This is a genomic window from Pseudomonas sp. GW822-FHT02E03 (assembly GCF_058802325.1).
In genome coordinates, this window is sequence record NZ_JBXAOA010000009.1 from 1 (window position 1) to 56,614 (window position 56,614).

Sequence of the window (56,614 nt, forward strand, 5' to 3'; positions counted from 1 at the left end):
GGGCATCTAGCCCGGTCATTTGATATCCATGCCGTCCTTTTATAGACCAGGATCGGGAGATGTGTAGATACCGATGCCGCGATAGCGGCAGGACGGTCAACACAAAACCCGACTGACCAACTGCAGCTTGCGGCTCCCGACACAGGTATACTGCCGCCTTTCGCGGCTCGCCTACCGGGCCCGACTCTTTAAGCATCACCCGGAGCTTTCATGACTTCCCCGACACAACCGCCGGTTGCCGACGCTTTGAGCGACGACCAGGCAGACCTGCCAGACAGCGTCGACTCCAGCGCAGACAGCGAAACCAAAGCGGCGATTCCAGCGTTCAAGTTTCCGTTCAAGCCAGGTGAATTGGCTGCGGCGAAGAATGCCAGCCAGCCTTGGTACAAGAATGGCGCGAAGAATGGCCATACCAAGACTCCCGGCGCAGCACCTCCCGGAACGCGTCGTTCGATGGGTAAACGCTGATAGTCAGGTATTTTGTTGGCGGGTAACTATTCCTCCCGCCAATGAGACAGTTCCCACAAGGACGCGCGATTACTCCTCTAGGAAAGACGGTTGTCATTCATCAAGAATTCACGCCCTGTGAATTTTTTGATGAAGGTCGCCAGATGTCTCTGCTGAAAACCCTGTCCCTGCTCTCTCTGGTGGCCCTGACCACCGGCTGCGTGTCCTCTGCGGTCGATCCGCAGATCCGCTTCGGGGTCGAAGCCCTGGTTCCACCGTTCGAGAGCCGTAACGACAAAGGTGAGCTAGTCGGATTGAACATCGAGTTGGGCAACGCACTGTGTGCTGAGCTCCAATCCCGCTGTGTCTGGATCGATCAGGATTACGCGACTAACCTCCATGCCCTTGAAGCCGGCCGCTTCGACGTGATCATGCCGATGACGGCTACACAGGCGCGGCGCGAGCGGGTCGATTTCACCGACAATCTTTATCCCCTGAGCAGCCGTCTGGTAGCGCGCAAAGGCGCGACGTTGCAACCGGATGTGCAATCGCTCAAAGGCAAGCGTATCGGCGTCCTGGCGGGCACCAGTCGTGAAGCGTTCGCCAAGGCGCGTTGGGCGGACGCGGGCGTAACGGTGCGCAGTTTTCAATTCAACGATCAGTTGATTGCCAGTCTTCTGGCGGGCGAGATCGATGCCACCCTGCAAGACTCCATCGAAATCACTCAAGCGTTGCTAAGCCAACCTCAAGGACAGGCGTTCGACTTCGCCGGTCCTGCCCTCAACGATCCGATGCTGGGCAATGGTGTGGCGATGGCCGTGCGCAAAAGCGACACCCGTTTGCGCGATAACCTGAATGCGGCCCTTGAACGTCTCAAGCAAAATGGCCAGTACCAAGCGATTACCGAGCGCTACTTGCCGCCAGCAGTACCCGATTCACCACGTTACTTTCCGAATGAAGAAGGCTTGCCATTTTCCGATGCGGTACAGGCCGGTGAGACCCTTTATCTTTCCGGGATGCTCGGTCTGGATGCCGATGGCCAACTGGTCAAGGGCGGGATTGGCCCGCAAATGACCCAGGCCATGGAGAACCTGCGCACCGAACTGCAACGTCGAGGCTCCTCCCTCGCTCATGTGGCCAAATGCACGGTCATACTTGCCGATATCAAAGACTTCGATGCCATGAATGCGGTTTACCGCCGGACTTTCCCAGCCGATCGCCTACCTGCCCGGACAACGTTCGCGGCTAAAAAACTGTTGGCGAATGCTCGGGTGGAAATCGAATGCCTTGCGGTTGCTGCTCGCTGACTCACTACCAGACAAGCCACTGTGCAACTAAAGTTGTGCAGTGGTAGGGTGTTTCAGGCTGCCCGCAACGAAATAAACGCATAGCTAACCGGTGTATCGGTTGCCACCTGTGCACCCGCCGCCTGCACTTGCCCGGCAATATCCTCACCCGACACGTGAAACAGCCAGTCACTGCTCGACTTCATCTGCGATTGCGTTGAAACCTGATCGATGACCGTGGCAAACGCGTTCATATCCGGCAAATAAGCGGTAAATCCATCGCCCTTCAACGCTGTCGTCCGAATCCCCAATAACGCGCAAATCGCCTCCTTGGTCTGAATCTCATCGCGATCGGCCTGACGGGAGCGCTGGATCAATCCCGTCAGTTCCTGATCCACCAGTTCACCCCCGATGATCAAATCCGGCCCTGTTACCCAGGACTCGGGCGGGCATTCCTTGATAGATGGGTTGAGCGGGATGTGCGGGTTGATTTCCATCGGGTAGATGCGGCACACCAGCGGTCGGCGTTCGTAGATGCGGCAGAGGTTGTCTTCGTCAAGATTCCGGCAGGGGCCGACGTTGTACGCGGCAAAGGTGATCGCCACGTGGGCCTCGCAGGCGCCGCTTCGAACCGCCACCGAACGGCGTTCGGCGTGTTCGCGTTGCTGCGCGGGCAGGCCCAGGCCATTGGCGAGGAAGGCCTCCACCAGCACAATCACCTGACCGCCATCGGCCGCCCACATCCGGGCTTCGGCCAGTGTCAGGGGCACGTGGTGGTCGTTGCAGCATTTGCCACAACCTACGCAGGAAAACGTTGTATTCATTGAACGGCCAGTCACCTGTGAGGGCATGAAATGGCGACAAAAAGCCACCGCAAGGGCCTGTGCCGAAGCAAGTTATGCGCCAGTCACTGCGCTTTTGCTGTTGAGCGGATGGAGTCCCACTCGGTTACGTAGGCGGTTTTGCTTTTCTTGTTGTAGAGGCACAGCTCGGTGCCTTGCTGGCCTTTCATGTGTTTTTGCGGGTACTGGCCTTGGAGCAGGAGCGCGGTATAACCGACCCGGTCATCGAACTGCGCGGCGTTGCCGACGGGTTTGGCGTTCTTCAGGCCGCTGGCCTTGGTGCAACTGGCGAGCACGGCTTTATCGTAGGCGGCCCAGGCGTCGGGGCTGGAGGCGTGGGCTTGGGTGGCGAGGGCGGTGAGGCAGAGGAAGGTCAGGGTGGTGGCTTTCATGGTTTGGGCATCCTTGGCGTGTAGTAGCCGAGGTCGGAGTATGCCTGATGGATCGATGTTGGTTGTGCCGGCCTCTTCGCGAGCAAGCCCGCTCCCACAGTTGATTTGTGTCGTACACCGAATCTGTGAACGACAACGAACCACTGTGGGAGCGGGCTTGCTCGCGAAAGCGGTGTGTCAGACAGGCACGGGCTCCCGGCGGACCACATACATCCCGGCACTTTCATACAAACGCTGGGCCCGAAGGTTGTTTTCCAGCACCTTCAGATCCACAAAGCCTTCGCGGCGTTGCTGAAACACGTTGAAAGCATTTAGCAGCAGCGCACGGCCAAGTCCGAGGCCTTGAGCGCGCGGATGCACCACCAGGCTCTTGATGTAGGCACTGGTCCAGCACTGGGCAACGCCGACGATTCCTTCGGAGTCGAACGCGATGAAGCACAGGGACGGATCGTATTCGGGATCGGTTTCGAAACGCTGTTGCCAGACTTCCAGCGCCGGTACGCGACCGCCACCTTCTCGATAGCCCAGTTCCATCAAGTGATGGACGGCTTTGGCGAGTTCAGGACGGTACTCGGTCAACTCAATGCCATTTGGCCAAGTGCAAGGCGGCACACCCTCAGCCAGGTTGCGCCGCATCAGCAAACAAAAGTCCTCGGCCACAACTCAGTGACCTTGTTCAGTGACGGCCCTGGCCGCCGCGATCAGGCATTTGGTCAGTTCCGGTGAGGAGAATTTGGTCAGCACCGCGTTGGCCCCGGCCAGTCGAGCCTTCTCGCTGTTCATCGCGCTGTCCAGCGAGGTGTGCAGCAACACATAGAGGTGCGAGAAGTCGGGGGTTTCGCGCAGTGTACGGGTGAGGGCATAACCGTCCATTTCCGACATTTCGATGTCCGAGACGATCAGGTTAATTTGCTGGGCGGTGCCTTGCAGGTCCAGCAGGCAGTCGATGGCTTCCTTGGCGCTGCGAGCGGTGTGGCATTGCAGGCCGAGGTTGCGCAGGGTGTGTACCGATTGTTGCAGGGCGACCTGGCTGTCATCGACCACCAGAATCCGCGCATTGCCGAGGACTTCGGCGTCTTCCATGCTCAACTCGGTGGGGGCCGTTTCGATCTGCGCCGGAGCGATGCCGTGGATGACCTTTTCGATGTCCAGCACTTGCACCAGCGTGCCGTCGACTGAGGTCACGCCGGTGATGTACGAGCGCACGCCGCCGGAGCCGAAGGGCGGTGGACGGATGTCGGTAGTCAGGCAATGGACGATTTTGCTCACCGCCTGAACGTGCAGGCCCTGCTTGGAGCGGCTGACGTCGGTGACGATCAGGCAGCCACCGTTCGGGTCTTCCAGCGGTCGCTCGCCGATGGCGCGGCTCAGGTCGATCACCGACAGCGATGCGCCACGCAGGGTGGCGATACCTTTGACGTGGGGGTGCGACTCCGGCAGCTTGGTCAGCGGCGGGCAGGGGATGATTTCGCTGACTTTCAGCAGGTTGATCGCCATCAGCTTGCCGCTGCGCAAGGTAAACAGCAGAAGCGAAAGTGAATCTGCGCGGGCTTTGTTGGAAGACATAAAAACCTTCTGTGGAAAAAGGTGATGGGCGATTGTGAAGATCGCCAACAGCTATCGATGCCGGGTTATCGACTTGTCGGGGGCAGGCTTTAGTACCAATGAATGTTGGGTAGATCAAAAGATCGCAGCCTCGCTTCGCTCGACAGCTCCTGCAAGGGATTGGTGTGCCGCCGAAGGCTGCGATATTGGCTTATTTCATACCCAACCGCTTGGCCATCCGTCCAAGGTTCGCCCGATCCAGACCCAGCTCCCGCGCCGCGCTGGCCCAGTTATTCTGGTGCCGTTGCAGGCAAGCGCTGATCAGTTGGCGCTGATAATGCTCGGTGGCCTCACGCAAATCCCCTGCAATTAATGCAACCGCCGGTGCCGCAACCAGCGGTTCTGGCGCGGGTTCAACGCTGCCATTGGGCAAGTCCAGATCCGCGGCGCTCAAGCTGAGAATCTTTGGCCGTTGCTTGCAGTTGCCCAGCGCCTTCAACGCACTGCGGCCAATCAAGTGCTCCAGCTCTCGCACGTTCCCTGGCCAGTCATACGCCAACAATGCCGCTTGCGCATCGCTGGTCAGGCGCAGGCTGTTGAGGCCCATGCGTGAGCGGTTTTGTTCCAGGAAGTAGCCGCTGAGCAGCAGCACATCCCGACCGCGATCGCGCAGTGCGGGCACCAGCAGCGGGTAAACGCTCAGGCGATGATAGAAGTCGGCACGGTAGCGACCGCTGCGCACTTCTTCAGCCAGGTCACGGTTGGTCGCGGCGATCAATCGCACGTCGACCTGATGTTCCTGGTCCGACCCCAGCCGCTGCAATTGCCCGCTCTGCAGCACTCGCAGCAATTTGGCCTGCACCGTCAGCGACAGTTCGCCGACTTCATCGAGGAACAACGTACCGCCATTGGCCAGCTCGAACTTGCCGCGCCGATCATTCGTCGCGCCGGTGAAAGCCCCGCGCACATGGCCGAACAATTCACTCTCCACCAGCGTGTCTGGCAGGGCGGCGCAATTGAGGCTGATGATGGGTTTATCGGCCCGTGGGGACGCCGCGTGGATGGCTTGGGCCACCAGCTCTTTGCCAACTCCGGTTTCGCCGGTGATCAGCACCGTCAGGTCGCTGCCGCCCACCAGGCTGATCTCTTCCACCAGGCGTTTGTAAGTCTTGCTCTGGCCGATCATTTCGCGGTTCTGCTGGCCACTGGCCTGACGGTAAACCTCGGCGCGCTGATGTTCATCTTCGGCGCGATTGGCCAGCCGTTCGATGCGCTCGGCGGCGTTGACCGTGGCGGCGGCGAGGCTGGCGAAGGCTTGCAGGGCGTCCAGTTCGATCGGCTCGAAACGTTCAGGGTCGAGCGCGTCGAGGGTCAGCAAACCCCACGGGCGCTCGTCGATAAACAGCGGGCAGCCCATGCAGTCGTGGACTTCCAGATGATCGTGAAGACCATCGACCAGGCCGTCATAAGGATCGGGCAAATCGCTGTCGGCGGCGAAGCGAGTCGGGCCGGGGCTGCTGAGCAACGCTTCGAAGCGCGGGTGTTCGCTGACCTTGAAACGTCGGCCGAGGGTGTCGGTGCTCAACCCGTCCACGGCCAGCGGCACCAGCCATTCGCCATCGAGTCGCAGCAGGGCCGCGGCGTCGCACGGGAGCAGGGCGCGCATGGCTTCGAGCAGGCGCCGGTAGCGCTCGCCTTCGGGCAGTTCGCGGGACAGGTCGGAGACCAGGGGCAGCAGGGTCGTGAGCAGTAATTTTGCAGTCATAATGACTCCGTGTAGTCGGTATGACTATAAAGCGTCGCGTGTCGATATGACTACTGTGTTTTTAACTTGCTGATTTATAAGGTTTTAATTGTTGGCATGGAAACTGATACGTAAAGGTTATTCATATAAAGCCCAGGGGTTGCTCTTATGCTTAGCGTTCAAGACCGTGCCATCGTCAAGTCCACCGTGCCGTTGCTGGAAAGCGGCGGCGAAGCGTTGATCACTCACTTCTACCGCATGATGCTCTCCGAATATCCGGAAGTCCGTCCGCTGTTCAACCAGGCCCACCAGGCCAGCGGCGATCAGCCTCGCGCCCTGGCCAACGGTGTATTGATGTATGCGCGGCACATCGACCAGCTCGATCAATTGGGCGACTTGGTGGCCAAGATCATCAACAAGCACGTGGCCCTGCAAATCCTCCCGGAACATTACCCGATCGTGGGTAGCTGCCTGTTGCGAGCGATTTCCGAAGTGCTGGGCGAAGAGATTGCCACGCCGGAAGTGATGAGCGCGTGGGGCGCGGCCTACGGTCAATTGGCCGAGATCCTGATTGGCGCCGAAGCCAGCATCTACGACCAGAAAGCCCAGGCGCCGGGCGGCTGGCGTGGTGCGCGGGAGTTCATCGTGGTGGCCAAGGTCGAGGAGAGCGCGGAAATCATCTCGTTCTACTTCGAACCGGCGGACAAGGGGCCGATTCTCGCGGCAGAGCCAGGCCAGTACATCGGTATGAAACTGATCCTCGACGGCGAAGAAATTCGACGTAACTATTCGCTGTCGGCGCTGGCCAACAAGGGCCAGTACCGCATCAGCGTCAAGCGCGAAACCGGCGGCCGCGCTTCCAACCATTTGCACGATCAACTGCACGTCGGGGCGAGCATCCTGCTGTTCCCGCCAGCGGGCGATTTCACCCTGACCGCCAGCGACAAACCGCTGGTGCTGATCAGTGGCGGTGTCGGCATCACCCCGACACTGGCGATGCTCGAAGCGGCGCTGGCGACCGAGCGGCCGGTGCACTTTATCCACTGTGCGCGCAACGGTAGCGTGCATGCTTTCCGTGACTGGATCGATGGCCTGGCCGAGCGTCATCCGCAGCTCAAGCGTTTTTATTGCTATGCCGAAGACGATGGCATCAGCCCGGCGGCGGACAAGGTTGGCCTGTTGAGCCAGGAACAACTTGGCGAGTGGTTGCCGGAACAGCGTGATGTGGATGCGTACTTCCTGGGGCCTAAAGGCTTCATGGCGGCGATCAAGCGTCACCTCAAGGCTTTGGGTGTACCGGAGAAGCAGAGCCGTTACGAGTTCTTCGGGCCGGCTGCCGCGCTGGAATAACGCTCTGGGCGGTTCCTGAGGGCCGGGTCAGTGTTTCGCTTGTTCGCGAAGCACCGACCCGGCCTTTTTTACATTTGGCGAGCACCCGACCAGAGGCCGGGTATGACGCTGCCTACCTGATTGACGGAAAATACATAAAAGTCCAGTATGGAATTCTAAGTACAAAAAAAGGTTTCCCCCGTTTCAGCTTTTTCTTCTGTCTTGCCAAACCAACAACAACCCGCGAGAGAACGAATATGAAGAAATTCCCCCTCATCACCGGTCTGGCCCTGAGCCTGTTGGCGTGCAGTAGCTTGTTTGCCGCCGAGAAAGACCTGCGTATCGGTATCGAAGCGGCTTATCCGCCGTTTGCGTCCAAAACCGACAAAGGCGAGATTGTCGGCTTCGACTACGACATCGGCAATGCCCTGTGCGCGCAGATGAAGGTTAAGTGTGTGTGGGTCGAAGGCGAGTTCGACGGTCTGATTCCTTCCCTGAAGGTGAAGAAAATCGACATGGCGCTGTCGTCCATGACCATTAACGAAGACCGTAAGAAGTCGGTGGACTTCACCCACAAATACTACTTCACCTCATCGCGTCTGGTGATGAAGGACGGCGCGGTAGTGGATGATCAGTACGCCAGCCTCAAGGGCAAGAACATCGGCGTGCAGCGCGCAACCACCACTGACCGTTACGCCACCGAAGTTTTCGAACCCAAGGGCATCAACGTCAAGCGCTACGGCAACAACGAAGAAATCTACATGGACCTGGCAGCCGGTCGCCTTGATGCGATTTTTGCCGACACTATTCCGTTGAGTGACTTCCTGGCGATGCCGCGTGGCAAAGGCTACGCGTTTGTCGGGCCGGAATTGAAAGACCCGAAATACGTGGGTGAGGGCGCCGGGATTGCGGTGCGCAAGGGCAACACGCAGTTGGTGGCGGATCTGAACAAGGCGATCGACGAGATTCGCGCCAATGGCGAGTATCAGAAGATTTCGCAGAAGTATTTCAAGTCGGATATTTACGGCGATTGATTAATCGCTTTCGCGGGCAAGCCCGCTCCCACAGTTGATCGAGTTCTTCCTGAAGAAATGCGATTGAATGTGGGAGCGGGCTTGCTCGCGAAGGGACCCTGTCAGACAGCCAAAATCCCAGGGCCTAACCCTTCAATTCCTTCAAATGCTTGTACACCGTCGCCCGCCCCATGTTCAGCACATTGGCCACATAGTTGGAGGCGCTTTTGCCTTTGAAGGCGCCTTCGGCGTGCAGCGCCAGCACCAGTTCGCGTTTGTGGTCGCGGGTCAGCACGTTCAGGCTCAACTGACGCTCGCGCAACCAGGTGTGCAGAAAGGTGTTGATCCGTTCCTGCCAGTCATCACGAAACAGTGAGTCCGGTTGCGGGATCAGCTTGGTCGGTGACAGGAACAAATCCAGCGCCGCTTTCGCGTTCTCGAACAGCGAGATATTCAGGTTGATGCACAGCACTGCCAGCGGACGACCCTCGCTGTCGCGCAGCACGCTGCTGAGGCTGCGAATCTTCTGGCCGTCCCAGTTGAGCTTTTCGTACGGCCCGATGTTTCGTTCGCTGACGTCTTCGCTGAGCATGTCTTCCAGCGACGAGTCGTCGCCGATTTCCCGTTTGGACAGGTTGTTGGCGATGTAATCGACCTTTTGCGTACGCAGGTCGTGCAGCACCACCTCGGCATGAGGGAAGAACAACGTGGCGATGGCATCGGCAATCGCGCGGAAGTTGTCCATGGACGTAGCGTCCAGTGCCGAGTCTTTTTCAGGTGCGTTCATACAGTGGAACTCCAGGCAGCGTCAGTGCCCCGTTAAAAAGGGGCACTGGAAGTTTGCCGCAAACGTGTGGACACGTCACCTGACGGGCAGGATCAGCTCAGGCGGGCGGGGGAGAGCATCTCGGCGTCCAGGCCGAAACGGCTGAGCTGCTCGGGCAAGGCTTCACCGCGTACCAATGCCGCGCTGGCCTGGCCCATGGCTGGCGACGTCTGGATGCCGTAGCCGCCTTGCGCCGCGACCCAGAACAGCCCCGGCACCTGCTGATCGAAGCCGGACAGCAAATCCCCGTCGCGCACGAAACTGCGCAGGCCGGCCCAGGTGCGGGTCGGGCGGCGAATGCTCAGGGTCGTGGCTTCTTCTATCTGGTAGATGCCCATGGCGATGTCCAGTTCTTCGGGCTGCACGTCGTGCGGTTCCACCGGGTCGGCGTTGGCCGGTGAGCCGAGGAACATGCCAGCGTCGGGCTTCATATAGAAGGATTCATCGAGGCTGACCAGCATTGGCCAGTCGTGGATATCCAGGCCCTCGGGGCCGGCAAAGATAAAGGCTGCCCGGCGCTTGGGTTGCACGCCCAGAGGTTGGGCGCCGGCCAGCTCGCCAATCTTGTCGGCCCAGGCACCGGCGGCGTTGATGATGATCGGGGCGCTGAAGGTCTGAGTCGCGGTTTGAACCTGCCACTGTCCTTCGGCATCACGGCTCAGGCTCAACACTTCGCTGTCGGTATGAACTTCACCCTTATTGCGCCGGATACCGCGCAGATAGCCCTGATGCAGGGCGTCGGTATCGATGTCGCTGGCGGTCGGGTCGTAGATTGCGCCATGGACTTTTTCCCGCCGCAGGATCGGCAGACGCGCACAGGCTTCGTCGGCGCTGAGCCATTGCATTTGCGGCACCGTGGCTTTGGCGCTCAGGTATTGATTGCTCAGCTCGGCCGGATCGCCGGTGAAGTCGACGGTCATCTCGCCGCGCGGGGTCAGCAATGGGTGTTCGCAGAAACCGGGCGGTGGAGCGTCGAAGAAGTCGCGGCTGGCCTGAGTCAATGCCCGAACCTGCGGTGTACCGTAGGCGGCGGTGAACAGCGCTGCGGAGCGTCCGGTGGAGTGATAGGCCGGATGGGATTCGCGTTCGAGCACAATCACCCGCCCGTGTTGCGACAGCCAGAAACCGGTGGAAGCGCCGGCAATCCCGCCGCCGATGATGATGAAATCTGCCTGGCTCATGAACGTCTCCTGTGGGGCGCAAATGCCGAAATGGTGGAATTCCCCTGTAGGAGCGAGGCTTGCCCGCGAAGACGGCGTATCAGTAAACATAGATTGAGACTGACACACCCTCTTCGCGGGCAAGCCTCGCTCCTACAGGTTTGTGGTGTTAGTGCTGTAGGCGATAGAGGGCATTGGCCAGTGCGATGTCTTCCAGGCCCAGGCCGATGGAGCGGAAGAACACCGGGCGGTCGTAGTCGGGGCGCTGCACTTTTTCGCTGAGCAAGTCGGGCAGGTCGCCGACAATCGAACGCTTGTCCCAGCCATGCTGCTCAGCGGCGATCAGCATCTCGCCGGCCGAGCCCGGAGTGGTCTGACGATAGTCACAGAACACCTGCATGTCATTGAGGCTTTGTGGAGGCACCTCATGGGCGCGTGGGGCGTTGGTGCTGATGGAGGTGATCAGCGCCGGTTTGCTCAAAATTGACGGGTCGATCACCGGGCCGGCGGATGAGGTGCAAAGCATGATCACGTCCGCGTCCTGAATCGCGGCTTCGCAACTGTCAGCGAGGGTCAGTCGTGGGTCGAGGCTTTTGAGCTGTGCCAACGCTTCGGGATTCTTGCCGTTCAGGCTTGGGGAATAAAGGCTGATGCTTTGCCAGTCCCGCAGGCCCTTGACGTAATGCAGGTGCGCCTGGGCCACGTTACCGCTGCCGATAATCGCTAGGCGCCGGGCGTTCAATGGAGCAAGGGCATCGACCGCCACCGCCGTCGTCGCGGCGGTGCGTGCGGTGGTCAATTCACCGGCATCGCAGAGCAGCAGCGGCTGACCGGTCTGCATCGACATCAGCAGCGTCCAGGCGGTCACCAACGGGCCCTGCTCGCGCACGATGTAGGGAGACGTCTTGACACCATAGACCCCGTCTTCGGCCAGCACACCCAGGTAGTTGATGAAGTCCCCGGCACCCTGCGGGAATTCCACCAGCTGTTGCGCCGGCTGCACGGCTTGCCCGGCGGCCAGGTCGCGGAACAGCTTGCGCAGGATCTGCGGCACGTCAACGTGTGCCAGCAGTTCGCGGGCTTGAGGTTGGGTGATCACGTAAGGCGTGCTGGGCATGGTCGGCTCCGGGCGCTGAAAGTAAACTAATTTGTCCATTATGGACTTTTAGTTGTCTCTAGCAAGTCCTGTTGAAAAAAGCCGGACGAAAAAAAAGCGCAGTCCGTTGCCGGCTGCGCCTCTTTCTGAAAGGCCCGAGTTACGGGCGCTTGCGCTCAACCGCCCGCAGCAGATGCGTTGGTGGCGTTTCACAACTGATCTTGCGACCCAGCAACGCCTCGATGGACGGTAGCTGGTAGGAGTCGTCTTCACCGGCAAAACTGATGGACACGCCATCCGCGCCGGCACGGCCGGTGCGACCGATGCGGTGCACGTAGTCGTCCGGGACTTCCGGCAGGGTGAAGTTGATCACGTGGCTGATGCCGTCGATGTGAATGCCGCGACCGGCCACATCGGTGGCCACCAGCACGCGGATCTTGCCTTCGCGGAAACCTTCCAGGGTCTTGATGCGCTTGTGCTGCGGCACATCGCCAGACAGCTGCGCCGCGTTGACGCCATCACGTACCAGGCGCTCTTCGATGCGCCGCACTTCGTCCTTGCGGTTGGCGAAGACCATGACCCGTTCCCAGCCGTTATCGTTGACCAGGTTGTAGAGCAGTTTGTATTTGTCGGCACCAGCCACCGCGTAGATGTGTTGCTCGACGTTTTCGCTGGCCACGTTCTGCGCTTCGATCTCGACGATCGACGGGTCGGTGGTCCATTGCTTGGCGAGGTTCATCACGTCTTCGGTGAAGGTCGCGGAGAACAGCAGCGTCTGGCGCTCGTTCTTCGGCGGAGTCTGGCGAATGATCTGACGCACTTGCGGGATGAAACCCATGTCGAGCATCCGGTCGGCTTCGTCCAGCACCATCACTTCGACCATGTCCAGATGCACGTCGCCGCGCTGGTTGAAGTCGAGCAAACGGCCCGGAGTGGCCACCAGGATGTCGCAGTGACGGGCTTCGAGGTGCTTGAGTTGCTTGTCGAAGTCCATGCCGCCGACAAATGTCATGACGTTGAGGCCGGTGTACTTGGTCAGGTCGGCTGCGTCCTTGGCGATCTGCACCACCAGTTCCCGGGTCGGGGCGATGATCAGTGCTCGCGGTTCACCCATGTAGCGCTCTTTGGGCGGCGGGGTTTGCAGCAGCTGAGTGATGATCGAAATCAGGAAGGCGGCAGTTTTGCCGGTGCCGGTCTGGGCGCGACCGATGGCGTCTTTGCCCGCGAGGGTGAAGCCAAGCACCTGTGCCTGGATCGGCGTGCAATAGGGGAAGCCCAGGTCCTGAATGGCGTGCATCAGTTCGGGGGCGAGTTTGAAATCGTGGAAGCGGGTTTTGCCTTCCTGGGGTTCGACGACGAAGTCTTCGAGTTTCCAGGGAATAACCGGCGCCTTTGGCTTGGGTTCGCGACGCGGTTTTGCTGGTTTCGGGGCTTCGCTGCGCGGCTGCTCAGAGGCGATGGGCTCGGCTGCGGGGGCGGTCGGTGTGATCACCGGCTCGTGCTTCGGTGCCGCTACGGTTGCGGTCCGGCCAGGCTGATTACCGTCGGTGCGGTGGCTGGGAGTATGAGAAGGAGCGCTGGAGACTGGCGCGAGCTGCTCAGTCTCGCTTTTACCGAACATTTTCTTGAGTGCTTTGAGCACGGTCATCTCATCAATTGGTTAAGGAATATACGCCGGCCAGTGTAATGCAAGAATCAGGCGCGGCGTAGTGGGATGGATCAATGGGTAGCTTTTAGCGCAAACGCTCGGCGAGCCAGACGCCAATGTCGCGGATTTCTTCGGGTAACACTTCGTGGCCCATTGGGTATTCCTGCCATGTCACGGTGACACCATGTTGCTTTAAATACTCGTAGGCGGTCCGGCCCATGGAGTTTTGCACAACGTCATCGTACTGGCCGTGCAAAGACAGCACCGGAATGCGTTGCTGGCTGGCGGAAAGCTGCAGTTCATCGCTGAAGGTCGGGGCATAAGTCGAGAGGGCAAGTACGCCGCCCAACGGTCCCTGCCATTTCACAAAGGCCGTGTGCAATACCACGGCGCCCCCTTGGGAAAAACCGGCGAGAAAGATGCGCGAGGCGTCTATTCCGCTGGCCTTCTGCTCTTCGATCAAATCAACGACCCGTTGCGCGGATGCCTCCAGCTGCTCGCGGCTGATCGCCCGCGCCGGGCTCATTGCCAATATGTCGTACCAGCTTGGCATCTCATAGCCGCCATTAATGGTGACGGCGCGAGTCGGGGCCTGGGGTAAAACGAAACGGGTGCTGAGCAGGTTTTCCTGTAACGCTTCGGCTACCGGCAAAAAGTCGTAGCGGTCGGCACCCAGCCCGTGCAGCCAGATGACGCAGGCGTCTGCGGGCTTGACGGGTTGAAGAATCAGGGGCTCGGTCATGTCTGCTCCATTGTTGTGCGTGCGCTCTCATTAAGTGCGAGGTGCGAGTGCGCAATAGGTTGATCAGTTAAGAAGATGTCGCAAGGTTGAAAGTTTTGCTATTGACCTTGCGCTGAATCGCTTTAGCGAGCGGTCTGGTACGGGCTTTGCTATGGGGAAGCCTGTGCAACCATTCTCATACCTGGCGGTAACACTATCAGTGTATGGCTGGTCATGGGATAGCAAAGAATCCGGTGATGGATGTTCGCCAGTGGCCGCTACGGGCTTCGCGAACGTGAAAGGGCTACAGCCCGTTCGGCCGATTGGTGAGAAGTGAGTTATCCATGATGTGGATTTTCTCCTACTAGACTCATAGCGACGGTCCTTACGTCGGTTGACCCTAAAAAAAGCCAACAAGGGTCAGCAACGCCTCAAAAGGGTGCGACAGGGCTCAAGCTCCGACACAACAAGAGCAAAACTGGAGGTTTGAATGAAGATGTTGAAATCCACCCTGGCCATCGTGACTGCAGCCGCAGTACTCGGTGTCAGTGGGTTCGCTCAGGCGGGTGCAACCCTGGATGCAGTGCAGAAGAAAGGTTTCGTACAGTGCGGCGTAAGTGATGGTCTGCCGGGCTTCTCGGTTCCGGACTCTACCGGCAAGATCGTTGGTATCGATGCTGACTTCTGCCGCGCTGTGGCCGCTGCCGTATTCGGCGACGCGACCAAGGTCAAATTCAGCCAGTTGAATGCCAAGGAGCGTTTCACTGCTCTGCAATCCGGCGAAATCGACGTGCTGTCGCGCAACTCCACCATGACCAGCTCTCGTGACGCGGGCATGGGCCTGAAGTTTCCAGGCTTCATCACCTACTACGACGGCATCGGCTTCCTGGCTAACAACAAGTTGGGCGTGAAAAGTGCCAAGGAACTGGACGGTGCAACCATCTGCATCCAGGCCGGTACCACCACTGAGCTGAACGTCTCCGACTACTTCCGCGCCAATGGCCTGAAATACACCCCGATCACTTTCGACACCTCCGATGAAAGCGCCAAGTCGCTGGAATCCGGTCGTTGCGACGTGCTGACCTCCGACAAGTCCCAGCTGTTCGCCCAGCGCAGCAAGCTGGCTTCGCCGAAGGACTACGTGGTTCTGCCGGAAACCATTTCCAAGGAGCCCCTGGGCCCGGTCGTGCGTAATGGCGACGACGAGTGGCTGGCCATCGTGCGTTGGACTGGCTACGCCCTGCTCAATGCTGAAGAAGCAGGCGTGACTTCGAAGAACGTCGAAGCCGAAGCCAAGTCCACCAAGAACCCTGACGTCGCTCGTATGCTGGGCGCTGACGGTGAATACGGTAAAGACCTGAAACTGCCGAAAGACTGGGTCGTGAAGATCGTCAAGCAAGTCGGCAACTATGGCGAGATGTTCGAGCGCAACCTCGGCAAGGATACTCCGCTGCAAATCGACCGCGGCCTGAACGCGCTGTGGAACGCTGGCGGCATTCAATACGCACCACCAGTGCGCTGATGGTTCTATCACCCGGTGGGCCAACCACCGGGTGATGTTCTGTTCCATTATTTCCGGGGCACTTCATGCAAAATTCAATCGGCGCACCTAAGCAGAGGCTCAGCCTCAGCGATCCACGAGTGCGTGCGTGGCTGTTTCAGATCATCACGGTTGTCGCCGTGGTCGGGATGGGTTGGTACCTGTTCGACAACACGCAAACCAACCTTCAGCACCGGGGCATTACCTCGGGTTTCGACTTTCTTGAGCGCAGTGCCGGTTTCGGCATCGCTCAGCACCTGATCGACTACACCGAATCGGACAGCTATGCCCGTGTGTTCGTCATCGGTTTGCTCAACACCCTGCTGGTCACCTTTATCGGTGTGATCCTGGCGACGATCCTCGGTTTCATCGTCGGTGTGGCACGGCTGTCGAAGAACTGGATCATTGCCAAGCTGGCGACGGTGTATGTAGAGGTTTTCCGTAACATTCCGCCGTTGCTGCAAATCCTGTTCTGGTACTTCGCCGTGTTCCTGACCATGCCGGGGCCACGCAACAGCCATAACTTCGGCGACACCTTCTTCGTCAGCAGCCGCGGCCTGAACATGCCCGCAGCGTTGGCGGCAGACGGTTTCTGGCCATTTGTGGCGAGCATCGTCGTGGCCATCGTCGCGATCGTGCTGATGAGCCGCTGGGCGACCAAACGTTTCGAAGCGACCGGCGTACCGTTCCATAAATTCTGGGCAGGCCTGGCGCTGTTCCTGGTGATCCCTGCGCTGTGTGCCTTGATCTTCGGCGCGCCATTGCACTGGGAAATGCCGGAGCTCAAGGGCTTCAACTTCGTCGGTGGCTGGGTGCTGATCCCGGAACTGCTGGCGTTGACCCTGGCCTTGACGGTGTACACCGCGGCGTTCATCGCCGAAATCGTGCGTTCGGGTATCAAGTCGGTCAGCCACGGCCAGACCGAAGCGGCCCACTCGTTGGGATTGCGCAACGGTCCGACCCTGCGCAAGGTGATCATCCCGCAAGCCCTGCGCGTGATCATTCCGCCGCTGACCAGCCAATACCTGAACCTGGCGAAAAACTCCTCGCTGGCAGCCGGTATCGGTTATCCGGAGATGGTGTCGTTGTTTGCCGGTACGGTGCTGAACCAGACCGGGCAGGCGATCGAAGTCATTGCCATCACCATGAGCGTGTACCTGGCGATCAGTATCAGCATTTCCCTGCTGATGAACTGGTACAACAAGCGCATTGCGCTGATCGAGCGGTAAGGAAAAGCGCATGACGACTCATACTTTCAAACCCGACATGCCACCACCGAGCAGCAGCATCGGTGTCGTGGCGTGGATGCGGGCGCACATGTTCTCCAGCTGGATCAACACCCTGCTGACGCTGTTCGCGTTCTATCTGATTTACCTGATAGTTCCGCCTGTCGTGAGCTGGGCGATTCTCGATGCCAACTGGGTCGGCACCACTCGCGCCGATTGCACCAAGGAGGGCGCCTGCTGGGTGTTCATCCAGCAGCGCTTCGGCCAGTTCATGTACGGTTACTACCCGACAGACCTGCGCTGGCGCGTAGACCTGACCGTGTGGCTGGCGGTGATTGGCGTGGCGCCGTTGTTCATCGCGCGCGTTCCACACAAGGCAATCTACGGCCTGAGCTTTCTGGTGCTCTATCCGATCATTTCCTACGTCTTGTTGCACGGTGGATGGTTCGGTCTGACCGAAGTGGCGACCAGCCAATGGGGCGGCTTGATGCTGACTCTGGTGATCGCCACCGTCGGTATCGTCGGCGCACTGCCGCTGGGTATCGTTCTGGCCCTGGGCCGGCGTTCGAACATGCCGGCGATTCGCGTGGTCTGCGTGACCTTCATCGAATTCTGGCGCGGCGTGCCGTTGATCACGGTGCTGTTCATGTCTTCGGTGATGTTGCCGTTGTTCCTGCCTGAAGGCATGAACTTCGACAAACTGCTGCGCGCGCTCATTGGTGTGATCCTGTTCCAGTCGGCCTATATCGCTGAAGTGGTGCGTGGCGGTCTGCAAGCGATCCCCAAAGGTCAGTACGAAGCGGCTGCAGCGATGGGCCTCGGATACTGGCGCAGCATGGGCCTGGTGATTCTGCCGCAAGCCCTGAAGCTGGTGATCCCTGGCATCGTCAATACCTTCATTGCGCTGTTCAAGGATACGAGCCTGGTGATCATCATCGGTCTGTTCGATCTGCTCAACAGCGTCAAGCAAGCCGCCGCCGACCCGAAATGGCTGGGCATGGCCACTGAAGGCTATGTGTTCGCGGCCCTGGTGTTCTGGATTTTCTGTTTTGGTATGTCCCGCTACTCCATGCATTTGGAACGTAAGCTGGACACTGGCCACAAGCGTTAGGAGCGTAGTTTATGAGTGAAGCGATCAAACAGCCTGTGAGCCCTGAAGGCATTATTCAGATGCAGGGCGTGAACAAGTGGTACGGCCAGTTCCACGTGTTGAAAGACATCAACCTGAACGTCAAGCAGGGCGAGCGCATCGTCTTGTGCGGCCCGTCGGGTTCCGGCAAATCCACCACCATCCGTTGCCTCAATCGTCTGGAAGAACACCAGCAGGGCCGCATCGTGGTCGATGGCGTGGAGTTGACCAACGACCTCAAGCAGATCGAAGCGATCCGCCGTGAAGTCGGCATGGTGTTCCAGCACTTCAACCTGTTCCCGCACTTGACCATCCTGCAGAACTGCACCCTGGCGCCGATGTGGGTACGCAAGATGCCCAAGCGCAAGGCCGAGGAAATCGCCATGCATTACCTGGAGCGCGTACGCATTCCAGAGCAGGCGCATAAATACCCGGGGCAACTGTCTGGTGGTCAGCAACAGCGTGTGGCGATTGCCCGTGCCCTGTGCATGAAACCGAAAATCATGCTGTTCGACGAACCGACTTCAGCACTCGACCCAGAGATGGTGAAAGAGGTTCTGGACACCATGATCGGCTTGGCCGAAGACGGCATGACCATGCTCTGCGTGACCCACGAAATGGGCTTCGCCCGTACCGTGGCCAACCGCGTGATCTTCATGGACAAGGGTGAAATCGTCGAACAGGCCGCGCCGAACGACTTCTTCGACAACCCGCAGAACGAGCGCACGAAGCTGTTCCTGAGCCAGATCCTGCATTGATTGGCGCTTGGCAGTGAAATAAACCCGGACAGTGTTCCGGGTTTATTTTTGTTCTGCGTATGGGGTCAGGAGGTGAGCTCTGCCTCCCGTTCCGGATGGCGAGCGGCCAATAGTTGTTTGAGGGCGGCACCTTCGTTCAAGACCTGAATTTCAGCCAGCAAATAGGGATGACGATCCAATAGCTGCATTAGTGTGAGTAACGGTTTTGGCGCAGGTAGCTCGCCTCGTTCATACCGCGAAAAAGCATTGTTCCCACCGCCGGACAGCAACTGCACTGCGTTTTTTTGCGTAAGGTGGAGTTTACGGCGGATGCGCTTTATCTCGGAGCCGATCAGTTGCAAGCAGTCCTTGAGCAATTGATCGCCTGCTTCCGAATAACGGTCAGCGCTGTCGGTGTCATGATCGAATTCGATTTCCCCACAAACTCTGCATTCCCAGCCCGCAAGATTGTTAACAAATCGAGACATTTGTTTGTAATTGACGGAGAGGGTGCGTCCTTCAAAGTGCCCCATTCCATCGTGAGTACCGCAGTTGACGCATTGCTGCGTTCTCATACGTTTTTCTCCTTGAAGGAGACTACCGGATGTCCACCACCGGGGCGGTAAGACACTTTGATGTAAATCTCCATTCCATGAAATGTTGTGTGATAAACGTCTTGCCAGACCCGGTGGTCGACATAGGTGGTCATGGATTTGAAGAGCATTCGGCGTTCCAGTGCGCAGGTCGCCTGGATCATTTGGCAGAGGTTTAAGCCCATGTCATTGCCCGATTCCAGAGCCCGCCGGGTGAATGCCTTTCTGCCCAGTCTGACAATCTCCGCCTTGACCACTGCCAAGTCGTAGTGGGGGGTATTCTTTTCCATAAGAAGCCGCTTGCCCTGTCCCTAAAATTACCCTTAAAGGGTAATTTTGACTAATCGAAAATCCCGCTCTTTCTCCTGCCCTTTGAACGTAGGCGGTTGCCGTCCTACGCGTAGCTGACTAACATGTCAGAAAATTCATCCTATGATTGGATGAAAGGGCGAATTCAATGTCAGAAATTTCTCCACTCATAAAGCGGTCCTTGGTCGATCAGGCCCTGGATCAGTTGCGCTTGCGCATCACCGAAGGTGTATGGACGGTCGGCCAGCGTTTACCTACCGAACCCGAGCTGTCCGCCGAGTTGGGCATCAGCCGCAACACGGTGCGTGAAGCCATGCGCGTGTTGGCGTTTTCCGGGTTGATCGAAATCCGTCAGGGCGACGGCAGCTATCTGCGGGCGGTGATTGATCCGCTGGACACCATGAAGGCGCTGTCCCGTTGCACTCAGGAACAGGCTCGGGAAACCCGGCACATTCTGGAAGTCGAAGCCATTGGCTTGGCGGCGTTACGCCGCACCGATGAAGACCTCGTGGCATTGCGCGAAGCGCTAGGCGTCAGCGGCAGTCATTACCACGGAGATCTCGACACCTATATCGCCTGCGATCTGGTGTTCCATCGCCGTCTGGTGGATGCGGCGCACAACCCGACACTCAGCGAGCTGTATCGCTATTTCTCCAGCATCGTCGGCGCGCACTTGCGCCAGACCTTGAACATCTCACCTCGACGCCAAGCGGTGTTCGACCTTCATGTAGAACTGCTCGAGGCCGTCGAGCAACGCGACCCGGAACGGGCAAAAGCCCTGTCGAGGCAGTTGATCAATGAACCTTGAAACCGAGAACCCCATGTCCACCCAGCAGGCCAGCAACAGCAGCATCATTGAGCGCAAGCGTACGGCGGAGCTCGAAGAGCTGTTGATCGACGCCGAGGCCGATGACGAACAGGTTCAGCAAACTCACCCGGTCCTTCAGCGGCCATGGCTGCTGTTGCTCGGCCTGATTCTGGTGGCGCTGAACCTGCGTCCGGCGTTGTCGAGCATGGCGCCGATGCTCAGCGAGATCTCGAAGACGCTGGGGCTCTCGGCTGCCCAGGCCGGGTTGCTGACGACCTTGCCGGTACTTTGCCTCGGTCTGTTCGCACCCTTGGCGCCCGTGCTGGCGCGACGTTTTGGTGCCGAACGGGTGGTGTTGGGGATTCTTCTGATGCTGGCTGGCGGGATCATGTTGCGCAGCTCGTTCGGCGAGGTCGGCCTGTTCGCCGGTAGCGTGATGGCCGGCGCCAGTATCGGGGTGATCGGCGTGCTGCTGCCTGGCATTGTTAAACGCGATTTCCCGAAACAGGCCGGCACCATGACCGGCGTCTACACCATGGCCCTGTGCCTGGGCGCGGCCATGGCGGCTGGGGCGACGGTGCCGTTGAGCGAACATTTCGACAAAAGCTGGGCCTTGGGTCTCGGTTTCTGGGTGGTTCCAGCGTTGGTCGCGGCGATTTTCTGGCTGCCGCAAGTCGGTCAGAAACACGGCGCGCACCATGTTGCCTATCGGGTCCGAGGGCTGTTGCGTGATCCGCTGGCCTGGCAAGTGACCTTGTACATGGGCCTGCAATCGTCTTTGGCCTACATCGTGTTTGGCTGGCTGCCGTCGATTCTGATCGGCCGCGGCCTGACGCCAACCCAAGCCGGTCTGGTGCTGTCGGGTTCGGTGATTGTCCAGTTGATCAGCTCGCTGGCGGCACCCTGGCTGGCGACCCGTGGCAAGGATCAGCGATTGGCGATCGTGATCGTCATGGCAATGACCCTCGGCGGTCTGTTCGGTTGCCTTTATGCACCGATCGATGGCTTGTGGGGCTGGGCGATCCTGCTGGGGTTGGGGCAGGGCGCCACGTTCAGCCTGGCGTTGACCCTGATCGTGCTGCGTTCGCGGGATGCCCATGTCGCGGCCAACCTGTCGAGCATGGCCCAGGGCTTCGGATACACCCTGGCGTCCATGGGGCCGTTCGCGGTTGGCGTGGTACATGACTGGACTGGCGGCTGGAGCGCCGTGGGCTGGATCTTCGGCGTTATCGGCCTCGGTGCGATCATCGCCGGCTTCGGTGCCGGGCGTTCGTTGTACGTTCAGGTGCAAAGCGAGAAAGTCTGACGTTTTGCGCACTGTCGGTATTCGGGCCACGAATGCCGATAGTGTTCCGCGCATTTGTTGACTATCGTGCAGGCAATCTATTGAAGCCACTTTGCAACCCCAGGGAGCCTGCCCATGAGTGATGCCCACAACGCCTTGATCACCCGGTTCTACCAAGCCTTCCAGCGGCTGGATGCCGAGGCCATGAGCTCCTGCTACACCGACGACGTGGTGTTCAGTGATCCGGCGTTTGGCGAACTGCGCGGGCGCGACGCCGGCGACATGTGGCGCATGCTCACCACCCGGGCCAAGGATTTTTCCCTGACCTTCGATAACGTGCGTAGCGATGAACGCACCGGCGGAGCCCATTGGGTGGCGACCTACCTGTTCAGTCAGACTGGCAATACGGTGGTCAACGACATCCAGGCGCGTTTCGTGTTTCGCGACGGCAAGATCTGCGAGCATCACGACAGCTTTGATCTGTGGCGCTGGTCGCGTCAGGCGCTGGGTTTCAAAGGGCTGTTGCTGGGTTGGACGCCAGTGGTGAGAAACGCCGTTCGTGCCCAGGCCTTGAAGGGGCTGAAGGCATTCCAGGCCAGTCGCTGATAAGATCGCGGCTTGTTTCCTACAAGCCTTGATCGTCACGTGAACACCTCGAGCGAATCTTCCGTCATTGCCGCCGAACCGCCGCTGCCCGTCAGCAAACCCTGGTTCGTCTACCTCGTTCGCGCGGCCAATGGTTCACTCTACTGCGGGATCAGCGACGATCCCGTGCGCCGCTTCGCCACCCACCAAAGTGGCAAAGGTGCGCGCTTCTTCCTGTCCAGCCCGGCCGTGGCGCTGGTGTACACCGAAGTCTGTCGCGACAAAAGCGAAGCACTGCGCCAGGAACGATTGATTAAAAAACTCAAGAAAAGCGCCAAGGAATGTCTGGTGGCGAGCGCGGCTGCGGGCTTATCAATCTGACTGATAAGCGCCCATCAGGCAGATGGGTAGGCTGCTTGTGGATTGCGCGCTAAGCTGCGGGCTCCTTATCCGAGCGGCGGAGCCGAGCATGTCCGAGTTGATTCTGCATCATTACCCGACGTCCCCTTTCGCCGAAAAGGCCCGGTTGCTGCTGGGCTTCAAGGGGCTGTCCTGGCGCTCGGTGAACATCTCGCCAGTGATGCCCAAGCCCGATTTGACGGCGCTGACCGGCGGCTATCGCAAGACGCCGGTATTGCAGATTGGCGCTGATATTTATTGCGACACCGCGTTGATGGCTCGTCGTCTGGAGCAGGAAAAAGCCTTGCCGGCGTTTTTTCCGGAAGGCCAGGAAATGATCACCGCCACCTTCGCGGCGTGGGCCGATTCGGTGGTGTTCCAGCATGCGGTCAGCCTGGTGTTCCAGCCGGCGTCGGTGGCGGTGCGCTTTGGCAAGTTGTCGCCGGAAGCGATCAAGGGGTTCCTGGCCGATCGCGCCGGTTTGTTCAGTGGTGGCAGCGCTACACGGTTGTCCGCCGAACAGGCTCGGCATCAGTGGCCAACGATTATGGCCCGTCTGGAGCAGCAGCTTCAGCGCGAACAGGGCGACTTCCTGTTTGGCGAGCCGTCGATTGCCGACTTTGCCCTGGCTCACCCGTTGTGGTTTCTCAAGGCGACGCACGTGACGTCACCGTTGGTGGATGCTTATCCGGCTGTATCAGCCTGGTTTGGCCGGGTGATGGGCTTTGGTCATGGTGCGTTCAGCGAGATGACGGCCGAGGAAGCTTTGGCAATTGCCCGCAACGCCACACCGGCGGCGTTGCCGGATGAACAGTTTGATGAGCCGAACGGGTTCGAGGTTGGCCAGCAAGTGGTGATCGCTGCGACCGATTATGGGGTTGATCCTGTGGCGGGAGAGTTGTTGTTTGCGGGCAGTGAAGAATTGATTTTGCGTCGCGAAGACGAGCGGGCCGGCGTGGTGCATGTGCACTTTCCGCGGTTCGGGTTTCGTATCGAAGCGCGCTGATATTCTCTGACATGCTTTGGCGATAGGGAAACCGCCAAGATCGCAGCCTTCGGCAGCTCCTACATTGGGATGTCGTACACCCTGTAGGAGCTGCCGAAGGCTGCGATCTTTTGATCTTAAGGGTTATTCCAGCGCCGCAAGAACCTTGTCCGGGTCATACCCGCGTATCAACGTCCCGTTCACATCGATCAGCGGAATCCCGCGTCCTCCGAGCGCCTCATAGGCCTTGCGCGCCTGGGCATCTTTCTCGATATCGAATTCCTTGTATGGAATGCCCTTCTGGTCGAGAAAACGTCGGGTCAGCTTGCAGTAGCCACACCATTCAGTGGCGTAGAGCACGACGTTGGCCTTGGCCTGGGTCTGCTCGGACACCACTTGCGAGGGGTGAAACACCCGCTCGATCTTGCCCCAGTTCTGGTAAACCATGACCACCAGCAAGATCAGCAGGCATTTCTTCAATACACCGCCGAGCATCAGTTGCGTCGCTTGAGCTGGTCGGTCAATTGGGTCGGCAGGCCTTTGATGATCAGCGTACCGGCTTCTTCGTCGTATTCGATCTTCGAGCCCAGCAGGTGCGCTTCGAAGCTGATAGACAAGCCCTCGGCGCGGCCGGTGAAGCGGCGGAACTGGTTCAGGGTGCGTTTGTCCGCAGGGATCTCGGGCGACAGGCCGTAGTCCTTGTTGCGGATGTGATCGTAGAAAGCTTTCGGGCGTTCTTCGTCGATCAGCCCGGACAACTCTTCCAGGCCCATGGGCTCGCCCATTTTTGCCTGGCTGCTGGCGTAATCCACCAGGGTCTTGGTCTTCTCGCGCGCGGATTCTTCCGGCAGGTCTTCGCTTTCGACGAAGTCACTGAAAGCCTTGAGCAGGGTGCGGGTTTCGCCGGGGCCATCGACGCCTTCCTGGCAGCCGATGAAGTCGCGGAAGTACTCCGAAACCTTTTTGCCGTTCTTGCCTTTGATGAACGAGATGTACTGCTTGGACTGTTTGTTGTTCTGCCACTCGGAGACGTTGATCCGTGCCGCCAAGTGCAACTGGCCAAGGTCCAGATGTCGCGAAGGGGTCACGTCCAGCTGATCGGTCACTGCCACGCCTTCGCTGTGGTGCAGCAGGGCGATGGCGAGGTAATCGGTCATGCCCTGCTGGTAATGAGCAAACAGCACGTGCCCGCCCACAGAGAGGTTCGACTCTTCCATCAGCTTTTGCAGATGTTCCACTGCCACCCGGCTGAAGGCTGTGAAGTCCTTACCGCCGTCGAGGTATTCCTTCAGCCAGCCGCTGAACGGATGCGCCCCGGACTCGGCATGGAAGAAACCCCAGGCCTTGCCTTGTTTGGCGTTGTAGCTCTCGTTGAGGTCGGCAAGCATGTACTCGATGGCGCTGGACTCGGCCAGTTCGGAATCGCGGGCATGAAGAACTGCGGGTGTGCCGTCGGGTTTTTTGTCGATCAGGTGGACGATGCAATGACGGATCGGCATGGGCTTCTCGGCTGATTGAAGAGAGGAGGGCGTGCTCCCCCGAAAAAGCGCCCAGTGTACCGCAATCTCTGGTTTTGGCGTTGCAACCATGCCATAGCGCGCCCCCCGTAGGAGCTGCCGAAGGCTGCGATCTTTTGATCTTGTTTTTGAAAATCAAAGTCAAAAAATCGCAGTCTTCGGCAGCTCCTACAGGGGGAGATGGGGGAATTCCGGGTCACGGGGAGGCCCTTATGCAGTTTTTTACCGATTTAGAGCAATAAAGCTGACCAAATGGGTAGCTAGAGGCGGATATTTCCCCGTCTCTGTGCTAGTTTTGCCCGGTCTTACGCGAAGTCACTGCGTTAAGCGTGCATTCAGCATTTGTCAGGTCGAACCAAACCCTGATTTCGGTATCTATAACCCCGACTCGTCGAGGTTATGCCGAGGGTGCCAGATCCAGAAGATCGGGCTCGATGGCTGACACTGCACTCTGCAATCCATATGAATTTGATAGGGAAGGAACACTACAATGGCTCTTACTAAAGACCAACTGATCGCCGACATCGCTGAAGCTATCGACGCGCCAAAAACCACCGCGCGTAACGCTCTGGACCAACTGGGCCAAATCGTTGCTGATCAGCTGGAAAACGGCGGCGAAATCACCCTGCCAGGTATCGGCAAGCTGAAAGTGACTGAGCGTCCTGCCCGTACCGGCCGCAACCCTTCGACTGGCGCTGCCATCGAAATCGCTGCCAAGAAAGTTATCAAGCTGGTTGTGGCCAAAGGCCTGACCGACGCTGTTAACAAGTAAGACTTGTTAGAAAAAACCGTGCTCCGGCGTAATCCGGGCACGGTTTTTTTGTGTCTGAAATTCAGTGATTGGCCGGCAAACACCTCTGAGCCAATTGTGGGAGCGAGCCTGCTCGCGATAGCGGTGTTTCAGTCACATTGATGTTGAATGTGCTGCCGCCATCGCGAGCAGGCTCGCTCCCACAGTTGATCTGCGTCGGTCAGTTACTCAGCTTTTGCGCGCCCAGCGTTCACGCCAGACCTGCTGCTCGGATTTGGTCTGGAAGGTCCAGGCGACGAAGCGGCTTTGCTTCTGCCCCTGAGACATTTCCACGACCTGGCTTTCCAATACACCGGCCTTTTTCAGTGCCGTCTGGATCGCAGGCAGGTTTGAGGCTTTCGAGACCAGGGTGCTGAACCAAAGCACTTTGTGTTGAAAATGCGCACTCTCGGCGATCAGTTGCGTCACAAACCGTGCTTCGCCGCCTTCACACCACAGTTCGGCCGATTGACCGCCAAAGTTCAGCACTGGCAGTTTGCGTTTCGGGTCGGCGCGGCCCAGTGCGCGCCATTTACGCTCGCTGCCCTTGGTTGCCTCGTCCATCGAGGCGTGGAACGGCGGGTTGCACATGGTCAGGTCAAAGCGTTCGCCGGGCTCGAGCAGGCCCAACAGAATGTGCTTGGGATTGCTTTGCTGGCGCAGCTGGATGGCTTTGTTCAGCCCGTTGGATTGCACGATGGCTTTGGCGGCGGCCACGGCCGTCGGGTCGATTTCCGAGCCGAGGAAGTGCCAGCGATAGTCGCTGTAGCCAATCAACGGATAGACGCAGTTGGCACCCATGCCGATATCAAGCACCTTGACCGGCGCACCGCGAGGAATCTCGCCGTCGTTGACGCTGGCCAGCAGGTCAGCCAGGAAGTGCACGTAGTCAGCACGACCCGGCACCGGTGGGCACAGGTAATCGGCCGGGATGTCCCAATGGGCGATGCCGTAGAACGACTTGAGCAGCGCCCGGTTGAACACCCGAACCGCGTCCGGGCTGGCGAAGTCGATGCTTTCCTTGCCATACGGATTGATGATCACGAACTTCGCCAGCTCCGGCGTGGTCTTGATCAGCGCCGGGAAGTCGTAACGACCCTGATGGCGATTGCGCGGGTGCAGGCTAGCCTTCTCGCGGGGTTCCACGGCTTTGGCCGGGGTAGCGGAGTCAGGCTTCTTGCGCGCAGGTCTTGGTGTGCGGGGGGCGTTCATGGGCGTTGTCGATTCGGGTATGGCTAAAAGTGGCGGGTATTGTCCCACATCCAGTGTAGGAGTGGTGTCGATCGCCCATCGTGCTGGTCACACTGATCAAATGTGGGAGCGGGCTTGCTCGCGAAAGCGGTGTGTCAGGCGACTTGAATGTTGGATGTAAGAATGCCTTCGCGAGCAAGCCCGCTCCCACAAGGATTTGCGGTGTTTTGGGGGAAAGTGATGGGCATAAAAAAGGGAGGCCGTTGCGGGCCTCCCTTTTCATTGCGACTTGCCGTTACAAACTGGCAATCCGCGCATGCTGCTCGGCCAACTTGCCCAAAGCCTGCTCAGCTTCAGCCAGTTTGGCGCGTTCCTTCTCGATGACTTCGGCCGGGGCCTTGTCGACGAAACCGGCGTTGGACAGCTTGCCGCCGACGCGCTGAACTTCGCCCTGCAAACGCAGGATTTCCTTGTCCAGACGAGCCAGTTCGGCGTCCTTGTCGATCAAGCCGGCCATCGGCACCAGCACTTCCATCTCGCCAACCAGCGCAGTGGCGGACAGCGGTGCTTCTTCGCCGGCTTTCAGAACGGTGATCGATTCCAGACGCGCCAGCTTCTTCAGCAGCGCTTCGTTCTCGGTGAGGCGGCGCTGATCTTCGGCGCTGACGTTTTTCAGGAACAGGTTCAGCGGCTTGCCTGGACCAATGTTCATTTCGCCACGGATGTTACGCGTGCCGAGCATCAGGCCCTTGAGCCATTCGATGTCGTCTTCGGCGCCCTGATCGATACGCGCTTCGTTGGCCACTGGCCAAGGTTGCAGCATGATCGTCTTGCCTTCGATACCGGCCAGCGGCGCGACGCGCTGCCAGATTTCTTCGGTGATGAACGGCATGAACGGGTGCGCCAGACGCAGCGCGACTTCCAGCACTCGAACCAGAGTACGGCGGGTGCCGCGCTGACGTTCGACCGGTGCATTTTCGTCCCACAGCACAGGCTTGGACAGTTCCAGGTACCAGTCGCAGTACTGGTTCCAGATGAACTCGTACAAGGCTTGTGCGGCCAGGTCAAAACGGAACTGATCGAGCTGGCGAGTCACTTCGGCTTCGGTGCGTTGCAACTGCGAAATGATCCAGCGATCTGCCAGGGACAGCTCGTAGGCTTCGCCGTTCTGACCGCAATCTTCGCCCTTGTCCAGCACGTAGCGCGCAGCGTTCCAGATCTTGTTGCAGAAGTTGCGATAGCCTTCGACGCGGCCCATGTCGAACTTGATGTCGCGACCGGTCGATGCCAGCGAGCAGAACGTGAAGCGCAGGGCGTCGGTGCCATAGCTGGCGATGCCGTCGGCGAACTCGTCGCGGGTCTGCTTCTCGATCTTCTTCGCCAGTTTCGGCTGCATCATGCCGGAGGTGCGTTTCTGCACCAGTTCTTCCAGCTCGATACCGTCGATGATGTCCAGCGGGTCAAGGACGTTGCCCTTGGACTTGGACATCTTCTGGCCTTGGCCATCACGCACCAGACCGTGCACATAAACAGTCTTGAACGGAACCTGCGGCGTGCCGTCTTCGTTTTTCACCAAGTGCATGGTGAGCATGATCATCCGGGCAACCCAGAAGAAAATGATGTCGAAACCGGTCACCAGCACGTCGGTGGAGTGGAATTTCTTCAGGAATTCGGTCTGCTCCGGCCAGCCGAGCGTGGAGAAAGTCCACAGGCCCGAACTGAACCAGGTATCCAGAACGTCGTTGTCCTGTTGCAGCGCAACGTCCGGGCCGAGGTTGTTCTTGGCACGCACTTCGGCTTCGTCGCGACCGACATAGACCTTGCCCGACTCGTCGTACCAGGCCGGAATCCGGTGGCCCCACCACAGCTGACGGCTGATGCACCAATCCTGGATGTCGCGCATCCACGAGAAGTACATGTTTTCGTATTGTTTTGGTACGAACTGAATGCGGCCGTCTTCAACCGCAGCGATGGCCGGCTCGGCCAATGGCTTGGTGGAAACGTACCACTGGTCGGTCAGCCACGGCTCAATGATGGTGCCGGAGCGGTCGCCTTTCGGCACTTTCAGAGCGTGATCGTCGACGCTGACCAGCAGGCCGGCGGCCTCGAAGGCGGCCACGATTTCCTTGCGGGCCTGGAAGCGGTTGAGGCCGACGTATTCGGCGGGCAGCGTGCCGTCGATTTGCTCGTTGACGCTGCCGTCGAGGTTGAACACCTGGGCCGCGGGCAGCACGTCAGCATTCTTGTCGAAGATGTTCAGCAGCGGCAGGTTGTGGCGCTTGCCGACTTCGTAGTCGTTGAAGTCGTGGGCCGGGGTGATTTTCACGCAACCGGTGCCGAATTCAGGGTCGCAGTAATCGTCGGCGATGATCGGGATGCGGCGGCCAACCAGCGGCAGCTCGACAAATTTGCCGATCAGGGCTTTGTAGCGTTCATCGTTCGGGTTAACGGCCACGGCGGCGTCGCCGAGCATGGTTTCCGGACGCGTGGTCGCGACGATCAGGTAATCCTTGCCTTCAGCGGTTTTGGCGCCGTCGGCCAGCGGGTACTTCAGGTTCCACAGGAAACCTTTCTCGTCGTGGTTTTCCACTTCGAGGTCGGAAATCGCCGTGTGCAGCTTGGTGTCCCAGTTGACCAGACGCTTGCCGCGGTAGATCAGGCCGTCTTCGTGCAGGCGCACGAACGCTTCTTTAACCGCTTCCGAGAGGCCGTCATCCATGGTGAAGCGCTCACGGCTCCAGTCCACGGACGAGCCGAGGCGGCGGATCTGACGGCTGATGTTGCCGCCGGACTGATCCTTCCATTCCCAGACTTTCTCGAGGAATTTTTCGCGGCCCAGATCATGGCGATTCTGGCCTTGGGCTTCGAGTTGACGCTCCACCAGCATTTGCGTGGCGATACCGGCGTGGTCGGTGCCCGGCTGCCACAGGGTGTTGCGACCCTGCATGCGGCGGAAACGGATCAGGGCGTCCATGATCGCGTTGTTGAAGCCGTGACCCATGTGCAGGCTGCCGGTGACGTTCGGCGGCGGGATCATGATGGTGTAGGACTCGCCCGCGCCTTGCGGGGCGAAGTAATTCTCAGACTCCCAGGTGTTGTACCAGGAAGTTTCAATGGCGTGCGGCTGGTAGGTCTTATCCATGCGCGGCGGGACCCTATTGGCATTTATTCAGGAAAAGCCGGCAAGTATAGCGGGGCATGGGGCGTAGGGCGAGTTGATCGCGGGATGAGCTGACCATCAGCCATTGCACAAAAACAATGTGGGAGCGGGCTTGCTCGCGAAGGCGGCCTGTCATCCAACGCTAATGTTGAATGTTACTGCCTCTTCGCGAGCAAGCCCGCTCCCACATTAGAATGGTGGTGTTTATTCGTACTGACTCAACAACCGCTCCATCCGCGCATCCAGCCGACGTTTGATTTCGGTTTCGATGTGCGGGGCGAAGTCGTCGATCACGTCTTGCATGATCAATAGCGCGGCGGCGCGCAGTTCGCTGTCCAGGTGCAGCAGGGCGTCGGGGCCTTTGCTCGCGGCAGGCGACGGTTGCGCGGCTGGGGCGGGTGGCGGTGTCGTTTCGACCGGTTGCGGCGCATTGCCGACAGTGTCGAACAGCATGGGGATCTGTTCCTGATCACCTTCAATGACCGTGTCGGTCAGCAAGGGCGGTTGCAGGTTGTCATCGCCGAGCAGTTGGCGGATCGACTCGAGGTCATCCAGCAGATGCGCGGAATTTTGCTGCGGTTTTGGAGTGTCCATCGGAATGCTCAGAGTCGCTGTAAACGGTGATCTTGCAGAGGATAGCCCTGTTCGCGGTAGAAACGGAAACTCTCCCGCGCAGCCGAACGAATCGTCGGATCTTCCACCACCACTTCCGCCACGCGGGCGAACTGTTTGGCAAATACCGGGACTTTCAGGTCGAGATTGACCAGCAGATCCTGATGCTGACCGCAGTCATCACCAAGACCCAGGACAATCAAACCCTCCGGCTCGCTTTCGGCGGGACCGTGGGGCACGAAGCTTTCGCCCTTGAAGGCCCACAAACGCGCATCGAGGTCATCACGCTGGGCGGCATCGCTACAGTGCAGGTAAATGCGGTGGCCCATGCGCCAGGCTTTTTCGGTGAGCTTGCAGGCGAAATCCAGCCGTGCCGAAGGATCGGCGCTGGGCAGGATATAGAAGTCGACTTTGGTCATTGCGGTTCCTGAGCCCCGGGGCGGCGCCACTGGTCAGTGGCACCGCTCGGGGGGCGTTCTCAACTAGTTTTCCCGCCGCGTTGTCGCCTTAGAGCGGGCCAGGCAAGGCGCAGGCCGCTGGGAATGGTTGTTCCCTTTCCAAGGCCTGCAACGCAGGCTGGCCCGCTTTAAGGCACAACCCGAAGGGCCGGGCCTGCTGTTGTGCAGGGCTGCGTTGCTCGAAGCTTATTTGGAATGACCAAACCACGCTTCTCGCGCCTTGCCCTGCACAACAGCAGACCCGGCGCGGCGTGAAAACTAGTTGAGAACGCCCCCCTTCATCGGTTTCAGGCTTTGGCGCGGTCCAGCAGGTATTGGGTCAGCAGGGGAACCGGACGGCCAGTGGCGCCCTTGTCCTTGCCGCCGCTGGTCCAGGCCGTGCCGGCGATGTCCAGGTGCGCCCAGTTCAGGTTCTTGGTGAAGCGCGACAGGAAGCAGGCAGCGGTGATGGTGCCGGCTTTCGGGCCGCCAATGTTGGCGATGTCGGCGAACGGGCTGTCCAGCTGCTCTTGATATTCATCGAACAGCGGCAGTTGCCAGGCGCGGTCGTCGGCGGATTGGCCGGCGCTCAGCAGTTGGCCGATCAGCTCGTCGTTGTTGCCCAGCAGGCCCGAGGTGTGGGAACCCAGTGCGACGACACACGCGCCGGTCAGGGTGGCGATGTCGATTACCGCTTGCGGCTTGAAGCGTTCGGAGTAGGTCAGGGCATCGCACAGCACCAGGCGGCCTTCGGCGTCGGTGTTGAGGATTTCCACGGTCAGGCCGCTCATGGTGGTGACGATGTCGCCCGGACGCGAAGCGTTGCCGCTCGGCATGTTCTCGGCGCAGGCCAGGATGCACACCAGGTTGATCGGCAGTTTCAGCTCAAGCACGGCACGCAAGGTACCGAACACGCTGGCGGCGCCGCCCATGTCGTACTTCATTTCATCCATGCCGGCGCCCGGCTTGAGGCTGATGCCGCCGGTGTCGAAGGTGATGCCTTTGCCGACCAGTGCGTACGGCTTCTCGGATTTCTTGCCGCCGTTGTATTGCATGACGATCAGGCGCGGCGGCTGGGCGCTGCCCTGGCCAACGGCGTAGAACGAGCCCATGCCCAGGTCCTTGATCTTCTTCTCATCGAGGACTTCGACTTTCAGGCTCTTGAATTCTTTGCCCAGGTTCTTGGCTTGCTCGCCCAGGAACGTCGGGTGGCAGATGTTTGGCGGCAGGTTGCCCAGGTTACGGGTGAAGGCCATGCCATTGGCGATCGCGGTGGCATGGGCCACGGCGCGTTCGACTTCAGCCTGTGCGGCCTTAATGGTCACCAGGGTGATTTTCTTCAGGGCGAGCGGGTCGGCTTTCTGGCTCTTGAACTGGTCGAAGGTGTATTCGCCATCTACCAGGGTTTCTGCCAGCAGGCGGTTCTTGCCATAGCTGTCGCGGCCTTTGACTACGACTTCGTCCAGGGCCAGCACTGCATCGCTGCCGCCCAGGCCTTTAAGGGTGTTGAGGATGCCGGCGATGATTTTGCGGAACGGGCGATCGCCCAGCTCTTCATCTTTGCCTACGCCCACCAGCAACACGCGCTCGGCCTTGAGGTTAGGCAGGCTGTGCAGCAACAGGCTCTGGCCGACTTTGCCGGCCAGGTCGCCGCGCTTGAGCACGGCACTGATGGTGCCACCGCTCAGTTCGTCGAGTTGTTTGGCAACGGCGCCGAGTTTGCGGCCTTCGCCGACGGCGACCACCAGCGTGGCGGTCTTCAACGTTTCCGGGCTAACGCTTTTTACAACCAGTTCCATGTCTGGGTCCCTGAATTAATGGTCAAAGTGCGCGACGCGCAGAAGCTTGCTTATAAGTAGAAGGACGCCGGTGCAGTGCCAGCGACAAAGGCCGCAGTTTGAACCTCGCTACCGGCGCCTGACAACCCTCGGTCGTGCGAACTTCGGTGGTTCAGGTGTCTGCTTGAGCGTGCGCAGTGACAGGCGCACCCAATCACAGGATAATGCGCCATCTTTTTCGGCGGCTCTGCCCTGCGGGCCGACCGATACGTTTGTTTGTTTGGCCGCTTAGCCTGACAACCCTGGAGTGTCTGGTTTGATTGTCTTCCGTTATCTTTCCCGCGAAGTCCTGTTGACCTTGAGCGCCGTCAGCGCCGTGCTGCTGGTCATCATCATGAGCGGACGCTTCATCAAGTACCTCGCCCAAGCGGCCTCTGGCGCCCTGGATCCGGGCTCACTGTTCCTGATCATGGGCTTTCGTCTGCCAGGTTTCCTGCAGTTGATCCTGCCTTTGGGGCTGTTTCTCGGCATCCTGCTGGCCTACGGTCGTCTGTACCTCGACAGCGAAATGACCGTGCTGTCGGCCACCGGCATGAGCCAGCAGCGACTGTTTCGCATCACCCTGTTTCCGGCCACGCTGGTTGCGCTGGTGGTGGCTTGGCTGAGCCTGAGCCTGGCGCCACAAGGTGCCAATCAGTTCCAGCTGCTGCTGAACAAGCAGGACGCACTGACGGAATTCGATACCCTTGAGCCTGGCCGCTTCCAGGCTTTGCGCGACGGTACTCGGGTGACCTACACCGAGCAATTGTCGGATGATCGCGTCAATCTGGGCGGCGTGTTCATTTCGCAAAAGAATGTGAATTCCGACAAGAAGGACCGCGGGATTTCCGTATTGGTGGCCGAGAAGGGCCGTCAGGAAATTCGCCCCGACGGCAATCGGTATCTGATTCTCGACAACGGCTATCGCTATGACGGTAATCCGGGGCAGGCCGATTACCGCGCCATCAAATACGACGAGTACGGCGTATTGCTGCCCAAGCCGGACGTCAGCGACGAAGTCACCGATCGCGATGCGATGACCACCCGCTCCCTGTTGGGCAGCGATGACATCCGCTCGCGCACCGAATTGCAATGGCGTCTGTCGCTGCCGTTGCTGGTCTTCATCGTGACCCTGATGGCGGTGCCGCTGTCGCGGGTCAACCCGCGTCAGGGCCGTTTCCTCAAGCTGCTGCCGGCGATTCTTCTTTATATGGCTTACCTGACCATCCTGATTGCCGCTCGCGGTGCCCTCGAAAAGGGCAAGATTCCGGCGGCATTGGGCTTGTGGTGGGTGCATGCGATCTTCCTGGCCATCGGCCTGGGCTTGCTGTACTGGGAGCCGTTGCGCTTGAAGATGGCGAGTCGCCGCAGTGCGCTGGAGGTGGCCCGTGGATAAGCTCGATCGCTACATTGGTAGCAGCGTGTTCATGGCGATCCTGGCGGTACTGGGGATCATTCTGGGTCTGGCAACGTTGTTTGCCTTCATCGATGAGATGGGCGACGTCAGCGATACCTACACGTTGGCGGATGTCCTGAGCTATGTGTTGCTGACTGCGCCGCGCCGTCTGTACGACATGTTGCCAATGGCGGCGCTGATCGGTTGCCTGATCGGCCTCGGCAGCCTGGCCAGCCACAGCGAACTGACCATCATGCGCGCTGCGGGCGTGTCGCTCGGGCGGATCGTCTGGGCTGTCATGAAGCCGATGCTGCTTTTGATGGTGGTGGGGCTGGTGATCGGTGAATACGTCGCGCCGGCAACAGAAGTCACCGCTCAGGCCAACCGCTCGCTGGCCCAGGGCAGTGGCGATGCGCAAAGCGCCAAGCATGGTCTGTGGCACCGTCAGGGTGACGAGTTCATTCACGTCAACTCCGTGCAACCCAATGGTCTGCTGTACGGCGTGACCCGTTATCGCTTCGATGATCAGCGCCACATCCTGTCTTCGAGCTTCGCCAAGCGCGCGGAATTCGACACGGATCACTGGCAACTGAGCGACGTCACGACCACGTTGTTCCATGAAAAGAACACCGAAGTGGTGACGACTCCGGTGGAGCGTTGGGAGGTAGCACTGAGCCCGCAATTGCTGAGCACTGTGGTGATGGCGCCTGAATCACTGTCGATCACCGGTCTGTGGAGTTACATCCACTACCTGGCTGACCAGGGCCTGAGCAACGGTCGGTACTGGCTGGCGTTTTGGGTCAAGGTGTTGCAGCCGCTGGTGACCGCTGCATTGGTGCTGATGGCGATTTCCTTCATCTTCGGCCCGCTGCGTTCGGTAACCCTCGGTCAGCGAGTCTTTACCGGTGTGTTGGTGGGCTTCACCTTCCGCATTGTCCAGGATTTGCTCGGCCCTTCGAGCCTGGTATTCGGTTTCTCGCCGCTGTTTGCGGTGCTGGTGCCGGCCGGAGTCTGTGCCCTGGCCGGGGTCTGGTTGTTGCGCCGGGCCGGTTGATCGCGGGTTATTCCCGAAAGGCTTGTCACTCAAAACGCCCCTGTCGCAAGACCGGGGCGTTTTTGTACGCGCCGTCTGACCTGCGAACGTGACGCTTGCGTCGTGGATCAGGTACAATTCCCGGCTATTTTTCGGCGGGCTATGCCTGCAGCCTTTTTGAGTGTTGATCCGTGAGTGATTTGAGTCATATCCGCAATTTCTCCATCATCGCCCACATTGACCATGGCAAGTCGACGCTGGCCGATCGCTTCATCCAAATGTGCGGCGGCCTTGCCGAGCGCGAAATGGAAGCCCAGGTGCTGGACTCCATGGACCTGGAGCGTGAACGCGGGATCACCATCAAGGCCCACAGCGTCACCCTTTATTACACCGCCCGCGATGGTATCAAGTACCAGCTGAACTTCATTGACACCCCCGGCCACGTTGACTTCACCTACGAAGTCAGCCGGTCGCTGGCGGCCTGTGAAGGTGCGTTGCTGGTGGTCGATGCCGGTCAGGGCGTTGAAGCGCAGTCGGTTGCCAACTGCTACACGGCGATCGAGCAGGGCCTGGAAGTCATGCCAGTCCTGAACAAGATCGACCTGCCACAGGCCGATCCGGACCGCGTCAAAGAAGAAATCGAAAAAATCATCGGCATTGATGCCACCGATGCGGTCGAGTGCAGCGCCAAGACTGGCCTGGGCGTCGACGAAGTGCTCGAACGCCTGGTTCACACCATTCCCGCGCCGACCGGCAACTACGAAGATCCGCTGCAAGCGTTGATCATCGACTCCTGGTTCGACAACTACCTGGGCGTTGTTTCCCTGGTACGCGTGCGCCACGGGCGTGTGAAGAAGGGCGACAAGATCCTCGTCAAGTCCACCGGCAAGATCCACCTGGTGGACAGCGTCGGTGTATTCAATCCGAAACACACCCCTACCGTCGACCTGAAGGCCGGTGAAGTGGGCTTCATCATCGCCAGCATCAAGGACATTCACGGTGCGCCAGTGGGCGATACCCTGACCTTGAGCTCGACGCCGGACGTCGATGTGCTGCCAGGCTTCAAACGCATTCAGCCGCAGGTGTACGCCGGTTTGTTCCCGGTCAGCTCCGACGACTTCGAAGACTTCCGCGAGGCGCTGCAAAAGCTCACCCTCAACGATTCGTCGCTGCAATACACACCGGAAAGCTCAGACGCACTGGGTTTCGGCTTCCGTTGCGGCTTCCTCGGCATGCTGCACATGGAAATCATCCAGGAGCGCCTGGAGCGCGAATACAACCTGGACCTGATCACCACGGCGCCGACGGTAATCTTCGAGCTGCTGCTGAAAACCGGCGAAACGATTTACGTCGATAACCCGTCCAAGCTCCCGGACCTGTCGTCGATCGAAGACATGCGTGAGCCGATCGTGCGGGCCAATATCCTTGTGCCGCAAGAACACCTGGGTAACGTCATTACCCTGTGTATCGAAAAGCGTGGCGTGCAGCACGACATGCTGTTCCTCGGTACCCAGGTACAAGTGACCTACGATTTGCCGATGAACGAAGTGGTCCTCGACTTCTTTGACCGTCTGAAATCCACCAGCCGTGGCTATGCTTCGCTGGATTACCATTTCGATCGTTACCAATCGGCTAGTCTGGTGAAACTGGACGTGCTGATCAACGGCGACAAGGTCGACGCCCTGGCGTTGATCGTGCACCGTGACAATGCGCACTACAAAGGTCGCCAGTTGACCGAGAAGATGAAAGAACTGATTCCGCGGCAGATGTTCGACGTGGCAATCCAGGCCGCCATTGGCGGGCAGATTGTGGCGCGGACAACCGTCAAGGCGCTCAGAAAGAACGTATTGGCCAAATGCTACGGTGGTGACGTCAGCCGTAAGAAAAAGCTGCTGGAAAAGCAAAAGGCCGGTAAGAAACGCATGAAGCAGGTCGGTAACGTGGAGATTCCACAAGAAGCCTTCCTTGCAGTGCTCAGGTTGGATAGTTAGGTCCTATGTCACTAAATTTCCCGCTGTTGCTGGTCATCGCCGTGTTCGTCTGCGGCCTGTTGGCGTTGCTCGATCTGCTGTTCCTGGCGCCACGGCGCCGGGCTGCCATTAACTCCTATCAAGGAAGCGTCAGCCAGGCTGACATGGTGGTGGTCGAGAAACTGAACAAAGAGCCGCTGCTGGTCGAATACGGCAAGTCGTTCTTCCCGGTGTTGTTCATCGTACTGGTGCTGCGTTCGTTCCTGGTGGAACCGTTCCAGATTCCTTCCGGCTCGATGAAACCGACCCTGGACGTCGGCGACTTCATTCTGGTGAACAAATTTTCTTACGGGATCCGCCTGCCGGTGATCGACAAGAAAGTCATCGAAGTCGGTGATCCGCAGCGCGGTGATGTGATGGTGTTCCGCTACCCGAGCGACCCGAACGTCAATTACATCAAGCGTGTGGTTGGCCTGCCGGGTGACCAGATTCGCTATACCGCAGACAAGCGTCTGTTCGTCAACGGTGAATCGATCGCCGAACAACTGGTCGGCTCCGAGCCGGGCACGTTGGGCAGCGCCGAGCTCTACAAGGAAAAACTCGGCATTGCCGAGCACCTTATCCGCAAGGAAATGAGCCGCTACCGCGCAGCGCCGGATCGTTCGTGGACCGTGCCTGCCGGGCACTACTTCATGATGGGCGACAACCGCGACAACTCGAATGACAGTCGCTACTGGGATGATCCGAGTATTCCCAAGAATCTGCTGGGCATGGTTCCCGACAAGAATATCGTCGGCAAGGCCTTCGCAGTCTGGATGAGCTGGCCGGAACCCAAACTCAGTCACCTGCCGAATTTCTCGCGGGTTGGCCTGATCAAGTAATCACACACGGCGCTGTTGAACACAGCGCCGAATGCATTTCTGGAGTCGGCATAATCGGCACCGGACGCATGAAAACAACGATATTCAGGACGTTATTTTTGAACACAGCGTTAATTGTCCCAAGCCTGCGCCGCACCACGGCGATGGCGGTGGAATCCAGCCACGAACTCAGCGTGGGTAAACCGTGAGCGTCTCCTTAAGCCGTCTAGAGCGTCAGCTCGGCTACACCTTCAAAGACCAGGAACTGATGGTCCTGGCCCTGACTCACCGCAGCTTTGCCGGGCGCAACAATGAACGCCTGGAGTTCCTCGGTGATGCCATCCTCAACTTCGTCGCTGGCGAGGCGCTGTTCGATCGCTTCCCGCTGGCCCGCGAAGGCCAGTTGTCGCGTTTGCGCGCCCGCTTGGTGAAAGGTGAAACCCTGGCCGTACTGGCCCGTGGTTTCGATCTGGGCGAATACCTGCGCCTGGGCTCCGGCGAATTGAAAAGCGGTGGTTTCCGTCGCGAATCGATTCTGGCCGATGCCCTGGAAGCGCTGATTGGTGCGATCTATCTGGACGCCGGCATGGACATGGCGCGCGAGCGCGTGCTGGCCTGGCTGGCCGGAGAGTTCGAAGGCTTGACGCTGGTCGACACCAACAAAGATCCGAAAACCCGCCTGCAGGAATTCCTGCAGTCCCGTGGTTGTGAGCTGCCGCGTTACGAAGTGGTGGATATCCAGGGTGAGCCGCATTGCCGGACGTTCTTCGTCGAATGTGAAATCATCTTACTGAATGAAAAAAGCCGAGGTCAGGGTGTGAGTCGTCGTATTGCCGAACAGGTAGCGGCCGCCGCAGCACTGATTGCCCTGGGTGTGGAGAATGGCAATGACTGATTCAACCGCAACTCGCTGTGGCTATGTTGCCATCGTCGGCCGTCCCAACGTGGGCAAGTCCACGCTGCTGAACCACATTCTGGGTCAGAAGCTGGCGATCACCTCGCGCAAGCCGCAGACCACCCGTCACAACATGCTCGGTATCAAGACCGAAGGCGCCGTTCAGGCGATCTACGTCGACACCCCGGGCATGCACAAGGGCGGCGAAAAGGCTCTGAACCGCTACATGAACAAGACCGCTTCGGCGGCGTTGAAAGACGTCGACGTGGTGATCTTCGTGGTTGACCGCACCAAGTGGACCGACGAAGACCAGATGGTCCTCGAGCGCGTTCAATACGTGACCGGCCCGCTGATCGTGGCGCTGAACAAGACCGATCGTATCGAAGACAAGTCCGAGCTGATGCCGCACCTGAGCTGGTTGCAGGAACAGCTGCCGAACGCGCAGATCATGCCGATCTCGGCCCAGCACGGGCACAACCTGGACGCGCTGGAACGAGTGATCGCCGAGCACCTGCCGGAAAACGATCACTTCTTCCCGGAAGATCAGATCACTGACCGCAGCAGCCGCTTCCTTGCCGCTGAACTGGTGCGCGAGAAAATCATGCGCCAGTTGGGCGCCGAGCTGCCGTACCAGATCACCGTGGAAATCGAAGAGTTCAAGCAGCAGGGCAAAACCCTGCACATCCATGCGTTGATCCTCGTCGAACGTGACGGCCAGAAAAAAATCATCATTGGCGACAAGGGCGAGCGCATCAAGCGCATCGGCACCGAGGCGCGCAAGGACATGGAGCTGCTGTTCGACTCCAAGATCATGCTCAACCTGTGGGTCAAGGTTAAGGGCGGCTGGTCCGATGACGAACGTGCGTTGCGTTCGCTGGGTTACGGCGATCTGTAACACCGGTCTGCGCTGCACCGTAGAACCCTGTGGGAGCGGGCTTGCCCGCGATGAGGATGTAACATTCAGCAGAGATGTTGAATGTAAGTCCGCCATCGCGGGCAAGCCCGCTCCCACATTGGTTTTGGTTGTTTGTAGAACTGCGCTCCTTCATTGAGAACTGCGATTCCCATGTCTCCAACCCAGCCCATCGCCCAACCCGCGTACGTCCTCCACTCCCGCGCCTACCGCGAAAGCAGTGCGCTGGTGGATTTCCTTACGCCGCAAGGTCGGCTGCGGGCGGTGTTGCGTAGCGCGCGGGGCAAGGCCGGGACATTGGCGCGGCCGTTTGTGCCGCTGGAAGTCGAATTCCGTGGGCGGGGTGAATTGAAAAACGTCGGTCGCATGGAAAGCGCCGGTGTTTCCACCTGGCTCAACGGTGAGGCGCTGTTCAGCGGTCTCTACCTCAACGAATTGCTGATCCGTCTGCTGCCCGCCGAAGACCCCCATCCCGCAGTCTTCGATCACTACGCCGCGACCTTGCTCGCCCTGGCCGAAGGCCGTCCATTGGAGCCATTGCTGCGCTCCTTCGAATGGCGTTTGCTCGACGACCTCGGTTACGGTTTCGCCTTGAACACTGATATCCATGGCGACCCCATCGCGCCGGATGGCCTCTACCGCTTACAAGTGGATGCAGGCCTGGAACGGGTCTATCTGCTGCAACCGGGTCTGTTCAACGGCACTGAATTGCTGGCCATGGCCGATGCCGACTGGTCCGCGCCCGGCGCGCTGTCCGCTGCCAAGCGCTTGATGCGTCAGGCGCTGGCCGTTCATCTGGGCGGTCGTCCTCTAGTCAGTCGCGAGTTGTTTCGTAAGCCATAGTTTCGCAAGCCATAGGAACTGTTGATGCTTGCGTCAACAGAGCCAAGCTCCCCGTGTATGCTGTGCACCGAACTTTCCCTTATTTCAGGAGCGCTTCCGTGACCACCAGCAATCGCATTCTTCTTGGCGTGAACATCGACCACGTTGCCACCCTGCGTCAGGCCCGGGGTACTCGCTACCCGGATCCAGTCAAGGCAGCGCTGGACGCGGAAGAGGCGGGTGCTGACGGCATCACCGTGCACTTGCGCGAAGACCGTCGGCACATTCAGGAACGCGATGTGTTGCTGCTCAAGGACGTGCTGCAAACCCGCATGAACTTCGAAATGGGCGTCACCGAAGAAATGATGGTGTTCGCCGAACGCATCCGCCCGGCGCACATTTGCCTGGTCCCGGAAACCCGTCAGGAACTGACCACCGAAGGCGGTCTGGACGTGGCAGGGCAGGAGGCGCGGATCAAGGCTGCGGTGGATCGCCTGGCGAAGATCGGCTGTGAAGTATCGCTGTTCATCGACGCTGACGAGCGGCAGATCGAAGCATCCCGCCGTGTTGGTGCGCCAGCCATCGAATTGCACACCGGGCGTTATGCGGATGCCGAGACGCCAGCCGAAGTCGCTGAAGAGCTCAAGCGCGTGGCCGATGGCGTGGCATTTGGTCTGGCCCAAGGTCTGATCGTCAACGCCGGTCACGGTCTGCACTATCACAACGTCGAGGCTGTTGCGGCGATCAAGGGCATCAATGAACTGAACATCGGCCATGCGCTGGTGGCCCATGCGTTGTTCGTCGGGTTCAAGTCGGCGGTGTCGGAAATGAAAGCGCTGATTCTGGCTGCTGCACTGAAAGGTTGAGATCGGCGGCGCTGCCTTCGCGGGCAAGCCACGCTCCCACAGGTCCGAGTTGAACGACAGTTGAATATTCGACGCGGACCTGTGGGAGCGTGGCTTGCCCGCGATGGCGTCTTTGAAGGCTGCGAAGATTTAAAGCGGTGGGGTTTCCTGGCTCGGCTTGGTCTTGTCGACCCCCGGCACATGCAGGTTGCCTTCAGCGACCTGATTGCCTTCCAGCTGCGGCTGCGTGACCCACGTCAGGATGTCGTAGTAACGACGGATGTTCGCCACGAAATGCACCGGCTCGCCGCCCCGGGCGTAGCCGTAACGAGTCTTGCTGTACCACTGTTTCTGTGACAGGCGCGGCAGGATTTTCTTCACATCCAGCCACTTGTCCGGGTTCAACCCTTCCTTGGCCGCCAGTTTGCGCGCGTCATCCAGGTGACCGCTGCCGACGTTGTAGGCTGCGAGCGCGAACCACGTACGATCCGGCTCCTGGATCGACTCATCCAGTTGCTCCTTCATATAGGCCAGGTACTTTGCCCCACCCATGATGCTCTGCTTGGGGTCGAGTCGATTGGACACGCCCATGGCTTGCGCGGTGTTCTGGGTCAGCATCATCAATCCACGCACGCCGGTCTTGGACGTGACCGCCGCTTGCCACAGCGATTCCTGATAACCGATCGCCGCCAGCAGACGCCAGTCGACTTTCTCTTTCTTGGCGTACGTCTTGAAATGCTGTTCGTACTTGGGCAACCGCTGCTGCAGATGCTGGGCGAAGGTATAGGCGCCCATGTAACCGAGTACATCGACGTGCCCGTAATAGCGATCCTTGAGGCGTTGCAGGGTGCCGTTTTTCTTCACTTTGTCGAGGTAATCGTTGATCTCGTTGAGCAGGCTGTTGTCTTCGCCGGTGGCCACGGCCCAGCTCTGATTGCTGGCGTCACCGAGGTCGAAGGCGACCCGCACGTTGGGGAAGTACACCTGGTTCATCGCGACTTCGTTGGAATCGACCAGGGTCAGATCGATCTGGGCTTCGTCGACCATGCGCAGCAAATCGACGACTTCAACTGCGTCGGACTCTTCGTATTCAATGCCGGGATATTTCTTTTTCAGCTCTGCCAATTGCTCGGCGTGGGTGCTGCCCTTGAGCACCATGATCTTCTTGCCGACCAGATCGCCTGCGTCGGTCGGTCGTGACTGGCCGTTGCGGTAGATGATCTGTGGGGTGACTTCGAGGTAGGAGTGGGAAAACCGTACCTGTTTTTTTCGTTCTTCGCTGCTGACCAGGCCGGCAGCAGCCAGCACCGGGCCATTGGGCTTGCCCACCTGATTGAACAGGTCGTCGAGGTTGTCGGCAGTTTCGATCTTGAGCTCGACCCCCAGATCCTCGGCAAAGCGCTTCACCAGCTCGTATTCGAAGCCGGTTTCACCGTTGCGATCCTGAAAGTAGGTGGCGGGACTGTTACGGGTAACCACCCGCAGCACGCCATCCTCCTTTACGCGCTCCAGCGTGTTGGGTTTATCAACACAGCCACCGAGCACCAGGAAGAGTCCGGTTGCGATCAGCCATTTGGCGTACCGCGGACGCAAAGCCGTTGGGGAAAACATCTGCGCAGTATACGCAAAGGACCACGAGCGCCATATCTCGACAGCGAAGGGCTTGTCTGCTAGAGAGTCTAAAACCCGCTTGGAGCCCGCAGGAATGGGCCCGAACAGCATTTTTTGAGATAAAAAATAACCCTCGGCGCGCGCCTGTCCAGGGCCCGAAAACCCGGCCCGACGTTCGGGTACAGCCGTGCGTACCGTTTCGGGTGCTGTCGCGGGCGGTTTAGGCTAGAATGCACGGCCTCAAAGCACACCCCTTCCCGAGGCTGTCCCGAAGATGTTGATCCTGCGCGGCGCTCCTGCCCTTTCTGCCTTTCGCCACAGCAAACTCCTTGAGCAACTGAGCCAGAAGGTTCCGGCTGTCAGCGGCTTGTATGCTGAATTCGCTCACTTCGCCGAAGTTACCGGCGTCCTGACCGGCGACGAACAGCAGGTGCTCGCGCGCCTTCTGAAGTACGGCCCAAGCGTTCCAGTACAAGAGCCAACCGGTCGTCTGTTTCTGGTGTTGCCACGTTTCGGCACTATCTCGCCGTGGTCCAGTAAAGCCAGCGACATCGCTCGCAACTGTGGCCTGACCAAAGTCCAGCGCCTGGAGCGCGGTATCGCGTTCTACGTCGCCGGCCAGTTCAGCGATACCGAAGCGCAGCTGATTGCAGACGCCTTGCATGACCGCATGACCCAGATCGTATTGGACAACCTTGAACAAGCCGCCGGCCTGTTCAGCCACGCCGAACCCAAGCCCCTGACCGCGATCGACGTGTTGGGTGGCGGCCGCGCCGCGCTGGAAAAAGCCAACACCGAGCTGGGTCTGGCCCTGGCCGAAGACGAGATCGACTATCTGGTCGCAGCCTTCGTCGGCTTGAAGCGCAACCCGCACGACATCGAGTTGATGATGTTTGCCCAGGCGAACTCCGAGCACTGCCGTCACAAGATCTTCAACGCCAGTTGGGACATCGACGGTCAGAGCCAGGAAAAAAGCCTGTTCGGCATGATCAAGAACACCTACCAGATGCACAGCGAAGGTGTTCTGTCGGCTTATAAGGACAACGCCTCGGTAATCGTTGGCTCCGTCGCCGGCCGTTTCTTCCCGGACCCTGAAACCCGCCAGTACGGCGCGGTACAGGAACCGGTGCACATCCTGATGAAAGTCGAAACTCACAACCACCCGACCGCGATTGCCCCGTTCCCGGGCGCGTCCACCGGTAGCGGCGGTGAGATTCGCGACGAAGGTGCAACCGGTCGCGGCGCCAAGCCAAAGGCTGGCCTGACCGGTTTCACCGTGTCCAACCTGCAGATCCCGGGCTTCGAACAGCCGTGGGAAGTGCCATACGGCAAGCCTGAGCGCATCGTTACCGCGCTGGACATCATGATCGAAGGCCCGTTGGGCGGTGCCGCGTTCAACAACGAATTCGGTCGTCCGGCCCTGACCGGTTATTTCCGTACCTTCGAACAATCGATCACCACCCCGCGTGGCGACGAAGTTCGCGGTTACCACAAGCCGATCATGCTGGCTGGCGGCATGGGTAACATCCGTGCCGAACACGTGCAGAAGGGCGAGATCACCGTTGGCTCCAAGCTGATCGTCCTCGGCGGCCCGGCGATGTTGATCGGCCTGGGCGGCGGTGCTGCCTCTTCCATGGCCACCGGCACCAGTTCGGCGGATCTGGACTTCGCATCGGTACAGCGCGAAAACCCGGAAATGGAACGTCGTTGCCAGGAAGTCATCGACCGTTGCTGGCAGTTGGGTGATAAAAACCCGATCAGCTTCATCCATGACGTCGGCGCGGGCGGTCTGTCCAACGCCTTCCCGGAACTGGTCAACGACGGCAACCGTGGCGGTCGCTTCGAGCTGCGCAACATTCCAAACGACGAGCCGGGCATGGCCCCGCACGAAATCTGGAGTAACGAATCCCAGGAACGCTACGTTCTGGCAGTCGGCCCTGCGGACTTCGAACGCTTCCAGGCGATCTGCGAACGTGAGCGTTGCCCGTTTGCCGTGGTCGGCGAAGCCACTGCCGAACCGCAACTGACCGTGACCGACAGCCACTTCGGCAACAGCCCGGTGGACATGCCGCTCGAAGTACTGCTGGGCAAAGCCCCGCGCATGCACCGTTCGGCCGTTCGCGAAAACGAGCTGGGCGATGATTTCGATCCGTCGACCCTCGAGATCGCCGACTGCGTGGAGCGCGTTCTGCATCACCCGGCCGTGGCCAGCAAAAGCTTCCTGATCACCATCGGCGACCGTACCATCACCGGCCTCGTGGCCCGTGATCAGATGGTCGGCCCGTGGCAGGTTCCGGTGGCTGACGTTGCCGTCACCGCTACCAGCTTCGACGTCTACACCGGTGAAGCCATGGCCATGGGCGAGCGTACTCCGCTGGCTCTGCTGGACGCTCCGGCGTCGGGCCGCATGGCCATCGGCGAAACCCTGACCAACATCGCGGCGTCGCGCATCGCCAAAATCTCCGACATCAAACTGTCGGCGAACTGGATGTCCGCCGCCGGTCACCCGGGTGAAGACGCGCGTCTGTACGACACCGTGAAAGCGGTCGGCATGGAATTGTGCCCGGACCTCGGCATCACCATTCCGGTAGGCAAGGACTCCATGTCCATGGCCACCCGCTGGAACGACGAAGGCGTCGACAAGACGGTGACTTCGCCGATGTCGCTGATCGTGACCGGCTTCGCCCCAGTGGCTGACATCCGTCAGACCATGACCCCGCAACTGCGCATGGACAAGGGCACCACCGACCTGATCCTGATCGACCTCGGTCGCGGTCAGAACCGCATGGGCGCTTCGATCCTCGCTCAGGTTCACGGCAAACTCGGCAAGCAGGCCCCGGACGTCGATGACGCCGAAGACCTGAAAGCCTTCTTCGCCGTGATCCAGGGCCTCAACGCCGACGGTCATTTGCTGGCTTATCACGACCGTTCCGACGGTGGTCTGCTGACCAGCGTCGTGGAAATGGCCTTCGCCGGTCACTGCGGCCTGAGCCTGAACCTCGACGGTCTGGCAGAAACCTCCGCCGACATCGCCGCGATCCTGTTCAACGAAGAACTGGGTGCTGTGATCCAGGTTCGCCAGGACGCCACTCCGGACATCCTCGCGCAGTTCAGCGCAGCTGGCCTGGGTGACTGCGTGTCGGTGATCGGTCAGCCGATGAACAACGGCGAGATCAGCATCACCTTCAACGGCGACACCGTGTTCGAAGGTCAGCGTCGTCTGCTGCAACGTCAGTGGGCCGAGACCAGCTACCAGATCCAGCGTCTGCGTGATAACGCCGACTGCGCCGAACAAGAGTTCGACGTGCTGCTGGAAGAAGACAACCCGGGCCTGAGCGTCAAGCTCAGCTACGACGTCAACCAGGACGTCGCCGCGCCTTACATCAAGAAAGGCATCCGCCCACAGGTTGCCGTGCTGCGTGAGCAGGGCGTCAACGGTCAGGTGGAAATGGCAGCCGCGTTCGACCGCGCCGGTTTCAACGCGATCGACGTGCACATGAGCGACATTCTGGCCGGCCGTGTCGACCTGAACGAGTTCAAAGGTCTGGTGGCTTGCGGCGGTTTCTCTTACGGCGACGTATTGGGTGCCGGTGAAGGCTGGGCCAAGTCCGCACTGTTCAACAGTCGCGCTCGCGATGCCTTCCAGGGCTTCTTCGAACGTAACGACAGCTTCACCCTCGGCGTGTGCAACGGTTGCCAGATGATGTCCAACCTGCACGAGCTGATCCCGGGCAGCGAGTTCTGGCCGCACTTCGTGCGTAACCGTTCCGAGCAGTTCGAAGCTCGCGTTGCCATGGTGCAGATCCAGGAGTCGAACTCGATCTTCCTGCAAGGCATGGCCGGTTCGCGCATGCCAATCGCCATCGCGCACGGTGAAGGCCATGCCGAATTCGCCAGCGAAGAAGCGTTGCTGGAAGCCGATCTGTCGGGTTGCGTGGCGATGCGTTTCGTCGACAACCACGGCAAGGTCACCGAAAACTACCCGGCCAACCCGAACGGCTCGCCGCGCGGTATCACCGGTTTGACCAGCCGTGACGGTCGCGTGACCATCATGATGCCGCACCCGGAGCGTGTGTTCCGCGCCGTGCAGAACTCGTGGCGTTCGGAAGACTGGAACGAAGACGCACCTTGGATGCGTATGTTCCGTAATGCTCGCGTGTGGGTTAACTAAGAGCGGGGAGCTGATTGCCGTGTACAAGCTCGGTTTTTTTGTTCCGGCCAGTCATGTCGAGGTGGTCAAGAGTGCTGTGTTCGCTGCCGGTGGTGGGCGGATCGGGGCTTATGATCACTGCGCGTGGCAGGTGTTTGGGTTGGGTCAGTTTCGGCCTTTGGATGGCAGTCAGCCGTTTATTGGTGAAGCGGGGCAGGTCGAGCAGGTTGAGGAATGGAAGGTTGAGCTTGTGGTCAGCGATGAGTTGATTCGGGCGGTGGTGGTGGCTCTGAAAGAGAGCCATCCCTACGAGACGCCGGCTTATGAGGTATGGCGGTTGGAAGATTTCTGATCTTCCTGGCCGCTGAAAATGAGAAACCCGCTGAAAGTGATTTCAGCGGGTTTTTTGTTGTCCGGAGTTTGCGCCCGGGAGGTCGAAGGATGCGGTGTTTTCGAATGTCCGGTTAGTGTGGATGGCTAACTAGACGCCGAGAGAAAACGTGATATCCGTTTGTCTGGAATCGCGCGGACCTATCAACTATGGCAGTAGCGAGGATGCGGAGTTTGCTATGTGATATAGCTTCCATCAGCTAATAGAAGGGATTCATCATGACTTTAGAAATCACAGAGGTTACTTCGAGGTTGGACGGTAAGCCGATCGAAAGTGGCTCCAGCACCGAATCCACCATAGTGACGATAAGAGGCACTGCATCGAAGGCAAACCAGGCCGTTCATATTTATGATAATGACGGTGAGGCTCCAATATTCAGTACCACCTCAAATCAAGACTTAAGGTGGGTTAGCTACTCGCCCGAGCTAGATGTTGGGGTGCACAAGTTCAAGGCAAAACTTCAGTGGGATGAGGAGGTATCAAATGAATGGGTTATTACCGTCCTCCCACCGAAGGACGGCAAGTCCAGTACTCGTTCCTGAGGCGTCGATGATTTAACCGTTTTGATCATTCTCAAGCAGAGTGGAGTAGGGCCGCTGAGCCGATGAAAATCAGCGGACTCTGAGATTTTCGGTGTTTGTCAGGGCCTCATCGCGAGCAGGCCCGCTCCCACAATGGTTCGGTGTACATAGATCCAATGTATGTGGGCTTGCCCGCGATGACTGCCACAGACGCCCCCCGTTATTGAAGATATAGGGGGTAGGTTACGGGCGAATCTCAATCATCGTGCCATCCGGCACCAAACCCCAAACCTCGCGCATGTCCATGTTGCGCATGGCGATGCAGCCGTCGGTCCAGTCCAGCGTATGGAACAGGTCTTCGGGGTTGTCTTCGGTATCTGGGGTGCCGTGGATCATGATCATGCCGCCAGGCTCGACGCCTTCGCGCCGGGCACGGGCGGCGTCGCTGATGTTGGGGTAGGAGATGTGCATCGCCAGGTTGAAACGGTCGCTGATCTTGCGCCAGTCCACCCAATAAAAGCCTTCGGGGGTGCGCTTGTCGCCCTCCATCAGCTTCGGCCCCTTGGGGCGTTTGCCCAAGGAAATGCGATAGGTCTTGATCGGCTTGCCATCATTGATCAATTGCAATTGATGGGCTGATTTGAGAACCAGAACTTTTTCGATGACTTTGCCATCCAGCGTTTCCGTGGAGGAAGCCTGGGCGACAGCGACGAACGATAAGCAAAAAACAGCAAGCAACCAGCGCATTGAAACGATATCCCTAAGAGGTGTCGCGACTATTTATTTTATAGGTGCTTTTATGTGTAGCAGCTTTAAATGATGGCAGGCTGGACGAGCGGCGGGATCGATTCGGACCGCACGGGGTAGACCTCGGTCCGCCGGTCAGCGAAGAAGCATTCTAAGGTACGGCCCACCGTGCGGAAAGCCAGTTCGCCCCAAGGGATGTCGGCTTCTTCGAACAGTTGCACTTCCAGGCTCTCGGGCCCCGCGGAAAAATCCAGGTCCACCAGCTCGGCGCGAAAGAACACATGCACCTGGCTGATGTGTGGCACGTCGATCAGCGTATAGATACTCAGGTTACGCACGCGGGCACAAGCTTCTTCGGCGGTCTCGCGAATGGCGGCCTGCTCGATGGTCTCACCGTTTTCCATGAACCCGGCGGGCAGGGTCCAGTAACCGCGCCGTGGCTCGATGGCGCGACGGCACAGCAACACCTTCGAACCCCAGACCGGCACGCAACCGGCGACGATATTGGGGTTTTGGTAATGGATGGTATGACAGCTGTCGCAGACAAAACGCAGGCGCGAATCGCCTTCGGGAATGCGCTGGGTTACCGGGTTGCCGCACTGGCTGCAAAATTTCATGCTTGGGTTCCTGAATGCTGCGCCTATCTTGGCGTGCAGCGGTGTCGGTCGGCAAGTTGTCGTTTCGCGACATGAGGCTGTTCGGGGCTTGGGCGGCCGATGCGATTGGTGCATGATGCAGGGTAAGGCACAGATCGAGAAGACTCATGCTGGACGAGCTACTGCACCGGGTAAGCAATCACACGCCGCGTACGCTGGAAACAGACCGACGTTTCCCCGAAGCCGCGGTATTGGTGCCCATCACGCGCAGTGACGAACCGGAACTGGTGCTAACCCTTCGCGCCAGCGGGCTTTCTACCCATGGCGGCGAAGTTGCCTTTCCCGGCGGTCGACGCGACCCCGAAGACCCTGACCTGATTTTTACCGCCCTGCGCGAAGCCGAAGAAGAAATCGGCCTGCCACCGGGGCTGGTTGAAGTGATCGGCCCGCTGAGCCCATTGATCTCCCTGCACGGCATCAAGGTCACGCCCTATGTCGGCGTGATTCCGGATTTCGTCGAATACCAGGCCAATGATGCCGAGATCGCCGCGGTGTTCAGTGTGCCGCTGGAGTTCTTCCGCAAAGACCCGCGAGAGCACACTCACCGCATCGACTATCAGGGCCACAGTTGGTACGTGCCGAGCTACCGTTATGGCGAGTACAAGATCTGGGGGCTGACGGCGATCATGATTGTCGAGTTGATCAACCTGCTCTATGACGCGAAAATCAGCCTGCATCAACCCCCCAAGAGTTTTATCAACACCTGAAGCCATCGTTCGCATGGCATGAGTCTGCGGCTGCCTGAGCCTTTGAGGACAATAAGATGAAATACCGCCTGGGCGACGCCCGCGTCGACACCCATCCGCAGAGTTGGGTCGCACCCAATGCCGTGCTGGTGGGCAAGGTCAAACTGGAAGAGGGCGCCAACGTCTGGTTCAACGCCGTGTTGCGTGGCGACAACGAACTGATCCTGATCGGCAAGAACAGCAATGTGCAGGACGGCACCGTGATGCACACTGACATGGGCTACCCGCTGACCATTGGCACCGGCGTGACCATCGGCCACAACGCGATGCTTCACGGCTGTACGGTGGGCGATTACAGCCTGATCGGTATTAATGCGGTGATTCTCAACGGCGCGAAAATCGGCAAGAACTGCATCATCGGCGCCAACTCGCTGATCGGTGAGGGCAAGGAAATTCCGGACGGCTCGCTGGTCATGGGCTCGCCGGGCAAGGTCGTGCGCGAGTTGACCGAGCCGCAAAAGAAGATGCTCGAAGCCAGCGCCGCTCACTATGTGCACAACTCGCAGCGTTACGCCCGCGATCTGGTCGAGCAGGAAGAATGAGCACCACTGAACGACCTGTTCCATCGCCATGCGTGAACATTTGTGCGCTGGATGAGGATGACATTTGCACCGGGTGTCAGCGCACGGTGGAGGAGATCACGCGCTGGAGCCGGATGGACAACGAAGAGCGGCGCAAGGTGCTGGGGTTGTGTCATGAGCGGGCGAAGTCGAGTGGGTTGATCTGGATGTTGCCCTCCAAATCCGATTCCTGATGGTTGTACGCGGTTCTGTGGCGAGGGGGCTTGCCCCCGTTCGGCTGCGCAGCAGTCGTGAAATCAGCAAATGCCGTACGCCTGAAAGAATAAAGTCGCAGGTTTAGCGCCGCTTCGCAGCGCAACGGGGGCAAGCCCCCTCGCCACAGGTTATCTATGCGTTGAGGATGAAGTACCCTGTGCACCAAAATCGACAGGTACTCCCGCCCCCATGCTCTTCCTGATCGCCTACATCAGCAGCGTCGTGCTGATCAATTACGCTTTTTCCAGCGCCCCGCACCTGGACATCATCTGGTCGGCCTGGGGTGGTCTGGTGTTCGTGCTGCGGGACATGGTGCAAACCCGTTTCGGCCACGGCGCGATCGCGGCGATGCTGGTGGCGCTGGTGCTGTCTTATGTCACTTCTGACCCGTCTATCGCACTGGCCAGCGCGATCGCATTCGCGGTGTCCGAGTGCATCGACTGGCTGGTGTTCAGCATCACCAAGCGTCCATTGCATGATCGCCTGTGGATAAGTTCGGCCCTGAGCATCCCGCTGGACACCTTCATCTTCTTCGGCATGATCGATGCGTTTACTCCGGCCGTGATCCTCACCGCTATGGGTTCGAAGTTCGCAGGTGTGACAGTCGTGTGGCTGATCATGGCCTGGCGCTTGCGTAATCAGGCCGTCGTCAGCAGAAGCTAAACCCTCAGGTTCATGTAAAATGCCGCGCTTTCTCCCCCATGGGAAGCGTGCCAGGCACCGCATCCCTCGATGATCCGCTTCTTGAGGACCTGAGATGACCCGTATCGGAACTCCATTGTCGCCAACCGCGACCCGCGTATTGATGTGTGGCTGTGGTGAGTTGGGCAAGGAAGTGGTGATCGAGCTGCAACGCCTGGGCGTTGAAGTGATTGCTGTGGATCGCTACGCCAATGCGCCGGCCATGCAAGTCGCCCATCGCAGCCATGTGATCAACATGCTCGACGGCGCAGCCCTGCGTGCAGTGATCGAGGCCGAGAAGCCGCACTTCATCGTGCCGGAAATCGAAGCCATCGCCACCGCGACCCTGGTAGAGCTGGAGTCCGAAGGCTTCACCGTGATCCCGACCGCTCGCGCCACGAAGCTGACCATGAACCGCGAAGGTATCCGTCGCCTGGCCGCCGAAGAGCTGGGCCTGCCGACGTCGCCGTACTACTTCGCCGACACCTTCGAGGACTACAGCAAGGCCGTCGACGATCTGGGTTTCCCATGCGTGGTCAAACCGGTCATGAGTTCCTCGGGCAAAGGCCAGAGCCTGCTGCGCAGCGTTGATGACGTGCGCAAGGCCTGGGATTACGCTCAAGAAGGTGGCCGCGCCGGTAAAGGTCGCGTGATCATCGAGGGCTTCATCGATTTCGACTACGAAATCACCCTGCTGACCGTGCGTCACGTTGGCGGCACCACGTTCTGTGCGCCGGTTGGCCACCGTCAGGAGAAGGGCGACTACCAGGAATCCTGGCAGCCACAAGCCATGAGCCCGGTTGCTCTGGCTGAATCCGAGCGCGTTGCCAAAGCCGTGACCGAAGCCTTGGGTGGCCGTGGTTTGTTTGGCGTCGAACTGTTCATCAAGGGTGATCAGGTCTGGTTCAGCGAAGTCTCGCCGCGCCCGCATGACACCGGTCTGGTGACCCTGATTTCCCAGGACCTGTCGCAGTTCGCACTGCACGCACGGGCGATCCTGGGCCTGCCGATTCCATTGATTCGTCAGTTCGGGCCTTCGGCTTCGGCGGTGATTCTGGTGGAAGGGCAGTCGACTCAAACCGCATTCGCCAATTTGGGCGCTGCGCTGGGCGAGCCGGATACCGCGTTGCGTCTGTTCGGCAAGCCTGAGGTCAATGGCCAGCGTCGGATGGGTGTGGCGTTGGCGCGTGATGAGTCGATTGAAGCGGCTCGTGCTAAAGCGACCCGTGCTTCTCAAGCTGTTGTTGTAGAGCTGTAACCGAGGCGCGGCTATCGCGGGCAAGCCCGCTCCCACAGGGTTTTCGGTTGATCACAAATTTTGTGTACACCTGAAATCCTGTGGGAGCGGGCTTGCCCGCGATGGCGTTTTATCAGGCAACCCGATTCAAGTCGTTATGCCGCGTCTCCTTCAGGCACAGCACAGCAATCAGACTGAGCACCGCTGCCCCCGACACATACCCGCCGACATAACTCAAACCGCCCATCGCTACCAGTTTCTGCGCAAAGAACGGCGCCGCTGAGGCTCCGACAATGCCGCCCAGATTGTAGGCCGCCGATGCGCCGGTATAGCGCACGCGGGTCGGAAACAGCTCTGGCAGCAGCGCGCCCATCGGCGCAAACGTCACGCCCATCAGAAACAGTTCAATGCACAGGAACAGCGCTACGCCCCAGGTCGAGCCTTGGGTCAGCAGCGGTTCCATGAGGAATCCGGACAGAATCGCCAGCACGCCGCCGATGATCAGCACCGGTTTGCGCCCGAAACGATCACTCGCCCAAGCCGATAGCGGTGTCGCGGCCGCCATGAACAGCACGGCGAAACACAGCAGGGCGAGGAAGGTTTCGCGGGTGTAGCCGAGCGTCGAAACACCATAGCTCAGCGAAAACACCGTCGAGATATAGAACAGCGCGTAACACACCACCATCGCCCCGGCACCCAGCAGCATCGGCGCCCAGTATTGGCTGAACAGCTCGAGCAGCGGGATCTTCACCCGTTCCTGACGAGCCATGGCATTGGCGAATACCGGGGTTTCGTGGAGCTTGAGGCGCACATACAGGCCCACCATCACCAGCGCGGCACTGAGCAGGAACGGAATCCGCCAGCCCCACGAACGGAACTGCTCGTCGTTCAGGCTCATGGCCAGGGTCAGGAACAGGCCGTTGGCCGCCAGAAACCCGATCGATGGGCCGAGTTGCGGAAACATGCCGTACCAGGCGCGCTTGCCTTTGGGCGCGTTCTCAGTGGCCAGCAATGCGGCGCCGCCCCATTCACCGCCCAGCCCCAGACCTTGGCCGAAGCGCAGCACGCAAAGCAGGATCGGCGCCCAGGCGCCAATGCTGTCGTAATCCGGCAGCACGCCGATCAACGTGGTGCACACACCCATCAGCAGCAAGGAGGCGACCAGTGTCGATTTACGCCCGATGCGGTCACCGAAGTGGCCGAACAGCGCCGAACCCAGTGGCCGCGCAAGGAAGGCGATACCGAAGGTGAGGAACGCCGACAGCATCTGGGCGGTGCCGGAGGTCTGCGGAAAGAACACCGGCCCGATCACCAGCGCTGCCGCAGTGGCGTAGACGTAGAAGTCGTAGAACTCGATGGCCGTGCCGATGAAACTCGCGGTGGCTACTCGGGTGGCGGAGTTGGTTGGTTGAGCAGGCGTGGTGTCGCTGAACGTTGTGCTGGTCGTCATGCGGTAATCCCTGACAGTCATGTGCCCCAGTGGAGCGAATTATTATGGTCGAATACCCAGGGATGTGGGTTGAGATACGGTCGCTGTTCAAGGTAGGAACAGTCGTCGCAGTGGTGCGGATATTGTCGATGATCTGGCCGGAACCTGCTGCGCGCGGGGTAAGCACGTGGTTCGGCGGGGGCTCGGGTAAGCGGCTTGATTATAGGAAGGCGGCTAACGATCTAACAAGGGCATGGATATTTAACAATCTAACGGCTAGAGGCAATCGCAGGCGTCGAACTGGTATGCCAAATCAACACGCGCGTGACGCGATTGTCTTCCGTCTCCAGAATCTCCAGCCGATAACGCCCGATCTTCAGGCAAACCGCACTGTCCGGAATCGTTTCCAGCGCCTCGGTCACCAACCCGTTGAGGGTTTTCGGACCATCACTGGGCAGATGCCAGCCAAGGCTCTTGTTCAATTCACGAATCGATGCCGCACCCTCGATGACCAGGCGCCCATCGGCCTGCGGATGGATGTGCGGATTATCCAGGCTGTGCTGGCTTTCGAACTCACCGACAATTTCTTCGAGAATGTCTTCCAGGGTCACGATGCCCAGCACTTCGCCGTACTCGTCGACTACCATGCCCAAACGCCGCTGCTGCTTGTGGAAGTTCAGCAATTGCAGCTGCAGCGGGGTGCTTTCCGGTACGAAGTACGGTTCGTGACTGGCTGCCAGCAGTTCTTCCCGGGTCAGGCTTGAATCCGGTAGTAAATGACGGATCTGTCGGGTGTTGAGCACCGCTTCGACCTGGTTGATGTCGCTGTGGAATACCGGCAGGCGGGTGCGTCTGTTATGGCGCAGTTGCTCGATGATTTCTTCGAGGGAATCGTCCAGATTGATTCCGTCGACCTCACTGCGCGGTACCAGAATATCGTTGACCGTGATGTTATCCAGCGCATGGATACCTGACAGCGAATGCGGGCGAGTGGCGGCGTGTTCGTGATCGTCATGCCGATCTGCTGGCGCCTCGTCTTCGCTTTGTTGCACCACATTGATTTTGCGGGCGAATGGACGCATCAGCAGTTGGCTGATGGCATTGAGTAGCCAGGCAGCCGGGTAGACGATTTTCAACGGTATGCCGAGCAGCGTGTTGCCCAGGCTCAGGACAGCATCTGGATAGCGCATGGCAAGGGTGCGTGGCAGATAGTCGGCGAACACCAGCAGCACCGCGCTGGCACCGAGGCAGGCAATCCATGGACCGTTTTGTGCCCAGGTGAAAATCGCCAGCAAGGTGCTGATGACCACTACCAGCGCGCGGCACAGGGTGTTGCAGAGGATCAGGCTGTTGAGCGGGAAACTCAGCTTGGCCACGGGTTTGTCGCTCGAACGCGAGGCCGTGCGCTGGGCCAGCAGCTGCTGTTGTGCAATTTCGATGGCGGTAAACAGCCCCGACCATAAAATCAGCAGGGCCAGCACCGCGAGCATCGGCCCTATGGGCAAGTCGTCCATTAATGCCGCCCGTCAGATATGCAGAATGTATTCGCGGACCAGCTTGCTGCCGAAGTACGCCAGCATCAGCAGGCAAAAACCGGCAAGGGTCCAGCGGATGGCTTTGTGTCCGCGCCAGCCGAGGCGGTTACGCCCCCAAAGCAGCACGCTGAACACGATCCAGGCCAGGCACGCCAGCAGGGTCTTATGCACCAGGTGCTGGGCGAACAGGTTCTCGACGAACAGCCAGCCGGAGATCAGCGACAACGAAAG

General features: G+C 59.3%; 55 protein-coding genes (1 of these 55 cut by a window edge). 30 read left to right on the forward strand and 25 right to left on the reverse strand.

Annotation, left to right across the window (positions count from 1 at the left end):
• Positions 1-210 precede the first annotated feature (210 nt).
• Both AC1RQB_RS09340 and AC1RQB_RS09345 read left to right on the forward strand, forming a co-directional pair.
• Entirely contained in the window at positions 211-468 is a 258-nt protein-coding gene (locus AC1RQB_RS09340) for a hypothetical protein (protein ID WP_007905458.1), read from the forward strand.
• Positions 469-611: 143 nt separating this feature from the next.
• On the forward strand, positions 612-1,754 hold the full coding sequence (locus AC1RQB_RS09345; protein ID WP_063341481.1) for a transporter substrate-binding domain-containing protein: 1,143 nt from the start codon (positions 612-614) through the stop codon (positions 1,752-1,754).
• Positions 1,755-1,807: 53 nt separating this feature from the next.
• Here AC1RQB_RS09345 and AC1RQB_RS09350 read toward each other — a convergent pair whose 3' ends face one another.
• The 5 genes from AC1RQB_RS09350 to norR all read right to left on the reverse strand — a co-directional run bounded on the left by AC1RQB_RS09350 (position 1,808) and on the right by norR (position 6,277).
• Positions 1,808-2,557 carry a YkgJ family cysteine cluster protein gene (locus tag AC1RQB_RS09350; RefSeq protein WP_063341480.1) on the reverse strand — a complete coding sequence of 250 codons (750 nt, stop codon included), beginning with the start codon at positions 2,555-2,557 and terminating at the stop codon, positions 1,808-1,810.
• An 83-nt stretch (positions 2,558-2,640) separates the two neighbouring features.
• The gene (locus AC1RQB_RS09355; RefSeq protein WP_063341479.1) at positions 2,641-2,967 is read right to left on the reverse strand and encodes a hypothetical protein; all 327 of its coding nucleotides are present in this window, start codon (positions 2,965-2,967) and stop codon (positions 2,641-2,643) included.
• Positions 2,968-3,144: 177 nt separating this feature from the next.
• Positions 3,145-3,603: a GNAT family N-acetyltransferase gene (locus AC1RQB_RS09360; RefSeq protein WP_063343888.1), complete on the reverse strand. Its 459-nt coding sequence runs from the start codon at positions 3,601-3,603 to the stop codon at positions 3,145-3,147.
• A gap of 27 nt (positions 3,604-3,630) precedes the next feature.
• Positions 3,631-4,533 carry a chemotaxis protein CheV gene (locus AC1RQB_RS09365; protein WP_008072097.1) on the reverse strand — a complete coding sequence of 301 codons (903 nt, stop codon included), beginning with the start codon at positions 4,531-4,533 and terminating at the stop codon, positions 3,631-3,633.
• Positions 4,534-4,723: 190 nt separating this feature from the next.
• The gene (gene norR / locus AC1RQB_RS09370; RefSeq protein WP_063341478.1) at positions 4,724-6,277 is read right to left on the reverse strand and encodes a nitric oxide reductase transcriptional regulator NorR; all 1,554 of its coding nucleotides are present in this window, start codon (positions 6,275-6,277) and stop codon (positions 4,724-4,726) included.
• Between the two features lie 147 nt (positions 6,278-6,424).
• Between norR and hmpA the strand changes: the two genes are divergently transcribed.
• Together hmpA and AC1RQB_RS09380 are read left to right on the forward strand one after the other, a co-directional pair.
• Positions 6,425-7,606, forward strand: coding sequence for an NO-inducible flavohemoprotein (hmpA, locus tag AC1RQB_RS09375; RefSeq protein WP_007905475.1), 1,182 nt, complete (start codon positions 6,425-6,427; stop codon positions 7,604-7,606).
• Positions 7,607-7,842: 236 nt separating this feature from the next.
• Entirely contained in the window at positions 7,843-8,619 is a 777-nt protein-coding gene (locus AC1RQB_RS09380; RefSeq protein WP_063341477.1) for an ABC transporter substrate-binding protein, read from the forward strand.
• 124 nt (positions 8,620-8,743) lie between these two features.
• On the opposite strand, the gene AC1RQB_RS09385 is transcribed toward AC1RQB_RS09380, so the two are convergent.
• From AC1RQB_RS09385 to AC1RQB_RS09405, 5 genes are all read right to left on the reverse strand, one after another.
• Complete coding sequence (locus tag AC1RQB_RS09385; RefSeq protein WP_063341476.1) at positions 8,744-9,385, reverse strand: helix-turn-helix transcriptional regulator; 642 nt, start codon at positions 9,383-9,385, stop codon at positions 8,744-8,746.
• Between the two features lie 92 nt (positions 9,386-9,477).
• A complete protein-coding gene (locus AC1RQB_RS09390) occupies positions 9,478-10,605 on the reverse strand; it encodes an NAD(P)/FAD-dependent oxidoreductase (RefSeq protein WP_063341475.1) in 1,128 nt (375 codons plus the stop codon).
• 148 nt (positions 10,606-10,753) lie between these two features.
• On the reverse strand, positions 10,754-11,701 hold the full coding sequence (locus tag AC1RQB_RS09395) for an ornithine cyclodeaminase family protein (RefSeq protein WP_198537195.1): 948 nt from the start codon (positions 11,699-11,701) through the stop codon (positions 10,754-10,756).
• A 139-nt stretch (positions 11,702-11,840) separates the two neighbouring features.
• Positions 11,841-13,328: an ATP-dependent RNA helicase RhlB gene (gene rhlB / locus AC1RQB_RS09400; protein WP_063341473.1), complete on the reverse strand. Its 1,488-nt coding sequence runs from the start codon at positions 13,326-13,328 to the stop codon at positions 11,841-11,843.
• A gap of 85 nt (positions 13,329-13,413) precedes the next feature.
• A complete protein-coding gene (locus AC1RQB_RS09405; protein WP_063341472.1) occupies positions 13,414-14,070 on the reverse strand; it encodes an alpha/beta hydrolase in 657 nt (218 codons plus the stop codon).
• Positions 14,071-14,539: 469 nt separating this feature from the next.
• On the opposite strand from AC1RQB_RS09405, the gene AC1RQB_RS09410 reads away from it, so the two are divergent.
• From AC1RQB_RS09410 to AC1RQB_RS09425, 4 genes are all read left to right on the forward strand, one after another.
• The gene (locus tag AC1RQB_RS09410) at positions 14,540-15,571 is read left to right on the forward strand and encodes an amino acid ABC transporter substrate-binding protein (protein ID WP_008072088.1); all 1,032 of its coding nucleotides are present in this window, start codon (positions 14,540-14,542) and stop codon (positions 15,569-15,571) included.
• Positions 15,572-15,636: 65 nt separating this feature from the next.
• Complete coding sequence (locus AC1RQB_RS09415; RefSeq protein WP_007905489.1) at positions 15,637-16,818, forward strand: amino acid ABC transporter permease; 1,182 nt, start codon at positions 15,637-15,639, stop codon at positions 16,816-16,818.
• Positions 16,819-16,828: 10 nt separating this feature from the next.
• Positions 16,829-17,926 carry an amino acid ABC transporter permease gene (locus AC1RQB_RS09420; protein ID WP_063341471.1) on the forward strand — a complete coding sequence of 366 codons (1,098 nt, stop codon included), beginning with the start codon at positions 16,829-16,831 and terminating at the stop codon, positions 17,924-17,926.
• 11 nt (positions 17,927-17,937) lie between these two features.
• Entirely contained in the window at positions 17,938-18,702 is a 765-nt protein-coding gene (locus AC1RQB_RS09425) for an amino acid ABC transporter ATP-binding protein (protein ID WP_008053474.1), read from the forward strand.
• Between the two features lie 65 nt (positions 18,703-18,767).
• On the opposite strand, the gene AC1RQB_RS09430 is transcribed toward AC1RQB_RS09425, so the two are convergent.
• Together AC1RQB_RS09430 and AC1RQB_RS09435 are read right to left on the reverse strand one after the other, a co-directional pair.
• Entirely contained in the window at positions 18,768-19,256 is a 489-nt protein-coding gene (locus tag AC1RQB_RS09430; RefSeq protein ID WP_063341470.1) for a type II toxin-antitoxin system MqsA family antitoxin, read from the reverse strand.
• Complete coding sequence (locus tag AC1RQB_RS09435) at positions 19,253-19,564, reverse strand: type II toxin-antitoxin system MqsR family toxin (RefSeq protein WP_008072080.1); 312 nt, start codon at positions 19,562-19,564, stop codon at positions 19,253-19,255. The genes AC1RQB_RS09430 and AC1RQB_RS09435 overlap by 4 nt, the downstream gene beginning before the upstream one ends.
• A 167-nt stretch (positions 19,565-19,731) precedes the next feature.
• On the opposite strand from AC1RQB_RS09435, the gene AC1RQB_RS09440 reads away from it, so the two are divergent.
• The 5 genes from AC1RQB_RS09440 (at position 19,732) to AC1RQB_RS09460 (ending at position 23,666) form a co-directional block, all read left to right on the forward strand.
• Positions 19,732-20,391, forward strand: a complete 660-nt coding sequence (locus tag AC1RQB_RS09440; RefSeq protein WP_063341469.1) for a FadR/GntR family transcriptional regulator — start codon at positions 19,732-19,734, stop codon at positions 20,389-20,391.
• Positions 20,381-21,697, forward strand: a complete 1,317-nt coding sequence (locus tag AC1RQB_RS09445; protein ID WP_008072076.1) for a CynX/NimT family MFS transporter — start codon at positions 20,381-20,383, stop codon at positions 21,695-21,697. The genes AC1RQB_RS09440 and AC1RQB_RS09445 overlap by 11 nt, the downstream gene beginning before the upstream one ends.
• Positions 21,698-21,811: 114 nt before the next feature.
• Positions 21,812-22,282 (forward strand): nuclear transport factor 2 family protein, encoded by a 471-nt coding sequence (locus AC1RQB_RS09450; protein WP_063341468.1) that lies wholly within the window; start codon positions 21,812-21,814, stop codon positions 22,280-22,282.
• 39 nt (positions 22,283-22,321) lie between these two features.
• Entirely contained in the window at positions 22,322-22,642 is a 321-nt protein-coding gene (locus AC1RQB_RS09455) for a GIY-YIG nuclease family protein (RefSeq protein WP_007905504.1), read from the forward strand.
• Between the two features lie 88 nt (positions 22,643-22,730).
• The gene (locus tag AC1RQB_RS09460) at positions 22,731-23,666 is read left to right on the forward strand and encodes a glutathione S-transferase family protein (protein WP_008072068.1); all 936 of its coding nucleotides are present in this window, start codon (positions 22,731-22,733) and stop codon (positions 23,664-23,666) included.
• Between the two features lie 123 nt (positions 23,667-23,789).
• On the opposite strand, the gene AC1RQB_RS09465 is transcribed toward AC1RQB_RS09460, so the two are convergent.
• On the reverse strand, positions 23,790-24,140 hold the full coding sequence (locus AC1RQB_RS09465) for a glutaredoxin family protein (RefSeq protein ID WP_063341467.1): 351 nt from the start codon (positions 24,138-24,140) through the stop codon (positions 23,790-23,792).
• Positions 24,140-25,144 carry a nucleoid-associated protein YejK gene (yejK, locus tag AC1RQB_RS09470; RefSeq protein ID WP_007905511.1) on the reverse strand — a complete coding sequence of 335 codons (1,005 nt, stop codon included), beginning with the start codon at positions 25,142-25,144 and terminating at the stop codon, positions 24,140-24,142. The genes AC1RQB_RS09465 and yejK overlap by 1 nt, the downstream gene beginning before the upstream one ends.
• Positions 25,145-25,652: 508 nt before the next feature.
• On the opposite strand from yejK, the gene AC1RQB_RS09475 reads away from it, so the two are divergent.
• Positions 25,653-25,934 carry an HU family DNA-binding protein gene (locus AC1RQB_RS09475; protein ID WP_007905514.1) on the forward strand — a complete coding sequence of 94 codons (282 nt, stop codon included), beginning with the start codon at positions 25,653-25,655 and terminating at the stop codon, positions 25,932-25,934.
• 207 nt (positions 25,935-26,141) lie between these two features.
• On the opposite strand, the gene rlmF is transcribed toward AC1RQB_RS09475, so the two are convergent.
• The 5 genes from rlmF to AC1RQB_RS09500 form a co-directional block, all read right to left on the reverse strand.
• The gene (gene rlmF, locus AC1RQB_RS09480) at positions 26,142-27,164 is read right to left on the reverse strand and encodes a 23S rRNA (adenine(1618)-N(6))-methyltransferase RlmF (protein ID WP_007905515.1); all 1,023 of its coding nucleotides are present in this window, start codon (positions 27,162-27,164) and stop codon (positions 26,142-26,144) included.
• A gap of 274 nt (positions 27,165-27,438) precedes the next feature.
• Complete coding sequence (locus tag AC1RQB_RS09485; RefSeq protein ID WP_063341466.1) at positions 27,439-30,285, reverse strand: valine--tRNA ligase; 2,847 nt, start codon at positions 30,283-30,285, stop codon at positions 27,439-27,441.
• Positions 30,286-30,507: 222 nt separating this feature from the next.
• Complete coding sequence (locus tag AC1RQB_RS09490) at positions 30,508-30,897, reverse strand: hypothetical protein (RefSeq protein ID WP_008072054.1); 390 nt, start codon at positions 30,895-30,897, stop codon at positions 30,508-30,510.
• 8 nt (positions 30,898-30,905) lie between these two features.
• Positions 30,906-31,334, reverse strand: a complete 429-nt coding sequence (locus AC1RQB_RS09495; protein WP_008072051.1) for a DNA polymerase III subunit chi — start codon at positions 31,332-31,334, stop codon at positions 30,906-30,908.
• Between the two features lie 326 nt (positions 31,335-31,660).
• Positions 31,661-33,151, reverse strand: a complete 1,491-nt coding sequence (locus AC1RQB_RS09500; protein WP_063341465.1) for a leucyl aminopeptidase — start codon at positions 33,149-33,151, stop codon at positions 31,661-31,663.
• 295 nt (positions 33,152-33,446) lie between these two features.
• On the opposite strand from AC1RQB_RS09500, the gene lptF reads away from it, so the two are divergent.
• The 8 genes from lptF (at position 33,447) to pdxJ (ending at position 41,924) form a co-directional block, all read left to right on the forward strand.
• Positions 33,447-34,565: an LPS export ABC transporter permease LptF gene (gene lptF, locus AC1RQB_RS09505; protein WP_063341464.1), complete on the forward strand. Its 1,119-nt coding sequence runs from the start codon at positions 33,447-33,449 to the stop codon at positions 34,563-34,565.
• Positions 34,558-35,619 carry an LPS export ABC transporter permease LptG gene (gene lptG / locus AC1RQB_RS09510; protein WP_063341463.1) on the forward strand — a complete coding sequence of 354 codons (1,062 nt, stop codon included), beginning with the start codon at positions 34,558-34,560 and terminating at the stop codon, positions 35,617-35,619. Before lptF ends, lptG begins: the two co-directional genes overlap by 8 nt.
• A 170-nt stretch (positions 35,620-35,789) precedes the next feature.
• Positions 35,790-37,589, forward strand: coding sequence for a translation elongation factor 4 (gene lepA, locus AC1RQB_RS09515; RefSeq protein ID WP_007905525.1), 1,800 nt, complete (start codon positions 35,790-35,792; stop codon positions 37,587-37,589).
• A gap of 5 nt (positions 37,590-37,594) precedes the next feature.
• On the forward strand, positions 37,595-38,449 hold the full coding sequence (lepB, locus tag AC1RQB_RS09520) for a signal peptidase I (protein ID WP_008073129.1): 855 nt from the start codon (positions 37,595-37,597) through the stop codon (positions 38,447-38,449).
• A 184-nt stretch (positions 38,450-38,633) separates the two neighbouring features.
• Positions 38,634-39,323, forward strand: a complete 690-nt coding sequence (gene rnc, locus AC1RQB_RS09525; protein ID WP_007905528.1) for a ribonuclease III — start codon at positions 38,634-38,636, stop codon at positions 39,321-39,323.
• On the forward strand, positions 39,316-40,218 hold the full coding sequence (gene era, locus AC1RQB_RS09530) for a GTPase Era (protein WP_008073130.1): 903 nt from the start codon (positions 39,316-39,318) through the stop codon (positions 40,216-40,218). The genes rnc and era overlap by 8 nt, the downstream gene beginning before the upstream one ends.
• Before the next feature lie 171 nt (positions 40,219-40,389).
• A complete protein-coding gene (recO, locus tag AC1RQB_RS09535; RefSeq protein ID WP_063341462.1) occupies positions 40,390-41,079 on the forward strand; it encodes a DNA repair protein RecO in 690 nt (229 codons plus the stop codon).
• A 98-nt stretch (positions 41,080-41,177) separates the two neighbouring features.
• Positions 41,178-41,924 (forward strand): pyridoxine 5'-phosphate synthase, encoded by a 747-nt coding sequence (gene pdxJ, locus AC1RQB_RS09540; RefSeq protein WP_063341461.1) that lies wholly within the window; start codon positions 41,178-41,180, stop codon positions 41,922-41,924.
• A 129-nt stretch (positions 41,925-42,053) separates the two neighbouring features.
• On the opposite strand, the gene mltF is transcribed toward pdxJ, so the two are convergent.
• On the reverse strand, positions 42,054-43,514 hold the full coding sequence (mltF, locus tag AC1RQB_RS09545) for a membrane-bound lytic murein transglycosylase MltF (protein WP_063341460.1): 1,461 nt from the start codon (positions 43,512-43,514) through the stop codon (positions 42,054-42,056).
• Between the two features lie 274 nt (positions 43,515-43,788).
• On the opposite strand from mltF, the gene purL reads away from it, so the two are divergent.
• The 3 genes from purL to AC1RQB_RS09560 all read left to right on the forward strand — a co-directional run bounded on the left by purL (position 43,789) and on the right by AC1RQB_RS09560 (position 48,597).
• The gene (purL, locus tag AC1RQB_RS09550) at positions 43,789-47,685 is read left to right on the forward strand and encodes a phosphoribosylformylglycinamidine synthase (RefSeq protein WP_008073134.1); all 3,897 of its coding nucleotides are present in this window, start codon (positions 43,789-43,791) and stop codon (positions 47,683-47,685) included.
• A gap of 19 nt (positions 47,686-47,704) precedes the next feature.
• A complete protein-coding gene (locus tag AC1RQB_RS09555; RefSeq protein WP_007905538.1) occupies positions 47,705-48,016 on the forward strand; it encodes a YqfO family protein in 312 nt (103 codons plus the stop codon).
• Between the two features lie 257 nt (positions 48,017-48,273).
• Positions 48,274-48,597, forward strand: a complete 324-nt coding sequence (locus AC1RQB_RS09560) for a hypothetical protein (protein ID WP_063341459.1) — start codon at positions 48,274-48,276, stop codon at positions 48,595-48,597.
• 222 nt (positions 48,598-48,819) lie between these two features.
• On the opposite strand, the gene AC1RQB_RS09565 is transcribed toward AC1RQB_RS09560, so the two are convergent.
• On the reverse strand, positions 48,820-49,323 hold the full coding sequence (locus AC1RQB_RS09565) for a L,D-transpeptidase family protein (protein WP_063341458.1): 504 nt from the start codon (positions 49,321-49,323) through the stop codon (positions 48,820-48,822).
• 65 nt (positions 49,324-49,388) lie between these two features.
• On the reverse strand, positions 49,389-49,940 hold the full coding sequence (locus tag AC1RQB_RS09570) for an NUDIX hydrolase (RefSeq protein ID WP_008071014.1): 552 nt from the start codon (positions 49,938-49,940) through the stop codon (positions 49,389-49,391).
• Between the two features lie 146 nt (positions 49,941-50,086).
• Between AC1RQB_RS09570 and AC1RQB_RS09575 the strand changes: the two genes are divergently transcribed.
• The 5 genes from AC1RQB_RS09575 (at position 50,087) to purT (ending at position 53,440) form a co-directional block, all read left to right on the forward strand.
• A complete protein-coding gene (locus AC1RQB_RS09575; RefSeq protein ID WP_007897550.1) occupies positions 50,087-50,686 on the forward strand; it encodes a CoA pyrophosphatase in 600 nt (199 codons plus the stop codon).
• A gap of 56 nt (positions 50,687-50,742) precedes the next feature.
• A complete protein-coding gene (locus AC1RQB_RS09580; RefSeq protein ID WP_003221962.1) occupies positions 50,743-51,267 on the forward strand; it encodes a gamma carbonic anhydrase family protein in 525 nt (174 codons plus the stop codon).
• A complete protein-coding gene (locus AC1RQB_RS09585) occupies positions 51,264-51,479 on the forward strand; it encodes a DUF1289 domain-containing protein (RefSeq protein ID WP_063341457.1) in 216 nt (71 codons plus the stop codon). Before AC1RQB_RS09580 ends, AC1RQB_RS09585 begins: the two co-directional genes overlap by 4 nt.
• Before the next feature lie 211 nt (positions 51,480-51,690).
• Positions 51,691-52,164 carry a 7-cyano-7-deazaguanine/7-aminomethyl-7-deazaguanine transporter gene (locus AC1RQB_RS09590; RefSeq protein ID WP_007897552.1) on the forward strand — a complete coding sequence of 158 codons (474 nt, stop codon included), beginning with the start codon at positions 51,691-51,693 and terminating at the stop codon, positions 52,162-52,164.
• 94 nt (positions 52,165-52,258) lie between these two features.
• Entirely contained in the window at positions 52,259-53,440 is a 1,182-nt protein-coding gene (gene purT / locus AC1RQB_RS09595; protein WP_063341456.1) for a formate-dependent phosphoribosylglycinamide formyltransferase, read from the forward strand.
• 112 nt (positions 53,441-53,552) lie between these two features.
• Here purT and AC1RQB_RS09600 read toward each other — a convergent pair whose 3' ends face one another.
• The 3 genes from AC1RQB_RS09600 to AC1RQB_RS09610 all read right to left on the reverse strand — a co-directional run.
• Positions 53,553-54,869, reverse strand: a complete 1,317-nt coding sequence (locus tag AC1RQB_RS09600; protein ID WP_207267233.1) for an MFS transporter — start codon at positions 54,867-54,869, stop codon at positions 53,553-53,555.
• 248 nt (positions 54,870-55,117) lie between these two features.
• Positions 55,118-56,362, reverse strand: a complete 1,245-nt coding sequence (locus AC1RQB_RS09605; protein ID WP_063341455.1) for a transporter associated domain-containing protein — start codon at positions 56,360-56,362, stop codon at positions 55,118-55,120.
• A gap of 12 nt (positions 56,363-56,374) precedes the next feature.
• Positions 56,375-56,614: the 3' portion of a cytochrome C assembly family protein gene (locus AC1RQB_RS09610; protein ID WP_032830310.1), read on the reverse strand. Its footprint extends 573 nt past the window's final position; 240 of the gene's 813 nt are visible here — the last part of the coding sequence; the start codon falls outside the window, past its right edge; it ends in the stop codon at positions 56,375-56,377.

Coding starts and splice junctions, on each gene's coding strand:
- AC1RQB_RS09340 (WP_007905458.1), top strand. CDS start 211: ATGACTTCCCCGACACAACCGCCGGTTGCCGACGCTTTGAGCGACGAC.
- AC1RQB_RS09345 (WP_063341481.1), top strand. CDS start 612: ATGTCTCTGCTGAAAACCCTGTCCCTGCTCTCTCTGGTGGCCCTGACC.
- AC1RQB_RS09350 (WP_063341480.1), bottom strand. CDS start 2,557: ATGAATACAACGTTTTCCTGCGTAGGTTGTGGCAAATGCTGCAACGAC.
- AC1RQB_RS09355 (WP_063341479.1), bottom strand. CDS start 2,967: ATGAAAGCCACCACCCTGACCTTCCTCTGCCTCACCGCCCTCGCCACC.
- AC1RQB_RS09360 (WP_063343888.1), bottom strand. CDS start 3,603: ATGCGGCGCAACCTGGCTGAGGGTGTGCCGCCTTGCACTTGGCCAAAT.
- AC1RQB_RS09365 (WP_008072097.1), bottom strand. CDS start 4,533: ATGTCTTCCAACAAAGCCCGCGCAGATTCACTTTCGCTTCTGCTGTTT.
- norR (WP_063341478.1), bottom strand. CDS start 6,277: ATGACTGCAAAATTACTGCTCACGACCCTGCTGCCCCTGGTCTCCGAC.
- hmpA (WP_007905475.1), top strand. CDS start 6,425: ATGCTTAGCGTTCAAGACCGTGCCATCGTCAAGTCCACCGTGCCGTTG.
- AC1RQB_RS09380 (WP_063341477.1), top strand. CDS start 7,843: ATGAAGAAATTCCCCCTCATCACCGGTCTGGCCCTGAGCCTGTTGGCG.
- AC1RQB_RS09385 (WP_063341476.1), bottom strand. CDS start 9,385: ATGAACGCACCTGAAAAAGACTCGGCACTGGACGCTACGTCCATGGAC.
- AC1RQB_RS09390 (WP_063341475.1), bottom strand. CDS start 10,605: ATGAGCCAGGCAGATTTCATCATCATCGGCGGCGGGATTGCCGGCGCT.
- AC1RQB_RS09395 (WP_198537195.1), bottom strand. CDS start 11,701: ATGCCCAGCACGCCTTACGTGATCACCCAACCTCAAGCCCGCGAACTG.
- rhlB (WP_063341473.1), bottom strand. CDS start 13,328: ATGACCGTGCTCAAAGCACTCAAGAAAATGTTCGGTAAAAGCGAGACT.
- AC1RQB_RS09405 (WP_063341472.1), bottom strand. CDS start 14,070: ATGACCGAGCCCCTGATTCTTCAACCCGTCAAGCCCGCAGACGCCTGC.
- AC1RQB_RS09410 (WP_008072088.1), top strand. CDS start 14,540: ATGAAGATGTTGAAATCCACCCTGGCCATCGTGACTGCAGCCGCAGTA.
- AC1RQB_RS09415 (WP_007905489.1), top strand. CDS start 15,637: ATGCAAAATTCAATCGGCGCACCTAAGCAGAGGCTCAGCCTCAGCGAT.
- AC1RQB_RS09420 (WP_063341471.1), top strand. CDS start 16,829: ATGACGACTCATACTTTCAAACCCGACATGCCACCACCGAGCAGCAGC.
- AC1RQB_RS09425 (WP_008053474.1), top strand. CDS start 17,938: ATGAGTGAAGCGATCAAACAGCCTGTGAGCCCTGAAGGCATTATTCAG.
- AC1RQB_RS09430 (WP_063341470.1), bottom strand. CDS start 19,256: ATGAGAACGCAGCAATGCGTCAACTGCGGTACTCACGATGGAATGGGG.
- AC1RQB_RS09435 (WP_008072080.1), bottom strand. CDS start 19,564: ATGGAAAAGAATACCCCCCACTACGACTTGGCAGTGGTCAAGGCGGAG.
- AC1RQB_RS09440 (WP_063341469.1), top strand. CDS start 19,732: ATGTCAGAAATTTCTCCACTCATAAAGCGGTCCTTGGTCGATCAGGCC.
- AC1RQB_RS09445 (WP_008072076.1), top strand. CDS start 20,381: ATGAACCTTGAAACCGAGAACCCCATGTCCACCCAGCAGGCCAGCAAC.
- AC1RQB_RS09450 (WP_063341468.1), top strand. CDS start 21,812: ATGAGTGATGCCCACAACGCCTTGATCACCCGGTTCTACCAAGCCTTC.
- AC1RQB_RS09460 (WP_008072068.1), top strand. CDS start 22,731: ATGTCCGAGTTGATTCTGCATCATTACCCGACGTCCCCTTTCGCCGAA.
- AC1RQB_RS09465 (WP_063341467.1), bottom strand. CDS start 24,140: ATGCTCGGCGGTGTATTGAAGAAATGCCTGCTGATCTTGCTGGTGGTC.
- yejK (WP_007905511.1), bottom strand. CDS start 25,144: ATGCCGATCCGTCATTGCATCGTCCACCTGATCGACAAAAAACCCGAC.
- AC1RQB_RS09475 (WP_007905514.1), top strand. CDS start 25,653: ATGGCTCTTACTAAAGACCAACTGATCGCCGACATCGCTGAAGCTATC.
- rlmF (WP_007905515.1), bottom strand. CDS start 27,164: ATGAACGCCCCCCGCACACCAAGACCTGCGCGCAAGAAGCCTGACTCC.
- AC1RQB_RS09485 (WP_063341466.1), bottom strand. CDS start 30,285: ATGGATAAGACCTACCAGCCGCACGCCATTGAAACTTCCTGGTACAAC.
- AC1RQB_RS09490 (WP_008072054.1), bottom strand. CDS start 30,897: ATGGACACTCCAAAACCGCAGCAAAATTCCGCGCATCTGCTGGATGAC.
- AC1RQB_RS09495 (WP_008072051.1), bottom strand. CDS start 31,334: ATGACCAAAGTCGACTTCTATATCCTGCCCAGCGCCGATCCTTCGGCA.
- AC1RQB_RS09500 (WP_063341465.1), bottom strand. CDS start 33,151: ATGGAACTGGTTGTAAAAAGCGTTAGCCCGGAAACGTTGAAGACCGCC.
- lepB (WP_008073129.1), top strand. CDS start 37,595: ATGTCACTAAATTTCCCGCTGTTGCTGGTCATCGCCGTGTTCGTCTGC.
- era (WP_008073130.1), top strand. CDS start 39,316: ATGACTGATTCAACCGCAACTCGCTGTGGCTATGTTGCCATCGTCGGC.
- recO (WP_063341462.1), top strand. CDS start 40,390: ATGTCTCCAACCCAGCCCATCGCCCAACCCGCGTACGTCCTCCACTCC.
- mltF (WP_063341460.1), bottom strand. CDS start 43,514: ATGTTTTCCCCAACGGCTTTGCGTCCGCGGTACGCCAAATGGCTGATC.
- purL (WP_008073134.1), top strand. CDS start 43,789: ATGTTGATCCTGCGCGGCGCTCCTGCCCTTTCTGCCTTTCGCCACAGC.
- AC1RQB_RS09560 (WP_063341459.1), top strand. CDS start 48,274: ATGACTTTAGAAATCACAGAGGTTACTTCGAGGTTGGACGGTAAGCCG.
- AC1RQB_RS09565 (WP_063341458.1), bottom strand. CDS start 49,323: ATGCGCTGGTTGCTTGCTGTTTTTTGCTTATCGTTCGTCGCTGTCGCC.
- AC1RQB_RS09570 (WP_008071014.1), bottom strand. CDS start 49,940: ATGAAATTTTGCAGCCAGTGCGGCAACCCGGTAACCCAGCGCATTCCC.
- AC1RQB_RS09575 (WP_007897550.1), top strand. CDS start 50,087: ATGCTGGACGAGCTACTGCACCGGGTAAGCAATCACACGCCGCGTACG.
- AC1RQB_RS09580 (WP_003221962.1), top strand. CDS start 50,743: ATGAAATACCGCCTGGGCGACGCCCGCGTCGACACCCATCCGCAGAGT.
- AC1RQB_RS09585 (WP_063341457.1), top strand. CDS start 51,264: ATGAGCACCACTGAACGACCTGTTCCATCGCCATGCGTGAACATTTGT.
- AC1RQB_RS09590 (WP_007897552.1), top strand. CDS start 51,691: ATGCTCTTCCTGATCGCCTACATCAGCAGCGTCGTGCTGATCAATTAC.
- purT (WP_063341456.1), top strand. CDS start 52,259: ATGACCCGTATCGGAACTCCATTGTCGCCAACCGCGACCCGCGTATTG.
- AC1RQB_RS09600 (WP_207267233.1), bottom strand. CDS start 54,869: ATGACGACCAGCACAACGTTCAGCGACACCACGCCTGCTCAACCAACC.
- AC1RQB_RS09605 (WP_063341455.1), bottom strand. CDS start 56,362: ATGGACGACTTGCCCATAGGGCCGATGCTCGCGGTGCTGGCCCTGCTG.